The sequence below is a fragment of the Mycobacterium gastri genome (assembly GCF_002102175.1).
GTDB classification, from domain to species: domain Bacteria; phylum Actinomycetota; class Actinomycetes; order Mycobacteriales; family Mycobacteriaceae; genus Mycobacterium; species Mycobacterium gastri.
Genome location: NZ_LQOX01000004.1, coordinates 1 through 48630 on the forward strand (window position 1 = coordinate 1; position 48630 = coordinate 48630).

The 48630-nt window shown below is 63.0% G+C and carries 27 protein-coding genes and 2 pseudogenes; 20 read left to right on the plus strand and 9 right to left on the minus strand.

Translation table 11 applies throughout. The features are described from left to right. The 4 genes from AWC07_RS00775 to AWC07_RS26395 all read left to right on the plus strand — a co-directional run. Positions 1-7686 (plus strand): non-ribosomal peptide synthetase (locus tag AWC07_RS00775; RefSeq protein WP_139829462.1); only part of this gene is annotated, 7686 nt, incomplete at its 5' end. Continuing rightward, complete coding sequence (locus tag AWC07_RS00780; RefSeq protein ID WP_084293510.1) at positions 7683-8447, plus strand: ABC transporter ATP-binding protein; 765 nt, start codon at positions 7683-7685, stop codon at positions 8445-8447. The genes AWC07_RS00775 and AWC07_RS00780, both read left to right, overlap by 4 nt. After that, on the plus strand, positions 8444-10774 hold the full coding sequence (locus tag AWC07_RS00785; protein ID WP_036413052.1) for an ABC transporter permease: 2331 nt from the start codon (positions 8444-8446) through the stop codon (positions 10772-10774). Before AWC07_RS00780 ends, AWC07_RS00785 begins: the two co-directional genes overlap by 4 nt. 29 nt (positions 10775-10803) lie before the next feature. Beyond that, positions 10804-10989, plus strand: a complete 186-nt coding sequence (locus AWC07_RS26395; RefSeq protein ID WP_139829463.1) for a hypothetical protein — start codon at positions 10804-10806, stop codon at positions 10987-10989. A gap of 596 nt (positions 10990-11585) precedes the next feature. On the opposite strand, the gene AWC07_RS00790 is transcribed toward AWC07_RS26395, so the two are convergent. From AWC07_RS00790 to AWC07_RS00800, 3 genes are all read right to left on the minus strand, one after another. Further along, positions 11586-12602 (minus strand): acyl-ACP desaturase, encoded by a 1017-nt coding sequence (locus AWC07_RS00790; RefSeq protein WP_036413054.1) that lies wholly within the window; start codon positions 12600-12602, stop codon positions 11586-11588. Between the two features lie 70 nt (positions 12603-12672). Beyond that, positions 12673-13449, minus strand: coding sequence for a sigma 54 modulation/S30EA ribosomal C-terminal domain-containing protein (locus AWC07_RS00795; protein ID WP_244187387.1), 777 nt, complete (start codon positions 13447-13449; stop codon positions 12673-12675). 163 nt (positions 13450-13612) lie between these two features. After that, complete coding sequence (locus AWC07_RS00800) at positions 13613-14908, minus strand: salicylate synthase (RefSeq protein ID WP_051507977.1); 1296 nt, start codon at positions 14906-14908, stop codon at positions 13613-13615. 463 nt (positions 14909-15371) lie between these two features. Here AWC07_RS00800 and AWC07_RS00805 point away from each other — a divergent pair, with 463 nt between their 5' ends. Both AWC07_RS00805 and AWC07_RS00810 read left to right on the plus strand, forming a co-directional pair. After that, positions 15372-15581: a hypothetical protein gene (locus tag AWC07_RS00805; RefSeq protein WP_036413057.1), complete on the plus strand. Its 210-nt coding sequence runs from the start codon at positions 15372-15374 to the stop codon at positions 15579-15581. Positions 15582-15871: 290 nt separating this feature from the next. Further along, positions 15872-17116, plus strand: coding sequence for a sodium-dependent bicarbonate transport family permease (locus AWC07_RS00810; protein WP_036413059.1), 1245 nt, complete (start codon positions 15872-15874; stop codon positions 17114-17116). Positions 17117-17123: 7 nt separating this feature from the next. Here the strand turns inward: AWC07_RS00810 and hemW are convergent, their stop codons facing one another. The 4 genes and pseudogenes from hemW to AWC07_RS00830 all read right to left on the minus strand — a co-directional run bounded on the left by hemW (position 17124) and on the right by AWC07_RS00830 (position 20103). Beyond that, on the minus strand, positions 17124-18308 hold the full coding sequence (gene hemW, locus AWC07_RS00815; protein ID WP_036413061.1) for a radical SAM family heme chaperone HemW: 1185 nt from the start codon (positions 18306-18308) through the stop codon (positions 17124-17126). 42 nt (positions 18309-18350) lie between these two features. Beyond that, positions 18351-19025: pseudogene (locus tag AWC07_RS00820) on the minus strand (PE family protein); the annotation flags it as partial. Between the two features lie 185 nt (positions 19026-19210). Continuing rightward, complete coding sequence (locus AWC07_RS00825; protein WP_036413063.1) at positions 19211-19663, minus strand: transglycosylase family protein; 453 nt, start codon at positions 19661-19663, stop codon at positions 19211-19213. Next, positions 19660-20103, minus strand: a complete 444-nt coding sequence (locus AWC07_RS00830; protein ID WP_244187388.1) for a hypothetical protein — start codon at positions 20101-20103, stop codon at positions 19660-19662. Before AWC07_RS00830 ends, AWC07_RS00825 begins: the two co-directional genes overlap by 4 nt. 468 nt (positions 20104-20571) lie before the next feature. On the opposite strand from AWC07_RS00830, the gene AWC07_RS29630 reads away from it, so the two are divergent. From AWC07_RS29630 to AWC07_RS00850, 4 genes are all read left to right on the plus strand, one after another. Further along, a complete protein-coding gene (locus AWC07_RS29630; RefSeq protein ID WP_425271202.1) occupies positions 20572-20664 on the plus strand; it encodes an Ms4527A family Cys-rich leader peptide in 93 nt (30 codons plus the stop codon). 116 nt (positions 20665-20780) lie between these two features. Then, on the plus strand, positions 20781-22448 hold the full coding sequence (locus AWC07_RS00840; protein WP_036416446.1) for a nitrite/sulfite reductase: 1668 nt from the start codon (positions 20781-20783) through the stop codon (positions 22446-22448). Continuing rightward, a complete protein-coding gene (locus AWC07_RS00845; protein ID WP_036416445.1) occupies positions 22445-23188 on the plus strand; it encodes a phosphoadenylyl-sulfate reductase in 744 nt (247 codons plus the stop codon). Before AWC07_RS00840 ends, AWC07_RS00845 begins: the two co-directional genes overlap by 4 nt. Beyond that, the gene (locus AWC07_RS00850) at positions 23167-23904 is read left to right on the plus strand and encodes a sirohydrochlorin chelatase (protein ID WP_208622331.1); all 738 of its coding nucleotides are present in this window, start codon (positions 23167-23169) and stop codon (positions 23902-23904) included. Before AWC07_RS00845 ends, AWC07_RS00850 begins: the two co-directional genes overlap by 22 nt. A gap of 214 nt (positions 23905-24118) precedes the next feature. On the opposite strand, the gene AWC07_RS00855 is transcribed toward AWC07_RS00850, so the two are convergent. Beyond that, positions 24119-24595 carry a hypothetical protein gene (locus tag AWC07_RS00855; protein ID WP_139829465.1) on the minus strand — a complete coding sequence of 159 codons (477 nt, stop codon included), beginning with the start codon at positions 24593-24595 and terminating at the stop codon, positions 24119-24121. A gap of 351 nt (positions 24596-24946) precedes the next feature. Here AWC07_RS00855 and AWC07_RS27330 point away from each other — a divergent pair, with 351 nt between their 5' ends. Beyond that, positions 24947-25117 carry a hypothetical protein gene (locus AWC07_RS27330; protein ID WP_167379991.1) on the plus strand — a complete coding sequence of 57 codons (171 nt, stop codon included), beginning with the start codon at positions 24947-24949 and terminating at the stop codon, positions 25115-25117. Between the two features lie 178 nt (positions 25118-25295). Here AWC07_RS27330 and AWC07_RS26400 read toward each other — a convergent pair. Further along, positions 25296-25494: pseudogene (locus AWC07_RS26400) on the minus strand (IS3-like element ISMyma3 family transposase); the annotation flags it as partial. A gap of 356 nt (positions 25495-25850) precedes the next feature. Between AWC07_RS26400 and AWC07_RS29965 the strand changes: the two are divergent. From AWC07_RS29965 to AWC07_RS00895, 9 genes are all read left to right on the plus strand, one after another. After that, a complete protein-coding gene (locus AWC07_RS29965; protein ID WP_482805303.1) occupies positions 25851-26054 on the plus strand; it encodes a LysR family transcriptional regulator in 204 nt (67 codons plus the stop codon). 192 nt (positions 26055-26246) lie between these two features. Then, positions 26247-27680, plus strand: a complete 1434-nt coding sequence (locus AWC07_RS00860) for a PfaD family polyunsaturated fatty acid/polyketide biosynthesis protein (RefSeq protein WP_244187390.1) — start codon at positions 26247-26249, stop codon at positions 27678-27680. A gap of 41 nt (positions 27681-27721) precedes the next feature. Beyond that, positions 27722-33835, plus strand: a complete 6114-nt coding sequence (locus tag AWC07_RS00865; protein WP_085104910.1) for a type I polyketide synthase — start codon at positions 27722-27724, stop codon at positions 33833-33835. Then, entirely contained in the window at positions 33832-40083 is a 6252-nt protein-coding gene (locus AWC07_RS00870; protein WP_085104911.1) for a beta-ketoacyl synthase N-terminal-like domain-containing protein, read from the plus strand. Before AWC07_RS00865 ends, AWC07_RS00870 begins: the two co-directional genes overlap by 4 nt. Positions 40084-40099: 16 nt before the next feature. After that, positions 40100-43969 (plus strand): amino acid adenylation domain-containing protein, encoded by a 3870-nt coding sequence (locus AWC07_RS00875; protein ID WP_244187392.1) that lies wholly within the window; start codon positions 40100-40102, stop codon positions 43967-43969. 4 nt (positions 43970-43973) lie between these two features. After that, the gene (locus AWC07_RS00880) at positions 43974-45620 is read left to right on the plus strand and encodes a flavin-containing monooxygenase (RefSeq protein WP_084293712.1); all 1647 of its coding nucleotides are present in this window, start codon (positions 43974-43976) and stop codon (positions 45618-45620) included. A 181-nt stretch (positions 45621-45801) separates the two neighbouring features. Continuing rightward, positions 45802-47058, plus strand: coding sequence for a cation:proton antiporter (locus tag AWC07_RS00885; RefSeq protein WP_244187394.1), 1257 nt, complete (start codon positions 45802-45804; stop codon positions 47056-47058). 44 nt (positions 47059-47102) lie between these two features. Then, complete coding sequence (locus tag AWC07_RS00890) at positions 47103-48083, plus strand: SAM-dependent methyltransferase (RefSeq protein ID WP_084293714.1); 981 nt, start codon at positions 47103-47105, stop codon at positions 48081-48083. 127 nt (positions 48084-48210) lie between these two features. Further along, a partial coding sequence (locus AWC07_RS00895) for an IS110 family transposase (RefSeq protein ID WP_208622332.1) occupies positions 48211-48630 on the plus strand: 420 nt, incomplete at its 3' end.

A 48630-nucleotide genomic window follows, 5' to 3' on the forward strand; every position in this document is an offset into this window, starting at 1 on the left:
TTGGTCACCGCCTGGGCCCCGGGGCGGCGCATGTTCAACGCCTACGGCCCCACCGAGGCCACCATCTGGGCCACCTGCACCACGCCGCTGTCACCCGGACAACCCATCACCATCGGCGCCCCGATCCCGGGGGTGTGCGCGCTGGTGCTCGACGCCCGACTCCACCCCGCCCCCATCGGCGTGGTCGGCGAACTGTATCTGACCGGGCCCGCCCTGGCACACGGCTATGCGGCCCAACCGCAGTTGACCGCCCAACGATTCGTGGCAAATCCTTTCGGGGCGCCCGGAACACGGCTGTATCGCACCGGCGACCTGGCGCGCTGGACACCCCAGGGAACACTGGACTGCCTGGGCCGCGCCGACACCCAAATCAAACTGCGCGGCCAACGCATCGAACTCGGCGACATCGAAAACGCCCTACTGGCCTGCCCACAGGTCACCCAAGCCGCCGCCACCGTCCACCACACCACCACCGGAACCCCCCACCTCATCGGCTACATCACCCTCGAGCACACCAGCCCCGCCTCCACCGTCGTTCAAGACGCCGAAATCGTCGAACAGTGGCAATGGATGTACGACGAGCTGTACCGCGCTGAAATTCAGGTGTCGGAGCTCGGCATGGACTTTCGGGGCTGGAACAGCAGCTACACCGATGAACCGATTCCAGTCGAGGAGATGGTGGAGTGGCGTTCGGCCCTGGTGGATCGGATCATGGCCCTGCGGCCGCGGCGAGTGTTGGAGATCGGCGCGGGCTCGGGGCTGGTGTTGTCCCAGATCGCCCCGCAGTGTGAGCACTATGTGGCCACCGACATGTCGGCGGTGGCCATCGACAACCTTGCCCGTTCGCTGAAGCAGTCGCAGATTCCGTGGCGTGATCGGGTCCAGCTGCTGACCCGGCCGGCCCACATCACCGAGTCACTACCGCAGGGCTACTTCGACACCGTCATTCTCAACTCGGTGGTCCAGTACTTCCCTAACGCGGAATATCTCGCCGGCCTCATCGACAAGGTCGTGGATCTGCTGGCCCCGGGCGGGGCGGTGTTCATCGGCGACGTCCGTAACCACACCCTGCAGGGCGCGTTCCACACCGCCGTCGCGCTTGCCCGCACCGCCGGCGCCCCAACCATTGAAGCCACCGAGATCCGCCAGCGGGTCCGCCGCGCCATGCTCAGCGAACGCGAGCTACTACTGGCCCCGGAGTTCTTTACCAGTTGGGCCGCCGACCATCCGTCGGTGGCCGGACTCGACATCCAAGTCAAACGCGGATCGGCCGACAACGAACTCAACCGGTACCGCTATGACGTCATCATCCACAAAACTCCCACACCGGTACGTTCGGTGGCCGCCGCACCAACCTGGGAGTGGGCCGCATGCGCGGGCCTGAGCGGACTGCACACCCGGTTGACATCCCTACGGCCCGCCGCCGTGCGTGTCACCCACATACCTCGCGCCGGATTGATCACCGACGTCCAGCTCGGACACGCCGTCGCCGACGGGCTGTCCCTGACAGATGCACTCGCGCAAGCCACCGGCGACACGGCCATTCCCGAAGAATTGCACTGCCTCGGCGAAACCACCGGCTACCACGTCGCCGTCACCTGGGGCGCCCAACCCGGCACCGTCGATGCCGTCTTCATCTCCGACCCCGGCCCGCTTACCGGCCTCTACTCACCCCGTACCGGGGCCCACCAACACACCACTAACGCCAATGATCCTCGCACCAACACCAAAATCACCGCGGTGCGTCAGTGGTTGGCTGCGCGGTTGCCCGACTACATGGTGCCGGCTCAGGTGGTGGTGCTCGACGAGTTCCCATTGACTTCCTCGGGCAAGATCGACCGAAAGGCGTTGCCGGCACCAGTGTTTGCCGCCACACCTTCCCGACCGCCGCGGACCCGGACCGAAGAAGCCGTCGCCGACGTGTTCGCCGAGGTGTTAGGCCTGGACCGGGTTGGGCTCGACGACGACTTCTTCGCCTTGGGCGGGGACAGCATCGTGTCGATTCAGGTGGTGTCGGCGTGCCGGGCTCGGGGGGTGTGGTTGTCGCCCCGGGATGTGTTCGAGTGCCGGACAGCTGCTCGCTTGGCGGAGGTGGCCGCGGCGGCCCCGGCTGGCCCGGCGCTGGACGAGTTACCCGGCGGCGGTGTGGGTGACGTGCCGCTCACCCCGATCGTGTGGGATCTGGTGAACCGCGGCGGCGGCTTCGACCGGTTCGTTCAGTCGGTGATGGTGCAGTTGCCGGTTGGTGTGGATCGGGCGGGAATCGTGGAGACCGTTTCGGCGGTGATGGCGCGCCACGACATGTTGCGGGCCCGGTTGTGGCGGGATCCGTCGGCGGGTTGGCGGATGCAGACCCGTGAGATGGGTTCTGTCGACGTGGATACGCTGCTGCACCGGATCCCGTTTGCGGCCGATGCGCTTCCGCAGAAGTTGGCGTCGCTGGCCAGCGAGGCGCTGGACGCCGCGGTGGATCGGTTGAACCCGTCGGCGGGATCGGTGCTGCGCATGGTCTGGCTGGATCCTACTGGCGTGCAAGGTGTTTCAGATCGCTCGGGCCGGCTGGTCATCGTCGCACATCATCTGGTGGTCGATGCGGTGTCGTGGCGCATCATTGTGTTTGACCTGATGCGGGCGTGGGAGCAGGTGGCCGCGGGGCGGCGTGCTGTGCTGCCGCCGGCGGGCACGTCGATGCGCCGATGGGCTCACGGGCTTCAGGAGGCGGCCCGCCGGGGGCAGTTCGACGCCGAGCTGGCGGCGTGGGCCCAGATTTCAGACGGCCCCGATCCGTCAATGGGATCTCGTCCTTTCGATCCGGGTGTCGATGTGATGTCGACGGTGGATCGGGTGCAGCTGCGGTTACCGCACGAGGTGTTCGAGCCGGTGCTGACCACCTTGCCGGCGCTGTTCCGAAGCGGTGTGCATGACGGGTTGCTGGCGGCATTGGCGGCGGCGGTGGCGGTGTGGCGGTCGCGCCGCGGGGTCGCCGAATCCTCGGTACTGGTTCATCTCGAAGGCCACGGCCGCGAGGAGGCCGTAGTGGCCGGGGCGGATCTGTCACAGACGGTGGGATGGTTCACTTCGGTGTTCCCCGCCCGGCTGGACGTGTCCGGTATCGATGTCGATGACGTGTTGCGCGGCGGGGCAGCCGCCGGTGTGCTGATCAAGGCCATCAAAGAGCAGCTGGCCGCCATCCCGCAACACGGCATCGGCTACGGCGTTTTGCGGTACCTGACGCCGGCCGGGGCCAGCGCCTTGCCGGACGCGGGGCATCCCCAGCTCATGTTCAACTATCTCGGCCGTATCGCGGGCACCGAATTGTCGGCCGGCTCAAGTGATGGCGCATGGTGGGTCACCCCGGACTTCACCGCACTGACCAGCACCCCCGACGCCGACATGCCCGTACCGGCCACCATCCAGATCAACGCGATGGTGCTCGATGACGAATTCAGCGCCCAGATCGCTTATCCGGCAACACTGCTCGCCCAAGACGACGTCGAAGAACTCGTCGAGCTGTGGCGGGCGGTGCTGGTCGGATTGGCCCGGCACACCCAACTGCCGGGAGCCGGCGGCCGCACCCCCTCAGATTTCCTGCTGGTATCGGTTACCCAAGACGACCTGACCACCTGGGAAGCGCGTTACCCCCGCCTGGTCGACGTCTGGCCGTTGGCGCCGCTGCAGGCGGGCCTGTTCTTCCACGCTCTGCTGGCAGCGTCCTCCGTCGACGCCTACACCGTGCAAACCGTCATCGACATCGCCGGCGAGGTCGACACCGCGCGCCTGCACGCCGCCGCGCAAGGCATCATCGACCGCCACGACAACTTGCGCACGGCGTTCGTCACCACCTCGCAGGGCACCGCGGTGCAGGTCGTCCTCGCCGACGTCGAGGTACCGTGGCACGAACTGGACCTCACCGGCTCGGCCAACGCCGGCCAGGACTTCACCCGATTCACCCAGTCCGACCGGCTGCAGCAATTCGACCTGACCACCCCGCCGCTGCTGCGTTTCACCCTGGTAGCCAAGGGACACAACAAGTTTGCGCTGGTCATCACCCACCACCACATCCTGCTCGACGGCTGGTCCTCGCCGATGCTGCTGCAAGAATTCCTCACCCTCTATGCCGCCGATGGCGAGCATTCAGCGCTGCCGCCGTCCCGGCCATTCCGCGACTACCTCGAGTGGGTCGCCCTGATCGACACCGAGCAATCAGCACAGGCATGGCGTCACGCGCTGGCCGGGTTGGACGAACCCACCATGCTCGCCGCGGTCGATCCGGCCCGCCAAATCGCTTCTGCCCCAGCCAAACACGTCCTGGAATTCGACGACCAGCACAGCACCTGCATTGCAGACTTCGCCGCCCGGACCGGGGTCACCCTCAACACCGTCATCCAACTGGCATGGGCGATCGTGCTGAGCCACTTGACCGGACGCGACGACGTCGTCTTCGGGACCACCGTCTCCGGACGGCCCGCCGAACTGCCCGGCGTGGACACCATGATCGGCCTCCTCATCAACACCGTGCCCACCCGCGTACGCATCATCCCCACTGAAACCGTCACCGCGGCACTGCATCGCCTGCAATCCGAACAAGCGACTCTGATCGATCACCACCATCGCAGCCTGGCCGACATTCAGCGCCTCGCCGGCCCCGGAGCCGCGTTCGACACTGCCCTAGCCTTCGAGTCCTACCCCGTCAATACCACCGCCCTGCGACAGCTCCTTGAATCCTTGGGTGAACTGCACGTGGAGGGGTTCAAAGTGGCTGACGCGACGCACTATCCATTGAGTTTGGCGGTTAGTTTCGATGCTCGGTTGCGGGTTGAGTTCAGCTACCTCACCGAGGTTTTCGATGCCGCCGACGTCGAGCGGATCGCCGGCTTCTACCGTCGGCTGCTTGAGGCGGTGGTGGCGGATGGGCCGGTGGTGGTGGGTGAGGTGTCGTTGCTCGATGGCGGTGAGCGTGAGCTGGTGGTGTCGGGGTTCTCTGGCGCCGGGGTGGCGGCGCCGGTGGGGGTGGTGTCGCAGGTGTTGGCCGCGGCGGTGGCGGCCGATCCGGACGCGGTGGCGATCATCGACGGTGCCCGGCAGGTGTCGTATCGCCAGCTCGATGAGTCATCGACGCGGTTGGCGCGGGTGCTGATCGAGGCGGGGGTGGGGCCCGAACGCGCGGTGGGCGTGGCCATGGACCGATGTGCCGAGCTGGTGGTGACGTGGTGGGCCGTGGTCAAGGCCGGCGGGGTGTATGTGCCGGTGGATGCGGCCCATCCCGTCGAGCGCATCGCCGCGGTGCTCGACACGGTCGACGCGGTGTGTGTGCTCAGCTGCGCCGCCCACAGCCTGGCCGGGGCCGGGGCGCGCCCGGTGCTCCGCGTCGACGAGCTGGACCTCTCGGATCGCCGCGCCGACCCGATCACCGACGCCGAGCGGCGCTCGCCGCTCAGCGTGGACAACACCGCCTATGTGATCTTCACCTCCGGCTCCACCGGCACCCCCAAGGGAGTGGCGGTCGGCCACGCCGGCCTGCTGGGGATGGCCGCGGCCCAACGCGAGCTGTTCGCAGTCGGCGCCCAGGCGCGGATCCTGATGGTGGCCGCCCCGACCTTTGATCTGTCGATCTTCGAATGGTTGTGGGCGGCCGGATCGGCGGCGCCAGTGGTGGTGGCACCCCCGCAGGTGTATGCCGGCGACGCGCTGACCAGCTTGCTGCACGACCAGCAGATCAGCGCCGCCATCCTGACCCCCACGGTGCTGGCGTCGCTGGACCGCACCCGGCTGGGCGGATTATCCACCCTGATCGCCGGCGCCGAACCCTGCCCGCCGGAATTGGTCACCGCCTGGGCCCCGGGGCGGCGCATGTTCAACGCCTACGGCCCCACCGAGGCCACCATCTGGGCCACCTGCACCACGCCGCTGTCACCCGGACAACCCATCACCATCGGCGCCCCGATCCCGGGGGTGTGCGCGCTGGTGCTCGACGCCCGACTGCACCCCGCCCCCATCGGCGTGGTCGGCGAACTGTATCTGACCGGGCCCGCCCTGGCACACGGCTACGCAGCCCAACCGCAGTTGACCGCCCAACGATTCGTGGCAAATCCCTACGGGGCGCCCGGAACACGGCTGTATCGCACCGGCGACCTGGCGCGCTGGACACCCCAGGGAACACTGGACTGCCTCGGCCGCGCCGACACCCAAATCAAACTGCGCGGCCAACGCATCGAACTCGGCGACATCGAAAACGCCCTACTGGCCTGCCCGCAGGTCACCCAAGCCGCCGCCACCATCCACCACACCACCACCGGAACCGCCCACCTCATCGGCTACATCAGCGGCTCAGCCTCCCTTGACCCCACCGCGATACGCCAGCAGCTCAGCACACGATTGCCCGCCTACCTGGTCCCGACTCAAGTGCTGCTGCTCGACAAGATCCCGCTGACCTCCTCGGGCAAGCTCAACCGAACCGCATTACCCCCACCGGTGTTCGCCGCCGCACAATACCGGCCACCGCAGACGCCGACCGAAAACACCGTCGCCGACATCTTCGCCGACGTCCTAGGCCTCGACCGCGCCGGCCTCGACGACGACTTCTTCGCCCTCGGCGGAGACTCCCTGCTCGCCACCCGGCTAAGCACCCGACTGCAACTAGCACTGAACACCGAAGTACCAGTGCGGTCTATCTTCGACGCCCCCACCGTCGCCGACCTCGCCAACCACCTGCACCGCAACACAAACACGATTTCCGTACAAGAAGTCGTTCCGGTTCAAACTCTGAAAAAGGGTGCCGGCATTCCGTTGTTCTGCATTCATCCCGGCGGTGGCGTGAGTTGGCCGTATCAGGCTCTTGGTAATTACTTGGACTGCCCGATCATTGGAATCCAGCAAATTCTGCAGGGCGAAGAAGCCGAACCTCGATCAATTCGCGATATGGCGAAAAACTATGCCGACAGGATCCAAGGGGTTTATCCCACCGGCCCCTACAACCTTCTTGGCTGGTCTTTTGGAGGCGTCGTCGCCCACGAACTCGCGATCGAGCTTCAGCGACGCGGATGTGCAATTGCACGTCTTGTCCTTCTTGACGCGGATCCCGGTATCGACGACATCCAGGATCTGGGCGACTGGAGGAAGCAGATAGAAGTCCTGCGCTTCTATGGCATCGATGTTCCCGAACAAGACGAACCGCTCACCTACGAGCAGATAGAAAAACTGATCCGAGAGCCAGGCGCCACCGAATTTCTCCGATACAAACCGCTTCTGGATTTGTTTGTGCAAAACATCGCAAGTGGTATGGCGTTGTATCAGACCCACGAACCCGATGTATTCGATGGTGACATGATCATATTCTCAGCTGTGCGGGATGAGAGCGATCGGAGTTTGTCTCTGCTGCAAAGTTGGCGACCTTACGTTACGGGCGACATTACCGTGCACTCGGTCAACTCCACGCATCAAGAAATGCTGACCACCCAATCGCTCTGTATGTACGGCCGACAACTCGAACGCACATTAATCCGAGCCGGATCCACTGAGGTTTCCGGGCTCTTTTGCACGCCCGACCAGCTTGTGGGCAGAACGAAGCCCAATGTTAAGTGGTCGCGTTCCGGTCGCCCGACCTGCGCCGCCGGCAAGCATGTTTACGAGGACCAACATCAACGGGTGACGCAATCTTCAAGCGAATACTCGCAGGGCGTGTCATGAGCGGACCATTACGATCGTCGGACGTCGCCACTGAGGCTGCGGGAGCCTCTGGGCGTCCCGCGTTACGGCTGGAGGCGGTGAGCCGAACCTATGGATCCGGACCGACAGCAGTGGACGCGCTCAAGGATGTCAACCTCGAGGTTTGGCCCGGTGAGTTCGTCGTAATACTGGGTCCGTCCGGTTCGGGCAAAACGACGCTGCTCAATCTGGTGGGCGGCATCGAAGCGCCCACGTGTGGACGAATCCTGGTGTCCGGTAACGACATTGCCGCGCTAAGCGCTAGGAAGCGCACAGCATATCGACGGGACCAGGTTGGTTTTGTGTTCCAGTTCTTCAACCTGGTAGCGACCCTGACTGCGCTCGAGAACGTCGAGATCATCGCTGAACTCGCCGGCGAGGATTGTGCTCAGCGCAGTCGCGGAGCTCTGGTGAAAGTCGATCTCACCGACCTCGCCGGCCGGTTTCCCGGACAGATGTCCGGTGGTCAGCAGCAACGGGTGGCGATTGCCCGTGCCGTCGTCAAAGAGCCGCCGCTGCTGCTGTGTGACGAACCGACCGGCAGTCTGGACCTGACCACAGGCCGGCAGGTTTTGGCGATGCTGCGAGAGTTGGCCCGGGAGGGCCGTCACACCGTCCTTCTGGTTACGCACAATTCCGCGATCGCCAAGATTGCCGATCGGGTGGTGTGGTTGCGCTCCGGAAGGGTCGCCCATCAGGAACGGGTCGCTGCCCCGGTGCCGGCGCAGGACCTCGACTGGTGAGCCGCATCCTGCTGCGCAAGGTACGCCGGGATCTGTGGCGGCAGCGCTCGCAGTTCCTGGCCGCGGCGGTCGTGATGGGGATCGGTGTGGCGGTCTTCGTCGGCGCCACAGATGCCTATGCCAACTTGCAGCAGTCATTCACCCGGGTCTATGCCACGCAACTGCTGCCGGATGTTGTCATCAGCGGGCCCGGCGTGTTCGGGCTCGACGAGGCTGCCCGAACCCTTCCCGGTCATCCCAACGTTGAACTTCGCCAACAATCTGACGTCAGTATCCGGATCAAGGGCCGCACCCTGTTCGGCCGCGCAGTCGGCGTGCCCGTTGCAAACCAACCCGCAGTGTCGAAGTTGGCAGTTCGATCCGGTGGTCTGCCGCCTCGTGGGTCGCTGCTGGTGGACGAGCACGTCGCCGCCCATTACGGCCTGCATCCGGGCGACACCATCGAACTGCTTGGACCGTCCGGTTGGCGCCCGGTGTCCGTTTCGGGGTCTGCCGTGTCGACGGAATATTTGTGGCCGGCCCGCTCGCGTGCGGAGACGGTCACCACACCGGAGTACTTCGGCGTGGTGTTCGTACCAGCACCCGATATGGTGCAGTTCGCGGCTGGCCCGGCAGATCAGCTGCTGGCGTATGCGCGCGACCGCGACCAAGCACCCGCATTGGTCACCGCTGCAACGGAATTGGCGTCCTCACACGCAATGGTGGCCACGTCGCGCGACGAGCTGCCGTCCTATAGCTTCTTGCACGACGGCATGGAATCGGTAGGCAAGTTCGCAAGACTGCTGCCCTGGGTGTTTCTCGTGGCAGCGGTGGTCGGGACGCAGGTGCTCTTGTCGCGACTGGTTGCCGCGCAACGAGCGGTGATCGGCACCCTGTCAGCCAACGGACTGTCCGGCCGAACGATCCTTAGCCACTACCTGACTTATGGTGTGGCGGTCGGACTTGTGGGGACCATGGCAGGGACGATCGGCGGCTATGTTCTCGGTGGCTGGTACACCGCCCAATACACCCAGGCATTGGGACTGCCGCAGCGCGCGACATCGCTGTATCCCAGCAGTCTGCTGATCGGAGCCATCGCCGGCGCTGCGGCATCCGCACTTGCGGCGTGGGCCCCGGCGCGCGCCGCATCGCGGGTGAGCCCGGCGGAAGCGATGCGAATCGCGCCGACCAGCGTACGCGGCGGCGTAAGCGTCGCGGAACGACTGCTGCCGCCGCTGCGGCGTATACCCACCCGCTGGCGAATGACGTTGCGCGGCATCACCCGCAACCGTCGCCGAACGATCCTTACCGTGGCCGGGGTGGTGGCTTCGGTCTGCCTGGTGATGGTGTTCGCCGGCATGCGCGACACCGTCAATGGCGTCATTGATCGACAGTACGGAGAGATCGAACTTCAAGACGCTCAAGTCATCACCGCCGCGGGCGCTGCCGATGCCGTCGCGGATACCTTACGAGCCGACCCCCAAGTCGCCGCAGCAGAACCGTACACCCGACTGGATGTCACGGTGCAGGTTCGCAACAACCGCTATGACACCCTGCTGATCGCCTTGCCGCGGGCAACCCAGATGCACCGCTTCCCATTTGGTCGATCCAGCCGCGACCTTCCCCCCGACGGTGTGGTGCTGGGAGCGGGCTTACGGGCCATTCTCGGCGTCGCCGCCGGTGACAAAATCGCAATAACCAACGCCCAGAAAGGAATCCGTCTTGAGCAACCCGTCGTCGGCTTCGCCGACGAGCCGATGAGCCCGGTCGTATATGTCGCGGCCGAGCAAGTGCCTGCCCTTGTGCCGTCGGGCGTGTTGCTCAAGCTGGCCCCCGGCGTCAACCAGGATGCGAAGGGCCAGGACGTGACGACGTTGCGCGGCGTGGCGGCCTATGTGCCCACCGACTCGGTCTCCGCCACCATCCGCAAGGCTTTCGAGCTATATAACGTGCTGGTTGCACTGACCTTGTTGTCCGCCGGTGTGATGTCCGCGGCGCTGCTCTACAACGCGATGTCGGCCAACGTCAGTGAACGCACCGGTGAGCTCAGTACATTGCAGGCCGCCGGAATGGATGCCCGCCTACTGGGCCGGTTGGTGGCGGCGGAGAATATGACCCTGGTTGCGATCGGTCTGCCGGCTGGTCTGATAGCCGGGACGTGGCTCGCTGAATCGTTCTTGGCGACCTACGTAACGCAGGGGTATCAATGGCACCTGATGATGCACACCACGACTCCGCTCCTTGTCACGGCGGGGGTCCTGATCGCCTCACTGCTGACGCTGATCCCGGCGTTCCGCGTCATCGGACGAATGGACGTGGCCAAAGTGGTGCGTGAGCGGACGTTGTGAGCACCCGTGCGCTTGGTGATATTACCCCTATGGGGTATAGACAGCGGATGGACATGGCCACTGGTGCGGTTGGGCACACGTTGGGGTTAGCCGATTCGATGACACCGGAGATGCTGCGGATGCTGATCCTGGGGCCTACCTCATCGGCGGCGGTGATCGGCGCCGGTGCAGGCCGTGGCGCCCACGTCGACGGTCGGGCGGTTGCCGGGCGATGACCGGCCACCCAGCGTAGCCGCCGCTGCTGCGCCGGGTGTGCCGTCGTCGTTGTCATATCCCCCGGAGTCCGCGGCGCCCAGGGAAGCGACGAGGGCTCGCGGCGACGCGACCACCGGCTCATCGCCCGCGGCAGGATGGGCCGGTCGTGCCCTGTTGCCGTGCTTCGCAACTGAGCGAGCGATACCTTACGACACGAGCCGGATTAAAGGCGTTGTCGAAGCAGGACCGGAGGCATCCCGGCGATTGGCGCATCCCGAGCTTTCGGCAGAGCTTCGTGAAATCATTTGCGGTATAAGTGGATCCGCGGTCGGTTATGAAAGATCACGCCATCGATCACGGCGCGCCCGCCGCGCACCGTGGCGGCTATCTTCATCGCGTCGCCGGCTAGCTGGGCGTCCGGGTGCTCCGACCATCGGGCAGGTCAGCAGCCGGCGTCCGCACAAATCAAGCCTCGAGGCCACAAGGGCTTCCCCTCGCCGGCGGGGGCTTCAGTGATGTCGTCACGACGGTGTTCACACTGAGCTTCCAACCCTCGTCGACCAGGTCGGCGTGGATGGGGAGCCGGACTCGGGTAACGACAGGCACGGTGAGCAGCTCACCGTCGGCTGAGCGTCAACGTTCCCGCGGTCTTGAGCACCCGGTCAGCGGTGATCTTCTCGGCCCGGCGAGCCTCGCGCTCGAGATAACGCTGCTTGGAGTCCTCGAATTTGTCGCTGGCCTCCTCGAGCTCCTTGATCAGCACGGCAAGGTCGTCGCGCATCCACGCGCCCTCGCCGGTGAAGTCCTCGCGCTCGAAAATCCGCCACTTCCGCAGCACCGGCATGACCACCTCGTCGAGGTGGATGCGCGGGTCATAGACGCCGCCGACGGCGATGATCACGGCCTTGCGGCGGAACTCCGGCACCGTGAAGCCGGGCATCTTGAAGTTCCGCAGAATCCGGTGCACCGACTTGATCGCTTGGTTGGGCGCAATGTCGAGTCCGGCTGCACTGACGTCCCGGTAGAAGATCATGTGCAAGTTCTCGTCGTGAGACACCCTGGCCATCAACTGCTCTGCGATGGCGTCGTTGCTGGCCTTGCCGGTGTTGCGATGCGACACGCGGGTGGCCAACTCCTGGAACGAGACATACATCACCGAGTCGAATACACTCTCAGCAAACATATCGCCCTGGTAGTTCTGGCCCGGGCTGAAGCCCCGCGTCATTTGCTCCATGCGAAGCTTCTCCAGCTCGACCGGATCCACCGCGCGGGTCACCACCAGGTAGTCACGCAACGCGGTGCTGTGCCGGTTCTCCTCGGCGGTCCACCGGTTGACCCACTGCCCCCAGGGACCATCCATGCTGAAGTTCATCGCGATTTCGCGGTGGTACGACGGTAAGTTGTCCTCTGTCAACAGGTTCTGGACCATCGCCACCTGGGCCACATCGGTGAGCTGGCTCTGCCCGGGCTCCCAGTCCTGGCCGTCGAGAGCATAGAAATTCTTGCCGTCCGACCAAGGAATGTAGTCGTGCGGGTTCCACTCCTTGAACATCGAGAGGTGGCGGTTGAGCAGCTGCTCTACCACGGGCTCAAGTTCGTTGAGTAGCTGTAGGTTGGTCATTTCCTTCGGCATAAGGGGTCTCCCAGCTATGTGTGCCGTTCAGTAACAGTGAATATATCTGTGAACCACGGTTACATGCAAGTCAGACACGCTGGAATGGAGTGATCAATCCGAGGTTGCCGTCGTAGCGCGGGTAGAGCAGGTTGCCGCGACCGGTGGCCGGGTCGGTGAAAAACAGCAGCTGAAGCCGGTATTCACCGGCGCGGTGCACTGCCGCGTCCTCGGTGAGACACGGCGTCTGGCGGGAATTCACGATCAGCGGCACCGCCGGCTCTGACGTGCTCGACGACCACGCCCATCCCGGCGGATACACATGTCGCTGGCGAGCCAGTCGCAGCCCCGAGGGGCCGGCCCGGTACACCACCGCGTCTTCGCCGGTTTCCACGTCGGTGAACAGGTGCGCGTCGTAGTCCATGGCATCCATCACCGCCACCGCCTCCAACGGCGTAGTGCGCTGCAGCACCACCGATTTCCGGCGCACCACGACGGCCCCGGTGGCGATGGTCAAGAGAGTGCGGGTCAGATCGGGCCAGGGACGAGGTCGCCACTGTCCGTACATCCGCACGATATGATGATCCAGCCGCAGCAATGCCGGTGTCAGGTCGTCGATACCCGTCGTGACGGCGAGCACCCGCGCCGGAAGCTCACCGACGCGCAGGTTCACCTGCATGACCATCGGCCCGCGGCCACAGGCTCCAGTTTTCAGGCGAACCCGAGCGCCTCCGGAGATCTCGTGATGGGCCAGCACCCGCCCCACCGAACGCGCTACGTACTCACCTTGCGAAGCCGACACCCGTGGGCCGGAAAGCACAGTGACATAGGGGAATTCCCGCACCGACCACGGCTTGAGCGCGTACACGCCGCAGCGACCCCGCTTTCTTCTTCGGCCCGAACAGCAGTCGAACTGATCGCTTGAGTCGAAGCGTCCCCGGCTGCCTCACGGTCCGCTAGGGCCGAAAGTCCCTGTGAAGATGTGCTGCTGATCACCACGCGGGTCCGGTCGAACCGGACTCCGGCGCCGGCTACCGACGTTCAACCAGGTACGGCGCCAACGCAGAAAGCTTCTCGCAGGTCTCTTCGAATTCCCGCTCGGGTTGCGAGGCCTCGATGATCCCGGCGCCGGCTTGCAGCCACGTGCGCCCGTCACGTTCATAGGCCGCCCGCAACGTCAGCGCGGCATCGAGGCCGCCGGCTGCGGAGAACATGACGACCGAACCCGAATACAATCCCCGCGGACCTTCGTCGAGACGCAAGATGGCTTCGACCCCGCCTGCTTTGGGAATTCCCGACGCCGTTACGGCAGGAAAAAGTGCCTCCAGAGCATCCATCCGATCGCTCGTGGGGTCTAGGCGCGCACTGATCGTTGAGCCGAGGTGTTGCACACTCCCGCGCTCGCGCACCGTCATGAAATCGGTGACGGCCGCGGTTCCCGGTTTTGCGATCTGGGCAATCTCCCGGAATGACGTGCGCACCGAAATAGCATGCTCGACAATCTCTTTGGCGTTGGACTCCAAGTCGCGGCGAGCTTGCAGGTCGTCTGCGACGCCTCGGCCCAGCGCACGTGTGCCGGCCAATGGCTCGGTGACCACGGCGCCGTCGGGCTGAACGGACATGACAAGTTCGGGGCTAAAGCCAAGCGCCCGAATTCCGCCAAGCTGCAACATGAACGATCGCACCGGAGTATTGTGCCGACGCGCCAGGCGATAGGTCGATGGGAAGTCCAGCTCGAAAGGCACATCGACACAACGGGATAGGATCACCTTGCGGTACTTGCCGGCCAAGATCTCGCGTCGGGCCGTGGCCACCCGGTCGCGGTAGCCGGACGGGTCGGCGGACAAGTCGACTGTGCGGGACTGCGGCACGCCGCCTATCCCGTCGCGCAGTAACTCGTGCACCGCCTGGCGGTGCTGCGCCCCGGCTCCGATGAAGCAAATCTGGCTCCGGGTCATCACGATGCGGCTTCCCGGCCAAAATACCCGGGCCAACGGCGTGCGGGGCGCCAGCCGCTGCTGCAGCCCGTATCGGTAGACACCGAATTCGAAGGCGATCCAGCCGAAGACCTGGTCGGTCTCCAGCAGCAGCCGGTCGATGGCTTCGCCCAGCACCGGCGCCGGCCGCCCTGACCAGGCTTGCCGGCGAGTCGTGCCGTTGCGGATCACGCGCAGCTCGTCGCTGTCCAGCTCCACCATCGCCTGCACGCCCAAGGCCAGGACCCATTGCCCGTCGTACTCGTAGAGCAGGTACGACTCGCCGCGGGTCTCGCAGAGGGCGGCGGCCAAACCGGCCGCAAGATCAGCCGGCTCTAGGTCGGCCGGCATCGGAATCGACACTTCAGCGGTACTGGCAGTACTGATCGCGATGCTCCCCTCCACAGCATTAGTAAATGTAGCCTAACCTACTAAACTAAATGTCTCCCGCTACCTTCCCGCGCAGATGCCGTCCGCACCAGGGCTCACCGTGAGTCGATCGCTGTCGGGGCCTACTTCCTTCATGGCATCATCGGGCTTCATGGCATCATCGGGCCGCAGTGGCGCCACCTGGCCGGGCCGAGTTCCGGTCTTCTTCCGCAGGCTGCCGCCAGGTGGCCGGTCGTTCCCGGCGGCTCGCCAGCGGCCACGCCAGACACAGGAAACGCCAAACGTTTACCAACCGTTTACTTGCCAGCCACATAACGACAGATTGCTGTGCGCGCGACTCTCCTAGCATCACTGCCTAACCGGCTGTGTCCGCCGGCAACAGTCGTATGCCCACCCGCAGGCAAGCACGAGGAGGGACCAGCATATGTTCGTGATCCATCTCGCGGACGGCGAAGAAGTCCATGGTGAAAGCGAGGAGCTCTCAATCAACCAGGACACCGGCGTGCTTACGGTATGCAAGGTCGACGGCTTCGAGGAGACCACGACGCACTACTCGCCCATTGCGTGGCGGAAGGTGACCCACCGCAAGCGGGGCATCGGTGTCCGGCCATCACTGATTTCTTCCGCGCGCTGATGGCCCGAGCCGGAGTTCGCAGCAAATTGGCAGCTGATTCACATTGAAGTCACGCCATTAGGGCGCTTACAGCGCACTGCCAGCACAATTGTCACCACCGACTGCCACACGGCAGTTCAGGGGATCGGCCGGTGCCCGAAAATACCGTGAATCCAGCTATTTTGTGCGCGTCGTGAGTGGCGGTCGCGCCCCAGCCTCGCTAAATTCTCAGCGTTGTCTGGGGTTGTTCCCGGTCGTTCCGTTGAAGGTGGTTGCTTCCTGGATCGGGGCACGAAGCATGGGAGGCGCCAATGCTGCATGAGTTCTGGCAGAATTTCACCCACAACCTGTTCAAACCGCTGCTGCTGTTCTTCTACTTCGGGTTCTTGATCCCGATCCTCAAGGTGCGGTTCGAGTTCCCCTACGTGATCTACCAGGGCCTCACCATGTACCTGCTGCTGGCCATCGGCTGGCATGGCGGTGAAGAGCTCGCCAAGATCAAGCCGTCCAGCATCGGCACGATCGTCGGATTCATGGTCTTGGGCTTTGTCCTGAACTTCGCGATCGGCGGTCTGGCTTATTTGCTGCTGAGCCGCATGAGTTCGATGCGGCGAATCGATCGAGCGACCGTCGCCGGCTACTACGGGTCGGATTCCGCGGGAACCTTCGCCACCTGCGTCGCCGTGCTTACCAGCGTCGGCATCGCCTTCAACGCCTACATGCCGGTGATGTTGGCTGTCATGGAGATTCCCGGCTGCCTGGTGGCGCTTTATCTGGTGGCACGCCTGCGGCACCGCGGAATGGACGAGGCCGGGTACATGCCCGACGAGCCGGGCTACACCCCCCCGGCCAAGGTCTCGCTCGGACCGGGAACCGCAGCACGGCCGGCCCGCGGGGAAACCCTCGAGGCCAACCACGAACGCGGAATCGAGCAGGAGCTGGAGCTCTCGCTGGAAAAGCAGGAGCACCCGGACTGGGAGGAAGCCGGGGAAGGCAGGGAAGGCAGCCGCAAGGCATCCCTGTTCTCGCGTGAGCTGCTGCAGGAAGTCTTCCTCAACCCTGGGCTGTGTCTGCTGCTCGGCGGCATCGTCATCGGCCTCGTCAGCGGACTACAAGGAGAGAAAGTCGTCCACGACGACGACACCTTCTTCGTCACGGCCTTCCAGGGTGTACTGGCCCTGTTCCTGCTCGAGATGGGCATGACGGCATCCCGCAAGCTCAAAGACCTGAGGACCGCGGGTCGGGGTTTCATCTTCTTCGGCCTAGTGGCGCCGAACCTCTTTGCGACGCTGGGAATCCTGGTCGCCCACAGCTACGCCTACCTGACCAATAGCGACTTCAAGCCGGGCACCTACGTGTTGTTCGCGGTGCTGTGCGGCGCGGCGTCCTACATCGCCGTTCCGGCGGTGCAGCGGCTGGCGATCCCCGAGGCAAGTCCGACGCTGCCGCTCGCCGCATCGCTGGGTTTGACGTTCGCCTATAACGTCACGATCGGGATCCCGCTGTACATCGAGGTCGCCCGCATGGTCGGGCAGTGGTTCCATACCACCGCGTGATCGCGGATCACCCCAGCAGCGTGCGCACCACGGCGTCGGCCAGCAATCGCCCCCGGTCCGTCAGGACCAACCGGTCCCCCTCGGCGACGAGCAACGCCTCGTCCGCCCCGCCGGCCAACAGGGCTTCGGCGCGTTGGCGTTCGGCGGCGTCGAGCCGGGCCACCGGCAACCCCTGACGCAACCGGATTCTGAGCAGCACATCTTCGGTGTGCAGCGCGTCGGCTCCGAGCTGCTCGAAGCCCGCCACCGGCAGCGTCGCACCCGCCACCAGCTCCGCGTAGGTGTTGGGATGTTTGACGTTCCACCATCGCGTCGCACCGACGTAACCGTGCGCACCGGGACCGGCTCCCCACCACTGGCCACCGTCCCAGTACCCGAGGTTGTGTCGGCACTCGCCACCCGGACGGGCCCAGTTGGACACCTCGTACCACCTCAACCCGGCCGCGGTCAGCCGCGCGTCGGCCAACTCGTAACGATGGGCGAGCACGTCGCCGTCCGGGGCGCTCAGCTCACCGCGCCGCACGCGCCGGGCCAGCGCCGTTCCGTCCTCGACGACCAAGGCGTAGGCCGACACGTGGTCGACACCGGCGTCGATCGCGGCCTCTACGGAACGCAGCAGATCGTCGTCGGACTCCCCCGGGGTGCCGTAGATCAGGTCGAGGTTGACTTGTTCGAAGCCTGCGTCCATGGCCTCGCGCGCGGCGGCCGTGGCCCGGCCGGGCGAGTGCACCCGATCCAGAGTGGCCAGCACCCGCGGCGCCACCGATTGCATGCCAAGCGACACCCGCGTGTACCCGGCCGCCCTGATCGCGTCGAAGAACTCCGGCCAGGTTGACTCGGGATTCGCCTCGGTGGTGATCTCGGCATCGGGCGCCACCGCAAAACAGTCGCGAACCATGCCGAGCAACGTCGTCAGACGCTCACCACCCAGCAGCGACGGCGTCCCACCGCCGACGAATACCGTGTTCAGCGTCGGTGCGTCGAGCCGTGCTGCCGCCAGCTCGAGTTCCGTCCGCAGGGCCAGCAACCACGCGTCCGGGTTGACGCCGCCCAGCTCGGCCGGGGTGTAGGTGTTGAAGTCGCAATACCCGCACCGGGTCACACAGAACGGGACATGCACGTACAGCCCGAACGGCTGTCCGGGACTGCGCAGCATCCCGGGTAGCTCCACCGTTCGCTCGCGAAGAGTCATGCCAAATCTTCGCACGGCGTGCCGGTGCGCGGCGCCGCCTTACCCGGTGCCCGTCAGACCCGGCTGGCCCAGCAACGACCCGCCGGTGCCGCCCAGGCCGCCGTTGCCGTTGGGTGGGCCCAGACCGCCGTTACCACCGTCGCCGCCGTTACCGGTGACGACGGCGTCGCCCCCAGGCCACCGTTGCCCCCAGTCGCTCCGGGTGCGCCCTGGCCGCCGGCGCCACCGGCGCCGCCGTTGCCGAATAACCCAGCGGGCCCGCCGTTTCCGCCGTTTCGGCCGGTTCCGCCAGAGCCGCCCGCGCCGCCATTTCCGATCAAGACGCCGCCAGGCCCGCCATTGGCCCCGGTCCCAGGGGCCCCGTCGGCGCCGTTGCCGATCAGGGGACGGCCCAGCAGCGCCAAGCTGGGCGCGTTGATCGCATTCAGCAAGCTCTGTGCGGCATTGGCGGCCTCGGCGCAGGCATAGTCGCCCGCACTCGCGGCGAGATTCCGGACAAACTGGTCATGAAATGTCGAGGCTTGGGCGGCGAGCGCTTGATATGCCCGGCCATGTGCTTCCGAACAGCGCTGCGATACCCACCGACACCTCATCGGAACCGGCGCTCAACACCCGCGTGGTGGGGGTGGCCGCGGTCTGGGCCGCCGCGTTGATAGCCGAACCGATTCTTGCGAAATCCGTTGCCGCCGCATCCACAATTTCGGGCGTCGTCGTCACAAAACACCCATACCTCCCGAGTGCTCGTCACGAATTAGACCACTCAGGGCACGATCGCCGTCCACCGCTGAGCGTCCGGTACCGGCGATTATTGACTGCGGGAGCCGACGCGGGAGTTCCGCCAATTTGGAAAGTTACGCCGAACGACTCGCTGTGGTTCGCCGCCATCCCTGGCAGGGCCCGGCTCAGTCGTCGGTGTTACCCGTACAACCGCCGTTTGCCGCCATCAGGGCTGTCAGGATGTGTGTCAGCGAACCTACCGGGGCGTCACCACGGCTACAGGAGCTGCACCTTGGCCATGCGCCTGGCCCCTGAGTCGTCATGATTCGCTCGCCCACATCGATCTGCCCGTCCGGGCTGGCGGCCGACGGCAACCCGGCTCCCCCGTTGCCCTGCCACGTCGGCTGGCTGATCTGCAAACCACCGTAAAAACCGTTGCCGGTGTCGGCGGCCCAATTGCCGCCGGACTCACATTGCGCGATGGCTTCCCAATTGACGCTATCGGCACGCGAGCTGCCCGGCGACACGGCGGGCCCCAAGATCCACGCGGCGCCCGCGACGGCCGCCACGGCGAAAACCCTCCGCGCGATGGCGCCCGCGCTGCGGCCGGCGCACATCGCCGTTGTCCCGAAACTCATAGCAGCTGTACCTTTCTCGCCATCCAACGACCGTGGAGCTTCACCATCGTCACCTTGATGCGGACGTGGTCGAGTTGCGAACGCGAATTGTCTCGGTTACCTATCGATTCGTCGACGAACATCAAGACCACAACCTTGTCCGGCGTCGCCGACTTCACCGCGGCCGCCACCACAGAGCCGCGGGTATGAACCTGGCGTTCGACCAGCTCCTGGCGGAACTGCTGACTGGATTTGCGGTATGAGTCGTGGAATTCACCGGTCGAGCCGTCCATGATGTCGGCGAAACGGGCGTCGACTGTTTCCGAATCAAGGTTGGTCAGCTTGAGGACGTAGTTCTGCGCCGCGCCGAGCGCCTCCTTGGCAGCTTCATCCTTCTGGTGCTGCTGAAACAGCACCCAGCCGCCGAAAACCAGCCCACCCAACGCCGCAACGACGGCCACCGCAACCACGTCGAGCCACCGATGGTTGCGTCTGGTCGAGCGAGCGACACCGGCCGAGTCGGCATACCGGCTGACTCTTGCCACCGGTACGCCGTCTTGGGCACCCGGCGTTGCCCCTGAACCCTGGCCGGCGAATGTATGGGCCCGACGGGCCCCATATTTGGACCTAGACCACATTGCTCACCTAAGGCTTCCCCTGTCAGGCTGCTAGCTACGACGGATCATTGGTGGGTTAGGAGCGAGGAGCCCCCAATCCGGAAACGAAGGCGACAATATTTTCTTAGTGCAATAGTTTCTATAGCGGCCAAATAACATTTTGGTGGCGATCTCCCGGGCCGACCTCCCGACCGGGGCATCAGCAGCCCGGCGCCTCCTCCGATCGCCCGGGACTGGCCCTTGTTTTGCTCACGGTGAGAACAAATCGGACCTGGTCGCACGGCCGGCTGCGGGCCATGGCAGAATGTCGGCGTGACCGTCGCCCATTCGACCCCGCGTCTTGCGCTGGTACTGCGTCGGCACATCGACCTCAAGCGCGTCTGCAGCTGTTGCTGTCGGCCTTGATGTCGTAGACCCAGCCCACCTGTACCTCCAGCTGGCCACCGGATCTGCGCCTCGCCGTAAGAATCGGTGGTTTCCGCGCGCCAAGGTCGGCAATGTTCGCAAAGGAGAACGGTCCAATGACCACAGCACGTCCTGTCAAGCCCCGCAATGAGGGCCAATGGGCGCTGGGAAATCGCGAGCCGCTCAACGCCAATGAGGAGCTGAAGAAGGCCGGCAATCCGCTCGACGTCCGGCAACGTATCGAAAACACCTATGCCCAAGGCGGATTCGACAGCATCGATAAGGGCGATCTGCGGGGGCGGTTTCGGTGGTGGGGCCTATACACCCAACGTGAGCAGGGCTACGACGGTTCGTGGACCGGCGACGAGAACATCGAGAAGCTCGAGGCCAAGTACTTCATGATGCGGGTCCGCTGTGACGGTGGCGCGCTCTCGGCGGCGGCGCTGCGCACGCTGGGCCAGATTTCGACCCAGTTCGCCAGGGATACCGCCGACATCTCCGATCGGGAGAACCTCCAATACCACTGGATTGAGGTGGAAAACGTCCCCGAAATCTGGCGCCGACTGGAAGCGGTCGGCCTGCAGACCGCCGAGGCGTGCGGTGACTGCCCCCGGGTGATCCTGGGCTCCCCCCTGGCTGGTGAGTCGCTGGACGAGGTGCTCGACCCGACCTGGGCGATCAACGAAATCGTGCGCCGCTACATCGGCAAGCCTGACTTCGCCGACTTGCCGCGCAAGTACAAGACCGCCATCTCGGGCCTGCAGGATGTCGCGCACGAGATCAACGATGTCGCGTTCATCGGCGTCAACCATCCCGAGCACGGGCCGGGTCTGGACCTTTGGGTCGGCGGCGGCTTGTCGACCAACCCGATGCTGGCCCAGCGGGTCGGCGCCTGGGTGCCGCTGGAAGAGGTGCCCGAGGTGTGGGCGGCGGTGACGTCGGTGTTCCGGGATTACGGCTACCGGAGATTGCGCTCCAAGGCGCGGCTCAAGTTCTTGATCAAGGACTGGGGTATCGAAAAATTTCGGCAGGTGCTCGAAACCGAATACCTCCAGCGTCCCCTCGTCGACGGCCCAGCCCCCGAACCGATCAAGCATCCGATCGACCACGTCGGGGTGCAGCGACTGAAAAACAGCCGCAACGCGATCGGAGTCGCGCCGATCGCCGGACGGGTGTCGGGCACCATATTGTCGGCGGTGGCGGAGCTGGCCGAGCGGGCCGGGTCGGACCGGATCCGGTTCACGCCCTACCAGAAGCTGGTCATCCTCGACATACCCGACGCCTTGCTCGACGCCACCGTCGCCGGCCTGGAGGCGCTTGGTCTGCAGTCCACCCCGTCGCGCTGGCGCCGTAATCTGATGGCGTGCAGCGGAATTGAGTTCTGCAAACTGTCCTTCGCCGAAACCCGGGTCCGTGCACAGTCATTGGCGCCCGAATTGGAGCGCCGGCTGGAAGACATCAACTCAGCGCTTGACGTACCGATCACGGTCAACGTCAACGGCTGCCCGAACTCGTGTGCGCGAATCCAAGTCGCCGACATCGGGTTCAAGGGGCAGATGGTCGACGACGGTCAGGGTGGCTCGGTGGAGGGCTTCCAGGTGCATCTGGGCGGAAGCCTCGGCCTGGACAGCGGTTTCGGTCGCAAACTACGGCAGCACAAGGTCACCAGCGACGAGCTGGGCGACTACATCGAGCGGGTGGTACGCAACTTCATCAAGCATCGGGCCGACGGCGAACGATTCGCACAGTGGGCCATGCGGGCCGAGGAGGACGACCTGCGATGACTTCCCCGGCAACTAAACCGACCGAACCGGAGCTGCGGGAGTTGGCGGCGCGCGCCGCAGCCGAACTCGACGGCGCCAGCGCCACCGAACTGCTGCGCTGGACCGATGAAACCTTCGGCGGCGTCAACGGACCCCGCGGCTGGGCGACCTGCAACTATGTGGTCGCTTCCAATATGGCCGACGCCGTGCTGGTCGATCTGGCCGCCAAGGTGCGCCCGGGCGTGCCGGTGATTTTCCTGGACACCGGCTACCACTTCGCGGAGACCATCGGCACCCGCGATGCGATCGAATCCGTCTACGACGTCCGGGTCCTCAATGTCACTCCGGAGCATTCGGTCGGCGAACAGGACGAATTGTTGGGCAAGGATTTGTTCGCCCGTGATCCGGGCGAGTGCTGCCGGTTGCGTAAGGTCGTCCCGCTGAGCAAGACGCTTCGCGGCTACTCGGCCTGGGTGACCGGACTGCGCCGGGTCGAGGCACCGACCCGCGCCAACGCCCCGCTGATCAGCTTCGACGAAGCGTTCAAACTGGTGAAGGTCAATCCGCTGGCGGCCTGGACCGATCAAGACCTGCAGGACTACATCACCGAACACGACGTGCTAGTCAATCCCCTTGTCTACGAAGGCTATCCGTCGATCGGCTGCGCCCCGTGCACAGCCAAGCCGACCGACGGCGCCGACCCGCGCAGCGGGCGCTGGCAAGGGCTGGCCAAGACCGAATGCGGGCTGCACGCATCGTGACGACACTCGTCCTGACCGCCCACGGCAGCGCGGATCCGCGGTCGGCAGCCAATGCGCGGGCGGTGGCGGGCCGCCTGGCTCGCCTGCGGCCGGGCCTTGACGTGCAGGTGGCGTTCTGCGAACACAATCCGCCGAGCCTGGTTGAAGTGCTCAGCGAATGTGCTGCCAATGCCGTCATCGCTCCCCTGCTGCTGGCTGACGCGTACCACGCCCGCGTCGACATCCCCCGCCAGATCGCCGGCTCGGGCGCCTTACGGCGCACCAGTGCAGTACGGCAGGCCGATGTGCTGGGCGAGGACGACCGGTTGGTGACGGTACTGCGCGAGCGGCTGGGCGAGCTGGGGGTTTCGCGCCTCGATGATGGCCTCGGTGTGCTGGTGGTCGCGATCGGCTCGTCTCGCGCTTCGGCCAACGTCCGCACCGCGGCAGTGGCGTCGAAGCTGGCCGCCGGCACGCGATGGGCCGCGGCCACGACCGCCTTCGCCACCGCGTCCGATTCGCTGCCGGTCGCCGTCGACGAGTTGCTCGGCCGCGGCGCCCGCCGGCTGGCGATCGCGTCGTGGTTCCTCGCGCCGGGCGTGCTGACCGACCGGGTGCACAGCTACGCCGATCGCGCCGGCATTCCGATCACAGCTCCTTTGGGTGCACACCATCTGGTTGCCGAGACGGTCCTGGATCGCTTCGATCAGGCGGCGGCAGAACGCATCGCCGCCTGACGCCGGGCAACGCTGCCGACACCAGCCCGCCGCAGGGCTGGAATCGGTCGACGCTCGAGTTCAGACGCCAGGCCGCCGACCCCTGATCGGTGCGCCGAAGGCGCTGGCGCTCAGCGGGATTCGGTGCCAGACCGACCGGCAGTGCGAGCACCTGCCCGGTCTGCGTCGGCGCCGGGTGCGTCGCAGCCGCCATTGCGGCCGAAAACATGGCCCGCTAAATGCGACCAGGTGCCGACGGGAAGTGCATCTCGGGCAGCTGTGGCGCGTCGATGTGCGGGGCCTCGGGCAGCTGTGGCGCCTCGGGCGGTGGGGCGGCGATCGGTGGGGCCACGGGCTCTATGGGCTTGGGGGCATACGGACCCCCGGCGCACACCCCATCGCCGGGCATCCGGGCGCACTGCGGATCGTCCGGCCCGGTGGGCGGGCCCTGATAATAGGGGCCGCCATGGCATATCGGGTCCAACGGCATCTGGATGCATCGCGGATCATTGGGGTAGGTGGGAGCGTCCGGGCCGGATGGATCGTCAGAGGTGGGATCGTCGAGCAGAATCGGCGGGGCGAGCGTGCGAGCGGAGCCCGGCGTCGCGTTCGCCGGCACCGTCACACCCGCCATGGGCATCGCGACAAGCGCCGCGGCCAGTGCAATTTTCGTCATTGTGCCGCGGACACCCGACGCCACTATCCCGTTCATCGACCACTCCTCATGTTGCGGACCCAACCGGCGGCGTTGCCGTTGGCATCTGTTGACGCGGCATGGCGACGCGTTGCGCCGCAGATCCGACCGACCGATAGTACATCTAATTAGATCGCTCGGGGCGCCGTGCCGTGGCTGTGAAACCGTCGGCGGTCGAAGGCCGGCGGTGCACAAATCGGTTCCGCAATTCCCGTGATGTACTGCGGCCGTCCCGGTCCTGGTTCGGATCACCTTGGAAGTCAACGGGATTAGCGAGGGCGCCGGTAGCGGAAAAATCCGGTGCGGCGCTGACATTTTCGGCCGTGTCGGCAGACGGTGTGAGGTTTCCCACGGTTGACGGTTTGCCATGTGCAGCAGCCGGGCGCAAGGCGACTTCGCTACTACGGCGGGCTGTCGGAGCCCCAACCGCGGCCCCGGCGCAGAATCACCCCTGCGGAGCTCGTCGGCCTTGTCGTCGTCGCGCTTTTCGTGCTGCTGTTCGTGGTGGTGACACTGGCGCTTGCCCTGCACTTGCATTAGTCGCCGCCGGCCGAGAGGTCAGCGCGGTTCGGCGGTGTCCGGGTGCCGCCGGCGGCCGCGATGGGCGGGACCGCCCGCGGATGCCGGCCGGCAGCAACCCACTTGGTTCCCCGGCGGTACCGCAGGTTTGCCCTGGCGAATTAGACAACCATAGTTGACAGAATCACTTTCCGGGAGCAGTGGTCACACCCGGGCGCTGGCCGGTATCGACCTCCGAGCGGCGGATCCAGGTGCGCAACGTCTCCGGTGTGCCGATCCCCAACATGCCCGCGACGCGGTGATCGCCGCCCACTGCGAGGGGTACTGCGGCGCACCTCAGCGACCATGCGCACCGCACGCTCACGAAGCTCGTCGGCGTACTTGCTGACGCGTCCCATAACTCAGATCCTCCCAAGATCGGGAGTCTCCGGACACGCCGGGACGGGTCACAAGGCTCGCATTAGCGACATGCACGTCATCGGCCGGCCGCGCCTCAGTCGGGCCTCACCGTAAAGGATTTATTAAGGTCGGCGCTCGATAGTAATGCGATGCGGTCTAGGCGCGGTTCAAAGCTCTCAGTCGATTGCCCAAGTGAAGGGTGTGGCGAGGAGACGGCCTGTCGCAACCTCCTTAACATCCATGTCAGAACGTCGGCACCGACACACTCAACGCGGCGCTGCGGGTTACCCAGGCAAAGGCGATGGTTACGATGACGGTTGCGGCCGACTGCGCAACGCTACGGCTGAGCTCGCGCATGCCAGAACTTGGCTCGGTCGAAATCTTTCAGAACATTGCTGAGACGGGAAGTCTCGACGTCGCCGTCCGCGAACTCGCGTTGACCCAACAAACCGTGTCAAAGCGGTTCGCGTCAGTCGAGGCCCAGAATGAGCTGCCTGCCCTCCTACACCACGCATGTCTCACAACTCACCGCGGCACCATTTTTTCTGCGCGAGCATAACCGTTAGAGCGCCTCATCATGCAATCAAATGCAATGCTTCGTCAGGCTGCCGTCTCGGCGGCGGCGGTGCCCAGGAGGTCGGACGTCGGCGAAGCGCTCGCTGAGATTCGAAGGCCGGTGGCGGTAGTCGGGTCGGATCGTGGGCCGCGCCCCGTCGTCCTTGACGACGCAGGACATCTCACCCCCGAGATCATGAGCCAAAACCTGCTAGCCGTCTTCCCGCCCGTATATCCCGAGTGGCTGGGCGAACGTGGCTTCACCGTCGCGCATGGCGTCAGATTCCCGTATGTGGTTGGCGAGATGGCCCGCGGTATCGCCACAGCGCGAATGACGGTCGAGGGCGTGCGGGCTGGTGCGATGGCCTTCTTCGGTAGCGCAGGATTGGATTTGCACGCCATTCGAACAGGGGTGGAGGAGATCCAGGATGCGCTCGGACGCGAATCCCGCGGCTGGGGAGCCAATCTCATCCACAATCTCCACGATGAAGGTAATGAGCTGGCTACAGCAGAGCTCTTCCATCACCTCGACGTGCGTTACGTTTCGGCGTCGGCGTTCATGCGTCTTACGCCCGCGATCGTCCTCTACGCGGCAAAGGGACTGCGCCGTGATGCCAATGGACGGATCGTCCGGGCGGGACACATATTTGCCAAGGTTTCTCGTGAGGAGGTCGCCCGACAATTTCTTTCACCCGCGCCAGACGCGATGTTGCGTGCGCTTGTCGCAGAAGGCCGGATCACCGCCGAGGAAGCGCAACTGGCAACTGGAATCCCGGTAGCCGAAGACATCACAGCCGAGGCCGATTCCGGCGGCCACACCGACAATCGTGCGCTGACTGTGCTGCTTCCGCGCCTCATTTTCCTGCGCGACCAGATCGCCGCCGCCTACAACTACGCGGTTGTACCACGGGTAGGTGCGGCGGGAGGACTAGGAACACCTGCCGCCGTGGCGGCCGCATTCGCCACCGGCGCAGCGTACGTCTTAACCGGTTCGGCCAACCAGTCGGCGGTGGAGAGCGGCCTGTCCGGGGATGCCCGAAATCTGCTCGCTCAGGCTCAATCCACCGACGTGGCAATGGCGCCGGCCTCTGACATGTTCGAGATGGGAGTGACGGTGCAGGTGCTCAAGCGGGGTACGCTGTTTGCCCAACGTGGCCAGCGGTTAGCGCAATTCTACAGTAAATACTTGTCGTTCGAAGAAGCCCCAGTCGATGAGGTAACGAACCTCGAAACCACCGTGCTTGGCCGCAAAGTAGCCGACATCTGGGCCGAGACCGAATCGCACTTTTCGAAAAGCGATCCCCGGCAGGTGGAGCGTGCGCGAGCGGACCCCAGACATCGTATGGCCCTCGTCTTTCGCTGGTATCTGTTCATGGGCTCGCAGTGGGCGCGCGACGGAGATGTTGCCCGGCGCGCGGATTATCAGATCTGGTGCGGCCCAGCGATGGGTGCCTTTAACGACTGGGTGCGGGGAAGTTTCCTCGAACCGTTGGAGGCACGCACGGTCCGGCAGATTGCGCTCAATCTGCTCGAGGGAGCTGCAACTGTGACGCGAGCCGGTCAACTACGCGCTGCCGGTGTTGCCCTGCCGGCGTTCGCTTTTGACTTTCGTCCACGCCCTCTCGGATAGTTCTCCGTCCACCTCCCGTCGCAAGCCAGGATGAAAGTGCCATGACCGAAAAGACGCAGCACCCCACTACCACTCCAGTCGCAGTGGTCGGAATGGCCGCGATCTATCCCGGAGGGGCGGGCCTCGAAGGCTATTGGCGCACTATCACCGCCGGTCGGGACGCCATCGATGAGGTGCCGCCCTCGCACTGGCTGATCGAGGACTATTTCGATCCTGATCCCAAGGCGACGGACAAGACGTATTGCAAACGGGGCGGCTTCATCGACCCGGTGCTGTTCGACCCAGTTGAATTCGGGTTGCCGCCTAATGCTTTACCAGCTACCGACTCAGCGCAGTTGCTTGCACTCATCGCGGCCAAGAAGACGCTTGACGATGCGATGCGTGGGAGCACCGAAGTCGACCTCGACCGTGTCGATGTGGTGCTCGGGGTCGCCTCCACCACCGAACTCGTCGTCCAGATGGGTTCACGAATGCAGCGGCCGATCTGGCGTAAGGCACTGTTGGAGCACGGGTTACGTGAGGATGCGGCAGATGAGATATGCCGCGACATCGCGGATCATTACCCGTCGTGGCAGGAAAGCACCTTTCCGGGCCTCCTGGGCAATGTCGTCGCCGGACGCATCGCCAACCGTCTTGATCTCGGGGGCAGCAACTTCGTCGTAGATGCCGCCTGTGCAAGTTCACTCTCGGCGCTGCAGGCCGCACTGCACCGACTGTACCTTCACGAGTCGGATCTGGTGCTGACCGGCGGCGTCGACGCGCTGAACGACGTGATGATGTACATGTGCTTCTCCAAGACGCCGGCCTTTTCGCCGACGGGTAACTGTCGGCCGTTCTCGGATAGCGCCGACGGAACCATTATTGGTGAGGGCGTGGGCATGCTAGCCGTTAAACGCCTCAGTGATGCAGAGCGCGATGGGAATCAGATCCATGCGGTCATTCGTGGCCTGGGCTCATCATCGGATGGTCGTGCATCCAGCGTCTACGCGCCACGCTCCCAAGGGCAGGCCAAGGCTCTGCGCCGTGCCTACGAACACGCAGGCTACGAACCTTGGACCGTCGAACTCGTCGAGGCACACGGCACAGCGACGAAAGCCGGCGACGTCGCGGAATTTGCCGGACTCAAGTCGGTGTTTGCCGACGAGTCAGCGCGAATCGCGCTCGGTTCGGTTAAGTCTCAGATCGGTCACACAAAGGCCGCCGCCGGAGCTGCGGGACTCATCAAAGCTGTGCTAGCACTCCAACATTCGACACTGCCGGGCACGTTGAAAGTGGAGCGTCCGAACCGGGCCCTGGATTTGGCCGAGACGCCGTTCTACGTCAATGCGCAGACTCGCCCGTGGGTGCGAACAGGCGATCAGCCACGCCGCGCTGCCGTCAGTTCATTCGGGTTCGGCGGCAGTAACTTTCACGTGACGTTGGAAGAGTATCGCGGGAAGCAACGCGCGAAGCGGTTGCGGACCCTGCCCAGTGAACTCGTTGTGCTCAGCGCGCACTCCGAAGAGTCTCTCGAGAGACGGGCCGCCGAAGTCCTTGCTGCTGTCCGCTCCGGCGAGAGCCTTGCGCGAATTGCCTTCGAATCAGCGCGAGAGTTCGACGCGTCTCATGCGGCGCGCGCAGGTCTGGTTGCAACGGACGAGGTATCGCTCGAGGCCCTCGCTAAGCGGTTGCGTATGGCGCTTTCCGAAAGCGCTGGCGCGCAACTCAAGGATACCAACGTCGCGGTGGGCTTCGGGCCGGCGAGGGAAGGGAAGACGGCTTTTCTCTTCCCCGGCCAAGGCAGCCAATACGTCGGGATGGGCGCTGATCTCGCACTCACCTTTTCGGAGGCAATCACGGTGTGGGATGCACTCGACGGAGATCTTGCCGACCTCCACCGCGTAGTGTTCCCCGAGCCGGCCTTCGACGCGGGTTTGGTTGCCGCACAGAAGGCTGAGCTCACTGCGATGGAGAATGCCCAGCCAGCCATCGCTGCCACAAGCCTTGCGCAGCTTGCACTGCTCGACGTGCTGGGCGTGAGTGCAAGTGGCGCCGCCGGCCACAGCTTTGGAGAGGTCACCGCATTGGCGGCGGCGGGCGTCCTCCCGGTGGAGCGACTCGTCGAAATGGCGCGCACTCGTGGTGCGCTGATGGCCGAGGCGGGTCGCGGCCAGGACGGCGCGATGCTCGCTATCACGGCTAGCGGACGGGATGTTCGAGCCCTGCTCGATTCGCTACCACAGCACGATGGAAAGTTGGTCATCGCCAACGACAACGCACCTGACCAGGTGGTGCTGGCTGGAAGTGAGTCCGACATCGAACGGGCGCAAGACGCGGCGAGATCAGCCGGTTGGACGTCGGTCCGTCTGCCCGTGGCGTCGGCGTTCCATTCACCGATCGTGGCTGCGGCCGCGGAGCCGTTTTCAGCGTTCCTGAAGACGATAGACCTTGGCGGGTTCCGCTTCCCGGTGTATGCCAACGCGACAGCGCAACCGTACGGCGGGCAGGTGGCAGATCAGCTTGGCGATCAGGTGCGTCAGCCTGTGCGGTTCCGCGAAATGATCGAGGCGATGGCCCGCGACGGGTTTTCGCGGTTCATAGAGGTCGGGCCGGGTCGGGTCCTGACGAAGCTCGTCGATCAGATCCTCAGCACGACAAGGCATATCGCCGTGGCCCTCGACGATCCGAAGCCTGGCGGACTACTCGGTTGGCATCGCGGTCTCGCGACGTTAGCCGCAGATGGTGTGGCGCTCGATCTTGCAGCTCTCTACGACAACTACCACCAGCCAGAGAAGCACATTCCGACACCGAAGTACGCCGTCATGGTGGGAGGAGCCAACATTGGAAAGCCTTATCCGCCGACGGATGGGAAGCTCTCAATCACCCCGAAGCACGCACGCATGAACCTACCGAGCGCACAGTCGCCGCCTGCCGAAAGGTCGGAGCCCACGCCAGTGGTCCCACGCGATGGCAATGCGGCGCCGGCATTTCAGTCGCCCGCCGCAGCCCACACGCAACAATTGCACAACGGCGCGGCCCCACCGCTTCGAGCGTCACTGTCCACAGATGCGCTAAGTGTCATCGATCGCATCCAGCAGGAGACCGCGGAGAAGCACCGACGCTATCTGGACGCAGTGACGCAAAGTCACCAAGTTTTTCTTGATGTGTCCGCGCAGATGATGGCCGAAATCGTCGGCGAACACGCCGTGGTTTCGCACGTGCCGCCGTCGATGCCAAGCGGACTTGTGACCGCTACTGCGGACGTTGGTGTGAATTCCACGCGCTCCGTCCCAGAGGCTGTCGCGCCTTCAATCCCGGAGCCACTACCACAACCGGACGTACAGGTTGTGGTCGAACATCGGGCGGCCCTAGTTTCGTCGCCGGCTCCGTCGGGGTCGGCTAGTGAGGTCGTGTTGGCGATTGTGGCCGAGAAGACAGGTTACCCCGCCAATATGCTCGGGCTCGACATGGAGATGGAGTCCGAGCTTGGAATCGATTCCATCAAGCAAGTAGAGATCCTGGCCGCATTGCAGGCGAATTTTCCCGGGGCACCGGAGATTCCGCCCGCAGACTTGGTAGGTCTGCGGACCTTGCAGGACGTGGTGAACGCCATCTCCGCCTTTACTTGTGACGTTGTGGGCTTGACTACCAGTGTCGTGTCCGACCATCGGCCAGTGCAGTCGGAGTCGGTTGGTGAGGTCGTGTTGGCGATTGTGGCCGAGAAGACAGGTTACCCCGCCAATATGCTCGGGCTCGACATGGAGATGGAGTCCGAGCTTGGAATCGATTCCATCAAGCAAGTAGAGATCCTGGCCGCATTGCAGGCGAATTTCCCTGGAGCGCCCGAGATTCCGCCTGCAGAGCTGGTAGGTCTGCGGACTCTGCAGGACGTAGTCGACGCCCTCGCGGGAATCACATTTGGTGAGCACCCGGATAGCGCTGTCGAGGAACAGCTTTCGGCACCAACAGATCCGCCATCTACCAAGCTGCGCTGCACCCAAGCGACGTTAAGGGCCGTGCCGCCGAGCGGCTTTGCGATGGCGGGATTGCGGGACGGCGAGGTCTTGATCACGCGTGAAGCTCCGGTCTTTGCGGAGGCTCTCGAGCGTGTGATGGTCAGCCGCGGAATTAAGGCTCGGACCGTCGACGAGGTGCCGGACAGTGCGGCCGCCGTGGTCTGTCTTGCCGCGCTAGGTGTCATCGGTTCACCGGAGGAGTGCGTTGAGATGCATCTGCGTGCCTTCCGCGCGGCGCGCAGCGTAGCCAAGTGCGCTGCGCGGACCCGGCTCTTCGTCACTGTGCAGTCGACGGGCGCCCGATTCGCTGAAGCGGAAGTACCGGTGGGTGTGGCTAGTCTGGTGAAGACAGCCGCATGGGAGTGGGCCAACGCCTCGGTGCGGGCAATAGACATCGAAAGTTTCGACGCGGAACGGTTGACGGCGGAGCTGCTCGAGGGTGGCAGTGGGGTCGAGGTCGCACTGCGCGACGACGGCGCACGGTTGGTAATCGATGACGTCGAAGCATCGCTCGTGGGGCAGGCGGTCAGTGCTCCTCAGGACGGTGTTGTAGTTGTTTCCGGGGGTGCCCGCGGCGTGACGGCGCGGTCGGCTCTGGCACTGGCGGCGCGCTACCGCCTGCGGCTGGCACTTCTCGGCCGCACACCACTTCGTGAAGCGTCCTTGAACGAACCTGCCGGTAACACCGTCGCCGAGATAGCGACGGCCTTGGTGGCATCCGGGACGGCTCGGGGCGAGACAATTGGTTTGTCGCAGGCTCGGGCGCTGGCGGAACGCTTGCACGCCGAGCGGGAAGTCCGCGCGACACTGTCGGCCGCCGAACAACAAGGCACAGCGGCACGATACTTCACCGCCGACATCAACAATCGGACAGATCTGCAGAGCGTCCTAAACGAAGTCCGACGCACCTTCGGCCCGATCGTCGGTGTTGTCCATGGCGCGGGCGTATTAGCCGACAAACGTTTGGAGGTTCTCGATGACGATCAGTTCGTCCGGGTGTTCAGCACGAAAGTGGTTGGTGCGGAGGCGCTGCTGGACGCGACAACTTCCGACGACCTGAGGTTCATCTCGTTGTTCTCCTCTATCGCGGCGCGAGCTGGCAACGCCGGGCAATGCGCTTATGCCGCCGCCAACGCGGCGCTGGAGTCCATCGCGGCGCGGGAGGCGGTACGGCGCGGTAGCGCCTGCGCGGTAACGGCATTCGGCTGGGGCCCGTGGGACGGCGGAATGGTCAACTCAACGGTCAAGAGCCGGCTCCTGGAGGCCGGGGTACGCGTTATCCCGCTGAATGAAGGTGCGCGCTTCTTCGCTGAGCACGCGTTGGTTCGCACCCCAACACCCGCAATGGTGGTCGCGGCGCCCTCGGCGCATCGTCTTCGGGCGGCTCGCCTGGACTGGGAGGTGTCGGCCGAAAGCCTGTCGGTGCTGGCAGACCACCAGGTACGCGGCCGGGTCGTGATGCCGCTAGTGATCGTTCTCGACGCAATGCTGCGTGCTGCACGCGGCTTGTTCCCGGATGCATGCCCTGTTGTGCGCGACTTCCAGGTCTTGTCGGGGGTGACGTTCGCCGAAAGCGAGCAAGTTGCTTTCACTGTCGACTTCGAGCCGTCGCAACTGTCGTACACAGCGACTGTCCAAGACGGTGAGGGCCGCAAACGATATCGCGCGATCTTGGAGACGCAGCCGGATTCCCTCCCCCAAGTGTCGATTCCGGGAATCGCCGACTCGCCGTGGCCGATGAGAGTGGACGACGCCTACCGGAGCGCATTGTTCCACGGGCCCCGGTTCGCGGCGATCGAGCGCCTCGGGGTCCTCGGAGCCAGTGGCGGGACAGCGAACCTCAAGCATTGGGACGATCTCGGATGGCCGGCCAACGACTGGGCGATCGATCCGGTCGCTGTGGATGGCGGGCTGCAGTTGGGCATCCTCTGGGCGAGTGTGCATGGACGTCCCCTTGTGCTACCTGTACGCGTCGGGCGCTTCGCTCTCGTCCGCCCTTTCGGTGACGGCGGTCTACGCTGTCGGCTTGCTGCGCATCCGATCAGCGACAAGCAGGTGGACTTCGACATCGTGTTCGAAACCAGCCATGGCGAGCTTGTTGCAGAGCTCGAGGGCGTTGAATTCTATGTCGCCGGTACCGGAGTGGACGCGGAGGCGTGACGCCTTTCGAGCCTGTCGCGGTTGTCGGACGCGGCTGCATCCTGCCCGGTGCTGCCACGCCAGAGGCCTTGTTCGCTGCAACCCTGGGCGGACGTTGCCTTCTTTCTCGCACCCGGCGAGACCACTGGCGCGGGCTGGATCCCGAGATGCTGTTGGCCAGCGACAAGCCTGGAATGCGCGTTTCGTCAGCGACCGGAGGCTATATAGACGCGCCCATCGAGACCATCGGAATTGCTTCGCGCATACCCGGGTTCGAGCTTCTCGACCCACTCGTCCATTGGCTCGTTTACTGCGTGCAGCAGTCGCTGTGCGGTCCCGTTGGGGCAGCCCGGACCGGCATCGTAGTCGGTAACCTTTCTTACCCCTCCGCTCTGAACACCAAGTTTGTGGAAAGCGTGTGGAGCGGTGGCGGCGATGTTGATCCGCGCAACCGCTTCTCCTCCGGACTGCCGGTGCACTTGGTCGCTGATGCGATGGGATTGACCGGACCAGCCTTTGCGTTGGACGCGGCATGCGCGTCGTCGCTTTACGCGATCAAGCTTGCCTGCGACGCCTTACACGACGGCGAGGCCGACGCAATGCTCGCCGGCGGTGTGAATGGCGCCGACGATCTGTTTCTGCACCTTGGTTTCACGGCGCTGCAGGCACTTAGCCCGTCTGGCAGGTCTCGTCCGTTTCATGCTGAGGCCGACGGGCTAGTCCCGGCGCACGGCGCAGCTTTGGTCACACTGAAGCGCCTTGAGGACGCCGAATATTGCGGTGATCGCATCTTCGGCGTGATCACTGGAATCGGGCTCTCCAACGACGGACGCCAGAGCGGGTTTCTGGCACCTGCCGTGTCCGGCCAGACACGAGCCATGACTGCCGCACTGATGCAGGCGGGGCTGTCGCCTGCAGACATCGATTACGTCGACTGTCATGCCACCGGCACGCCATTGGGCGACGCTACGGAGCTTGAGAGTTTGCTAGCCGCCTACGGTGAAGTGCCGCTGAAGCTCGGTGCGCTCAAGGGCAATCTTGGTCATACGATTACTGTGTCCGGCGCGGCGAGCCTGGTGAATGTGTTGTCCGCCATGGAGGCGTCGGTTACTCCGCCGACGTTGTGCGACAACCCGGTAGAAGCGCTGAAAACGACCCCATTCACGTTGGCCACGACTTCTTCCCCGTGGACGGGGGCAATTAAACGTGCCGCGGTCAGCAACTTCGGGTTCGGGGGAAACAACGCCCACCTGATCGTCCAGAATTACTTCCCCACAACAGGTTCGAAGGTCCGACGGCAACCTGGATCGGGGGACGTTGTTATCTGCGGTATGGGAGTGGTGACGGGTGACGCGGGCGGAATCGCATCGTTTCGCCGTCGTGCGGTGGGTCCCGCGGTCGAACCTACACCGCTACGAACCGTAGAACTGGATTTTGTGGGCCTCGGGTTTCCGCCAAGGGAGCTCAAGGCGAGCCTCAGTCAGCAGACCACGATGCTGGCGGCCGCTTCGCAAGCACTCGAGCACGTCAGCACCGACCCCGACCGGACGGGGGTATTCATCGGGATGGGCTGTGACGCCACCATCGGCCGTCAACGGTTGCGGGTGTTGCACGGGGGAGACGAGCAATGGCTGGTCGCCAATGTCGAAGCGGCCCCGGGGTTAACCGCCGACGGCGTAATCGGAACGATGCCCAACATCCCGGCCAACCGCATCCACGCTCAGCGGGACTTCCGTGGGTTCGGCTGCACTGTTTCCAGCGAGGAACTCTCAGGCATCACGGCGTTGCGCTTAGGTGTACGCGCGTTGCGAAGCGGCGAGCTGGACACCGTCGTCGCCGGTGCGGTCGACATGTGCTGCGAACCGGTACATAAGCAAGCATCAGATGCTCTGATGACTAACAGGGCTGGGCTGCATGGCGATTCGGCGGTAGCGTTTGTTTTGAAACGGCGCGAAGACGCAGAGAACGCGGGCGATGACATTATCGCCCTCATTGATATCGACAGCGCCGACACCCCATCGGACGAAAATTTTGCGGCACAGCGGTTTGGTCACACGCATGCGGCGAGCGCCGCCACCGAAGTCGCCGCACGCGTGGTGGCCCTGCGCGCGCGGGTTCGTGTGGACCACAGCGGGGCGCAGCCCGCACCGGGCGGCACCCGAACGGCAGTGCGGCAAGAGACACTAGGAGGCCGAACCGACTGCATCACGGTATCTGTGGTCAACGATCCAGAGCCCCTGGCCGTTGGCGTCATTCCCGCCTGGGAACGCTACGCAGCCGAGACCCAAGCCGGTCTGCTAGCCCGCATGGTGCGAGGGGAAGTGGGCGGGAAGGGTTCTGTCCGTTGCTGTTTGGTAGCTAACGGCGAGTTGACGATGGACAAACTTCGGCGTGCGACCGTGGCTCAATTGCAACAAGGCGCGATGCCTAAAGGCCCCGGCGTCGCGTTCGCCGACACCCCGATCGCCGGAGAACTGGCGTTCGTGTTCACCGGAGCGGCGGCGGCATATCCGGGCGCGGGGCGTGATCTGTTGCTGGCTTGGCCGGAACTCGGCGACGCAATCGCCGCCCGCGTGCCCACGGCCAGCGACCTGACCCGGCGGCTGTACGGTACCGGCGTCGCAACGCTTGATCCGCGTGCACAACTCACCAGCTGCGCCCTGGTATGTCAAACACATGCGGAGTTTTCTCGTACAGTTCTCGGTCTTACCCCGAGCGCCGCCGTCGGTCTGTCGTCGGGGGAGACGAATGCGTTGTTTGCATTCGGGGTCTGGCGCGACCTCGAGACGATGCTTGATGAGATCGAGGCTTCGGGGCTCTACGGCGAGCAGCTGACCGGAAACTGTCGAGCGGCGGCCGCGTCTTGGGGACTGGGGGATCAACGACCTGTGCCGTGGGAATGCTGGCGGGTCGCCGCGCCACGAGCGGTGATTGAATCGGCACTGGACCGAGAACCACACGCGTACTTGACCATTATCCAATCACCTGACGACTGCGTGATCGGCGGGGATCCCGCTGCCTGCCGACGTGTAATCGAGTCGATGAAGGGTGCAAGCGCGATACCACTCGGCCTCGACATGGTCATTCACTGCAGTGCGATGGAACCATTCGCTGACACATGGCGGCGCATTCACACTCGAGAATCTCATGCGGTGCCGAATGTGCGCTTCTACACCAACGCCGGTAACGAAACTTACGTACCGACGAAAGATACCGCTGCCGAAGCGATCACGCGGCAAGCGGTTGAACCAATCGACTTTCCCGCAACGATACTTCAAGCTTGGGCGGATGGTATTCGCGTTTTCGTCGAGCATGGACCGCGCAGCATACTGTCTGGGGCGATATCGCAAATCCTCGGTGAGCGTGCACATCTCGCGGTAGCGTTGGACCCACAGGAACGACGTGGACTTCGCGCGCTTTTAGAATCCGTCTCCAAGCTTTGGGTTCACGGGCTCGCGGTACGTATCGAAGCCATCGAGGCTCGCATCGAACAGTTACGCGCGCAAGCTGTTCCAGCTTCAAATCAAGGCCAGCGCAAGCTGGTGCTGCCGGCCCACCCGCCTGACGTCGTCTTAGCGCCCAAAGCGTCGCTGAACGGTGAATCGGCGCAGCGCGGTGAACCAATAACGCAATCAACATGGCGGAGTCCACAAATGATGCCATTGGCGCCTCGGCAGCCTGGACCGCTCGTGCTTGCGCGACCGGACCTTGTACTCCCCCGGGATGAGGCGTGCCAAAGTGCCGTCAGCGCTCAGACAACCACCGCGCTTGGTCTCGTCGCGTCGGTGAGCGAGGCCCACGCCCTATTCGTCGAGCGGCAGGCGCAGGCGCATGTCCGGTTCTTGAAGATGCGCGGCGAGCTGGCGACGGCTGCTGCGGACCCGCGTTGGGCGGTGCCGGCTGATGGACCGACCACCGGCATGCCGGCAACGCCGGTGACGCCACGACCGCTGTATACGCGCTCCCAGCTCGAAATCCTAGCCGCCGGGCGTATATCGGAGGTTTTCGGACCCTTTTTCGCCGAGCTGGACCAGTACGAGCATTTGGTGCGCATGCCGGAACCGCCGCTGCTGCTAGCCGATCGTGTGATGAGCATCGACGGGGAACCCGGTTCGATGGGCACAGGTCGGATAGTGACGGAGACCGACGTAAGCCCAGACGCCTGGTACATGCACGTAGGCCGGATGTCGCCCGGTTTGGTGATCGAGGCCGGCCAGGCCGACCTACTACTCGCATCGTGGTTGGGTGCCGACTTCTCTAATCGCGGGGAGCGCGTTTACCGGCTGCTCGGTTGCGACTTGACATTCATGGGTGAACTGCCGCGCGGTGGCGAGACGCTGCGCTACGACATCCGTATCGATGGCCACGCGAAAACCGGCGCGACGCGGCTGTTTTTCTTCCACTACGACTGCTACAGCGACGATCGGCTGATGATTTCCGTGCGAAACGGGCAGGCCGGGTTCTTCTCCGACGAAGAACTGAGCCAGTCGGACGGCGTCTTGTGGAACGCCGCGGATGATGCTCCCCGCGAGGGCTCGCGGCGGGACGAACCGCCGTGCATAACGCAAAAGCGCTCATTCGGTCGCGCGGACCTCGATGCGTTTGTCGAAGGACACGCGTTCGCGTGCTTCGGTAGCGGATTTGAAAGGGCCGCAGTCCACACACGTACGCCGACGACTCCGAGAGGAAGGCTACGGCTAATCGACGAAGTCGCGAAGTTCGACCCCGAGGGCGGTCCATGGGGCCGCGGCTATCTTCGCGCCAGAGCGGCGGTGCCCACCGACGCATGGTTTTACGACGGACACTTCAAAAATGACCCGTGCATGCCCGGGACATTGATGGCTGACGCAGCTGCCCAGGCACTGTCATTCGCCATGGCGGCCTACGGCTTCACGATTGAACGGGACGGTTGGCGGTTCGAACCGGTACCTGACGAAACGGCGCGCTTCGTCTGTCGGGGCCAAGTGACACCGGACGAAGACCACGTGCTTGATTACGAAGTGTTCGTCGAAGAGATGATCGACGAACCAACGCCGACGATCTATGCGGCGCTGCTCTGCCGCAGTGATGGATTCAGCGTGTTCCACTGCCGTCGCTTCGGGATCCGACTCGTCCCGGACTGGCCGATGCCGGCGGGTGCGCCCGGACCGGTTCGAATACTCGCTAATACCAAGGACGTTCGCGGCGATCACGGTGCGCTATTGGCCTGTGCACGTGGTGTGCCGTCGGATGCGTTTGGCGCTCTCTACGCCCAGTTCGACGGCACACGTCGGGCACCACGCCTGCCTGACGAGCCTTACCATTTCGTTTCGCGGATCTTGAGCGTCGACAGCAAGCCGGGAGTGCCGACTACCGGCGGCACAGTCGTCGCGGAATACGACGTTCCCCGCGACGCATGGTATTTCGAGGACACTAAGTCAACGTCAGTCCCGTTGTCGGTGTTGATCGAAATCCTGTTGCAACCCTGCGGGTGGCTTTCCTCGTATAATGGTTTCGCCGCCAACCGCCCAGACGACGTGGTGTTCCGAAACCTCGATGGCAACGAGGTGGTGTTACACAAGCACGCGGGTGTCGGCACTCTGCGGGTGAAATCGACTCTCGAGCGTTACGCAGAAGGCGGCGGCTCGACAATTGTCTTCTTCGACGTCGTGTGCAACCAAGGCGACGACGTCGTCATGACGATGAAGACTGCGTTCGGGTTCTTCAGTCCAGAGGCGCTGAGGAATCAGGTCGGCCTGCGGGCGGAACCGGTTGCGCTGAGAGCGATCTCAGCAACGGCGCCGGTCGCCCTACCATACGACGCCGACGCACTCTGCCGGGCCCCGTGGCTCGCGCAGGGGCGACTTCAGGTGATCGACCGCGTGAACTTTTGGCCCAGTGGGGGACCTAGAGGTCTGGGACGGCTGGTCGCGGAATACGACGTTCACCCCGACGCATGGTTCTTCAAGGCGCATTTCTTCCAAGATCCAGTGCAACCCGGCTCGCTCGGATTGGAGGCCATGCAGCAGGCGGCGCGCGCGACGGCGCGGCTGTTGGGGTTGGCGGACGGCGGATCCGAATTTGAACCCGTTGCGGTGGGCGAGCCGTTCAGCTGGAAGTTTCGTGGTCAAGTGCTACCGAATAACAAGTTGACCCGAAGCGAGATTGACATCCTTTCGATGACACGGGATGACCGCGGTGTCCTGTTGGTGTTCAGAGGCTCTTTCTGGGTCGATGAGCTACGAATCTACGAAACCCTGGATATGGGCGTTCGAATCCGTCAGAAATAGGGACGTTGGAGGCCAGATGAAGCCTGATGACAATGCTTTTCCACTGACACGCGCTCAGCTTGACATCTGGTTTTCTCAGCAAATGCACGAGCGTGACACCGGATGGCACGCCGGGTATTTTGTAGTGATTGAGGGCGCGGTAATACCCGAAGTTCTTAAGCGAGCGATCGCCTGTGCGGTCACGGAGTCTGAGCCGTTAAGGGTGGCTTTTTTCGAAACTGATGGTCTCGTGTTGCAAAAGGCGGTTGAATATCGCGACGTCGCTCTCCCAGTCTATGACCTCAGAAATTCGCTCGATCCAGTAGCGGAGGCATACAAGATGGCGGAATCGATACTCCAAATGCCAATGCCGTTAACCGGTCCGCTGTTCAAATTCGCCTTAATGCAGACAGGGGAGAACCAATCTCACGTCCTATCTTGTTGCCACCACATAGTCCTCGACGCTTTCGGCGCGGTGCTCATGGCCAATCGGGTTGCAGACGTTTATTCTGCACTGATCGCCGGTGATCCCGTGCCACCCTCCTTTTTTGGCTCACTGCGGGATTTGATCGACACGGAGACGACATATGAAGCTTCCGGCGAATACGCTGACGATTTGGCGTATTGGACAAAGCGCCTGTCCCAGCTCGATTCCCAAGGCGTGGCAGTGTCTCATTCAGCACAGCCCGGGCTCAAGTGCGATACGTCTCTGACTTCGGCGCCGGTCAGCATCGACCCTTTGCCTGTAGAGAGCGCCGAACGATTGGCTCGAGCGCTCAAGGTAAGTCGGCCATCCGTTATCACTGCGGCGTTCGCATTATTGATTCGCAGGTGGTGCGGAGAAGGGTCTCAGATGGTGCTCGATCTTCCGGTGAGCCGGCGATTACGTATCGCACAATTGACGATTCCGGGCATGTTCGCGGGAGTCGTCCCCCTTGTATTAGAGACGAACCCTGGGACTTTGGTTACCGATTTTTGCAAGCACGTTGACAATCGGATCCGAGAGGCGACCCAACATCAGAGGTTTCCGGCCTATGCTCTAGAGCGCAAGATCAACGGACTCGGTCCCAGCGAGGTCATGGACCGCGTGAGCGTGAATTTAGTTCCCTCGACTTCGCTCCGTGCTTTTGCCGGTGCAAAAGCATCCGCAACACCTATCGCATTCTTGCCCGGACACTTCGGCTTTGTCTTCCTTAAATCGGCGGATAGGCGATTCTTGAGTACCGTCGGTGCCGGACAGCCGCTTGCGAGTCTCGACGCCGCCGATTGGGCTCTAGAGTTGCAGCGTGTATTGGCGGCATTCGCCGCCGACCCAATGCGGCGACTGTCTGCCGTGGATGCGCCCGGCGAACGTCAACGCACCGACGTCGAAAGTATAGCGAAAGTCGCACGGTTGGCCGGGCCGACGCCGGCTGGGATGTCGATTACGGCGATGTTCAACCTGCAGGTCGGCCGTCGCCCACAGACGTTGGCGGTTACGTGCCGATCCAGTTCACTGACCTATCGCGAGCTTGATGAGGCAGCTAATCGCCTGGCGCACTTGCTGATCAGTCAGGGTTCCGGGCCCGGCTGCTGCGTGGCGATCCTCTTGGAGCGCTCTGTGCAGGCCATTGTCGCGATTTTGGCCGTCTTGAAGACCGGAGCTGCGTACGTACCCGTCGATCCTGCCTTTCCGCGGGCGCGAGTTACGTTCATGCTCAATGACTGTGAGCCAATCGCGCTAGTCACAACTACCAGGCTCCGGGACCGCTTAACGGACTACGGCGTCCCAATTATCGATATCGACGACCCCGCTGCGGAAATGCAGTCTGATGGGCCGTTACCGACTCCTGATGCCGACCAGATCGCCTACATCATCTACACGTCGGGCACCACTGGTCTCCCCAAGGGCGTGGCCGTCACCCATCGCAACGTCACGCAATTGTTGTCATCGCCGGGCGAGGGCCTGCGGCCAGCAGCCGGACAAGTTTGGACGCAGTGTCATTCCTACGCGTTCGATGTGTCGGTATGGGAAATGTGGGGCGCCCTGCTGCATGGCGGCCGACTGGTCGTGGTGCCGGAAGAGGTCACTCGTTCGGCCGCGGATTTTCATGCATTACTACTTGATGAGCACGTCACAGTGATAAATCAGACGCCTTCGGCGATAGCCGCTTTGTCGCCGGAAGCGTTGCCGTCGGCCGCTTTGATGATGGTCGGTGAAGCATGCCCGGCCGAGGTGGTGGATCGTTGGGCGCCTGGGCGTCTGGTGGTGAACGGTTACGGGCCCACCGAGACGACCATGTATGTGGCGATGAGCGCGCCATTGACAGCTGGTTCCGGGGTCCCGCCGATCGGCTCACCGATACCAGGCGCGGTGTTCTTCGTCCTCGACGACTGGTTGCAGGAGGTGCCAACCGGTGTGGTTGGTGAGTTGTACGTCGCTGGTGGTGGGCTCGCGTACGGATATTGGCACCGCAGCGGATTGACGGCGTCTCGGTTCGTCGCGTGTCCGTTCGGCGCCGTTGGCCGGCGGATGTACCGCACCGGAGACCTGGTGCATTGGGGTGATGACCGCCAGCTGCGATATGTCGGGCGCGCCGATCAACAGGTGAAGATCCGTGGTTATCGAATCGAGTGCGGCGAAGTTAGCGCTGCGCTATCGCAGCTTGACGGAGTGGATCAAGCTGTAGTCATCGCTCGCGAAGATCGTCCGGGCGATAAACAACTGGTCGGCTACGTCACCGGGACCGCCCAGCCCGCCACGATCCGCGCGGCCCTGGCCGAACGCTTGCCCGGCTACATGGTGCCCGCGGCGATCATGGTGGTGGATGCGCTGCCGTTGACGGTCAACGGCAAACTCGACATCCGGGCGTTGCCGGCACCTGACTATCAGCCGGGCGGGGTTTATCGGGCCCCAGGGACCCCAACCGAGGAGATCCTAGCCGGTATCTACGGCCAGATCCTGGGTTTCGAACGGGTCGGTGTCGATGACTCGTTCTTCGATCTGGGCGGCAACTCCTTGTCGGCGATGCGGTTGGTCGCTGCGATCAACTCCTCGTTGACTGTCGATCTTGGGGTGCGGGCGGTGTTCGAGACGCCCACGGTTGGCGGGTTGGCTGCGGCTGTCGGTGATGGTGGGACCCGGTTGTGGGCGCGGTCTTTGCAACTATCACCAGTCGAAACGCTGCAACAAGGACGCGGAAACCCGCTGTTTTGCTTTCATCCCGCAGGCGGGGTCAGCTGGCCTTACCGCAGTCTGGGCACTTATTTAAACTGCCCCATTATTGGCATCCAACAAGTCGAGCCGGACGGACAACCTTTGACCGGCTCAATTTCGCACCTGGCACAGCACTACGCCAACCTTATTCAAATTCAGCAGCCCCTGGGCCCCTACGACCTACTCGGGTGGTCACTAGGCGGTACTATCGCTCAACAAAGTGCGGTTTACCTGCAACAACGCGGACTCGTCGTTCGCACCCTGGTACTGCTTGATGCCCCCACGGACGTCGGTCCCGAGGCTGTCGCCGAGCCGACCGAAGCCATCCTCAATCACATCTTGCACGCCGTCGGCATCGAGACAACCAAATTGGACACGCCACTGACCTACGAGCGCGCTATCGCACTCATCAACCGATACACCGGCCTGAAGTCCGACGCCTCATCGGCCCAGCTTCTGGACATTGTTGCTAGAAACGCACTGAACGCGACACACATGCTCGCACGACATATCCCAGACGTCTTCAACGGCGACATCATCCACTTCATTGCCAATGGTGACAATTACATCGAAGCCGAACGACAACGATGGCGTCGGTTCATCACCGGCGCCATCACTGAATACCACATCGACTGCTGTCACCACCAAATGCTCACTCCCAGGGCACTACGCCTCTACGGAAACACCCTTACAACCCACATGAAAGTTTGATGCAATGATCTACGACTGCCTTATCGTCGGAGCCGGATGGGCCGGATTGCAAGCGTGCAAATTTGCAAAAGAGAAAGGGCTTAGCGCACTAGTCTTGGAGGCTCGTGAGGACCTGGGGGGCATCTGGAATTACAGCAGTGACCCGGATACTATTACCGTGATGAAGTCGACAGTCATGTCGAGTTCATGCACGGTGACCGAGTCCTCGGACTTCTACATGAAATCCGAATACGGGAAATTTTTACGTCACGACGAGGCTCTAGAGTATCTTCAAGACTACGTTAAGTATTTCGGCCTCACTGACCATCTTCTCTTCAATTCGCGGGTCTTGCGCGCGTACAAGGCTGATGGTCTCTGGAGAGTCGAGACCCAGGACTCTACTTACCAATCGCGAAATCTGGTCGTGTGTTCTGGACTTCACCAACTTGAAAGAAATGATATTGATGTGTTCAATGATTACGAAGGCCAAATTATACACTCGGGGCACATCAAACATGTTGCATCAGACAGTTACAGCGAAACGGACAGCATTCTGGTATACGGCGGCGGCGAAACGGCCAGTGACATTGTGGAACTGCTCGTGGAAACACGGGCGGAGATAGTTTGGGCATGCCCCGGTGGGCAGCACTTCTTCAGAAAGTCACGAAAATATCGAGACACTCCCGTCGGATATTTCAGAAAAGATGCTCCAAGAGCGCTGGACGAAGGGTCGGCTCCCCTCGTTCAAATGTTGAGTTCTCCCGACGATGGGAAGCCCGGATACGCATGGATATGTCGGAGGTCCTCCACGGGTAGCCCAACTGATTACCTTGGTCATGGGATACCAGAATGGCACAATGACATTCCGTTCTTGCGCGCCTTCGCGAACAAGAACGGTCACGTAGTTGACTTCGTCCGAAATGGACGAGTGATTCCTAAGAGAGACGTAAAATCTGCGTTCAATTCAGGGGTAGTGTTCGACGATGGAGAGAAACGAGAGTTCAGCCACGTCATCCTTTGCACTGGGTATACTGCCGACTTCAGCTTTCTTCCCGAACTCTTCAGGCAACGACCTCTTTCCAAACTTTTCAAACTAATATTTGACACTGGAGATACAAGCCTACTTTACATAGGATTTGCTCGCCCGACGATCAGTTCGATCCCCCTTATGACTGAATTCCAATGTCGATACGCGTTTGACGTGCTCGCCGGAGAGTTGCATCTTCCGGATGAGAAATCTATGGCCGCGATTGCACATCGAGACGCACTGGAGCGGGACCGTTTCTTTAACTTCAGGAGAAGGCCGCCGACCCTGGTCAGCCCGTTCATCTACAGTAGAGACCTCGGTCGCCTGACGGGCATTAAGCCCAAATATTTCAGACTATTTACGAAAAGTCCAACGAGCGCCATTAAGGCATTCTTAAGTCCTTCGGGTGCGCCTCAGATGCTACTGAATGACGATGACCAACGAGATGCGGCGGTCAGCCGGCTTTGGAGCAGAAACGACTATCAAATGACGTTCTTACTGCCGCTCGTGATCTTTCTCTCACGGGCATCCCTATACGGCAGATTGATAGATTGGCTCACAGAGAGGAGATTCCGTCAAGACGAACTGAAGCTCCAGCGTTTCGCAAATTCAGAACCAGCACAGCTTGCCATCAGATCGCAATAGATTTTCTTTGTAAATAATATTCATAGAAATCGATGTAGCTTCGCGGATAATCGCACTTGAAGTGCCGCTGCACCGGGCGGCACTCGAATTACTGTCGAATATCTTTTCATGACGAAGGATTTATTGATCAATGCCGTCTTTCCTTCACATAGCTATGCACTTCTTTCTGCAGGTTGCCATAGTGCTTCTCACTTACTTGGCGCTTACGCCGGTGTTCCGCAAGCTGGGCCAGGCGCAGGTCATTGCGATCATGGTGGCAGGATTTGTACTCGGTCCCAGTGTTCTTGGGTGGCTCTGGCCCGCGGGGCAAGCCTGGCTCTTCCCAACGAAAGTTACATTCGGCGATCATAACCTCAGTCACCCGAATCTCGTCGCGATCTACGTTGTAGGCCAACTGGGGCTAGTCCTATATATGTTTATGGTGGGAGCGTCGTTCAATCTGCAACTTCTTAGCACACACTTGCGGCAGGCAGCTACGATATCTGCAGTCGGCATCGCATGTCCGATGCTTCTCGGCGGTGCGGTGGGATGGTGGCTGGTTAGCTCGCGTGGCTTCTTCACCCAAGATATTCAGCCTTGGCAGGGTGGCATATTCATGGCCGCTGCCGTCGCTGTAACTGCGTTCCCTATGCTCGCGTGGATTATCTATGACTCCGGATTGGTAGATACTCGCATGGGCACGTTGGCGTTGGCGTGTGCGGCAATCGATGACGCCGCCGCCTGGATAATACTGGCTGCCGTGGTGGCGTCGACGAAGGGCAAGACATCCGGTGCATTGTTGGCGCTTGGCGGGGGGGTGGCATTCGTTGCCATAATGATCTTAGCCGTTAGGCCCCTGCTGATGACGTTTTTTCAATGGTCGGCTAGCCGTGTTGATCTGCAAGGTGGGAATAAAGCGTTTCCAACTGCGCATTTTTGCGGCGTCTTGGTAGTCATATTAACTGCGGCTTGGGTTACAGACCTCGTCGGAGTCTATTGCGTTCTAGGCGCTTTCGTTGCGGGCGCGGTGATGCCACGAGGAGAGCTACTTCTCACGATTACGCAACGAATGGACCCTCTGGTTTCATACCTGCTACTTCCATGCTTCTTTGTGTATTCTGGCCTGAATGCGCATATCGAGTTGATCTTCAACAGATCGGTGTTGATGGCCGCCGCTGTTGTTCTACTGTCGGCATTCGTAGGAAAATTTGGTGGAGTAGCTCTTTCTGCCCGATGGCAGGGGTTAAGCTGGAGTGAGGCTGGTTCAATTGGCGCCCTTACCAATGCGCGGGGTCTAATGGAGCTCATCCTACTCAATATTGGTTTTCAAAATAAAGTTATCACAGGCGAGTTGTATACGATCCTGGCGTTGATGACAATCGTCACGACCTTCGCCGCGACCCCACTGCACCGGCTGTTCGAGAGTAGATCCATTACCTATTCGAACGTTTTTACATAGTTCTCGATGTTCGGGGCAATCTAAATTCAAACTAGCGTAACGAAATGAGGTCCTTCATGCAATTAGAAAGTGACGCACACGAGAACACTGTTGACGCAGAACCAACCGTCGTAAACTGCTACGAGTTCTTTGAAACTCTGTTCCCAGCCAGCGGACTCCTCGACCTAACAGACGGCATGTATTACGGTGATGATTCTATACCTTATGACGAAGCGCAGGGTAATCAGTGTAATTGGTTACTTGACGAGGTGGGGTGCACAAGCGGCTCCCGCATCCTTGATATTGGCTGCGGCAACGGGCGGCTGGTCGCGGCTGCCCAACGGCGTGGAGCCGATGCCGTAGGTATCACGGTCTCACCGCAGCAAGTGAACCGCTGCCGCAGCCAGGGTCTTGATGTTCGACTAATGAACTATCGACGTCTAGGCGACGATTGGAATGGGCGTTTCGACAGCATCATCGCTAATGGCTCCATCGAACATTTCGTACAGCCACGCGACATCTTGGCTCGACGCCAAGATGAAATCTACAGGGAGATGTTTGAAATATTTCATCGGTTGCTGGATCCGAGTTCGTCGGCGCGCAGAGTGGCGACAACGGTGATTCATCAACACGACCGAACTCCCATGCCTCCGGCAGAAGTGTTACTCCGGAGTCCATGGAGATTCCGTTGGAAGTCACCTGAATTTCATTTCGTGAGTTTGCAACGCGGATTTGGCGGTTCTTACCCGCATCTCGGTCAGCTGGAACGGTGTGCTGCTTCTCTGTTTCAGCTTTCTAGAGAGGTCGACGGTACGGAAGATTATCGTGTGACGTCCGAAATGGGAAATCTGGCTGTTAGAAAAACATTGTTCAGCGCTGCTGGGTTTTTCGACGTTTGGCCGCATCTGATTGGCTTTGTCGCGAGACATCCGTCGCAAGGCGCTACGCTGCTTGCGATGGTGACCGGAGGCTCGTGGCGCTGGCAGTTTCAGGGTTCCCCCCCACCCACTAAGCTGCTACGTCAAGTGTGGCAGTACTTAGAGTAGGAATGGCGCCAAGGGATCGTGCCAGCACTAGACGGTATGGGGAGGCTGGGGCCTCACTGCATGTGATCGTGGGTTGCCGTCAGGAATTGGGTCCTGGCCGGTAGAGCCACAGATGTAGGAGGCCCCAGTGAAGGATCATCGTACGAGCGTCGGTTTGGATGTGCACGCACGATCTGTTGTCGGGTGTGGGTTGGATGGGGACACCGGGGAGGTGTTCGAATGCCGGTTGACCCCGAATCACCAGGAGATCGTGGATTGGTTGCGGTCGTTGCCGGGTCGGGTTGCGGTGACCTATGAGGCCGGCCCAACGGGGTTCGGGCTCGCGCGGTTTCTGATTGCGGCGGGGATCACGTGTCTGGTGGCCGCACCCTCGAAGCTGCAGCGCCCTCCTGGGGATCGGGTCAAGACCGATGCCCGTGATGCCGCGCATCTGGCCCGTCTGCTGCACTTGGGTCATATCGTGGAGGTGAAGGTCCCGACCGAGTCTCAGGAAGCAGCCCGTGATCTGGTGCGGGCCCGCGAAGATTGCCGCGGGGATTTGATGACG

Bases quoted from the DNA above. Each gene is read 5' to 3' on its own strand.
- AWC07_RS00780 (WP_084293510.1), top strand. From the start codon at position 7,683: ATGAGCGGACCATTACGATCGTCGGACGTCGCCACTGAGGCTGCGGGA.
- AWC07_RS26395 (WP_139829463.1), top strand. From the start codon at position 10,804: ATGGGGTATAGACAGCGGATGGACATGGCCACTGGTGCGGTTGGGCAC.
- AWC07_RS00790 (WP_036413054.1), bottom strand. From the start codon at position 12,602: ATGCCGAAGGAAATGACCAACCTACAGCTACTCAACGAACTTGAGCCC.
- AWC07_RS00800 (WP_051507977.1), bottom strand. From the start codon at position 14,908: ATGCCGGCCGACCTAGAGCCGGCTGATCTTGCGGCCGGTTTGGCCGCC.
- AWC07_RS00805 (WP_036413057.1), top strand. From the start codon at position 15,372: ATGTTCGTGATCCATCTCGCGGACGGCGAAGAAGTCCATGGTGAAAGC.
- AWC07_RS00810 (WP_036413059.1), top strand. From the start codon at position 15,872: ATGCTGCATGAGTTCTGGCAGAATTTCACCCACAACCTGTTCAAACCG.
- hemW (WP_036413061.1), bottom strand. From the start codon at position 18,308: ATGACTCTTCGCGAGCGAACGGTGGAGCTACCCGGGATGCTGCGCAGT.
- AWC07_RS00825 (WP_036413063.1), bottom strand. From the start codon at position 19,663: ATGAGTTTCGGGACAACGGCGATGTGCGCCGGCCGCAGCGCGGGCGCC.
- AWC07_RS00840 (WP_036416446.1), top strand. From the start codon at position 20,781: ATGACCACAGCACGTCCTGTCAAGCCCCGCAATGAGGGCCAATGGGCG.
- AWC07_RS00845 (WP_036416445.1), top strand. From the start codon at position 22,445: ATGACTTCCCCGGCAACTAAACCGACCGAACCGGAGCTGCGGGAGTTG.
- AWC07_RS00850 (WP_208622331.1), top strand. From the start codon at position 23,167: ATGCGGGCTGCACGCATCGTGACGACACTCGTCCTGACCGCCCACGGC.
- AWC07_RS00855 (WP_139829465.1), bottom strand. From the start codon at position 24,595: ATGAACGGGATAGTGGCGTCGGGTGTCCGCGGCACAATGACGAAAATT.
- AWC07_RS29965 (WP_482805303.1), top strand. From the start codon at position 25,851: ATGCCAGAACTTGGCTCGGTCGAAATCTTTCAGAACATTGCTGAGACG.
- AWC07_RS00860 (WP_244187390.1), top strand. From the start codon at position 26,247: ATGAGCCAAAACCTGCTAGCCGTCTTCCCGCCCGTATATCCCGAGTGG.
- AWC07_RS00865 (WP_085104910.1), top strand. From the start codon at position 27,722: ATGACCGAAAAGACGCAGCACCCCACTACCACTCCAGTCGCAGTGGTC.
- AWC07_RS00875 (WP_244187392.1), top strand. From the start codon at position 40,100: ATGAAGCCTGATGACAATGCTTTTCCACTGACACGCGCTCAGCTTGAC.
- AWC07_RS00880 (WP_084293712.1), top strand. From the start codon at position 43,974: ATGATCTACGACTGCCTTATCGTCGGAGCCGGATGGGCCGGATTGCAA.
- AWC07_RS00890 (WP_084293714.1), top strand. From the start codon at position 47,103: ATGAGGTCCTTCATGCAATTAGAAAGTGACGCACACGAGAACACTGTT.